This window comes from Oceanibaculum indicum P24 (assembly GCF_000299935.1).
In the GTDB taxonomy this organism is placed as follows: domain Bacteria; phylum Pseudomonadota; class Alphaproteobacteria; order Oceanibaculales; family Oceanibaculaceae; genus Oceanibaculum; species Oceanibaculum indicum.
In genome coordinates, this window is record NZ_AMRL01000007.1 from 56771 (window position 1) to 113814 (window position 57044).

The window sequence follows — 57044 nt, forward strand, 5'->3', positions numbered from 1 at the left end:
ATTCGGCTTCGTCTCCACCGGCTTCAACCTGGGCGGGGCGATCACGCCGCTGATGTTCGGCCTGCTGCTGGACCGGGTGGCCGATCCGTCGATCCTGTTCTGGGTGATTGCCGGCCTTAGCGTGGCGACCATCGCCACCGTGCTGACGGCGGGCAGCGTCAGCCGGCGCTGAGCGGTAGTTTACGGGCGAGCTGCCGTTCGCGGTGCCAGACATAGAGGCCGCTGGCGACCAGCAACGCGGAGCCGGCGAGCATGTGCGCCTGCGGCACATCGCCGAACATCAGGAAGCCCAGCAACATCGCCCAGATCAGCTGGCTGTAGCTGAACGGCGCCAGCGCTGACGCCTCCGCCAGCTTGTAGGCGCGGATCAGCACCAGATGGCCGAGGCCACCCAGCGCGCCGACCGCGCCGAACAGCAGCCAGCTCTCCAGCGGTACGGCGCGCCAGTAGAATGGCACGATCAGGCTGGTGACGGCACAGCCGACCACCGCCGTGTAGAGCAGCATGGTGGTGCCGTCCTCGCTGCGGCCCAGGATGCGGGTCATCAGCGAGAAGCCGGCAAAGGTCAGCGCCACGCCCAGCACCAGGAAGGATGCCCAGTGCACGCTGCCCATGCCGGGGCGCAGGATGATCAGCACGCCGACCAGACCGACGACAACGGCGGCCCAGCGGCGCGGGCCGACCTTCTCGCCCAGCACCGGCACCGACAGGGCGGTTACCAGCAGCGGCGACAGGAAGCCGATGGCGCTGGCGTCGGCCAGCGGAATGTAGCTGATGGCGGTGAAGAACATCGCGGTCGAGGCCAGCAGCAGGCTGGCGCGCAGGATCTGCGCCAGCGGCCGCTGCGTCCTCAGCAGGCGCGGAATGCGGTGCGGCCCCAGGATCAGCGCCATCGCCAGCAGGTGGAAGGTATAGCGCGCCCACACCACCTGCGGCATCTCGTGGCGTTGCAGCAGGAATTTCGCCAGCGCGTCCATCGAGGCGAAGCAGGCGATGGCCAGCAGGATCAAAAGGATACCACGGGCATTGTCGATGGGGGTGGCGGGCATGCGTTGTCCGGTGTAGGAACGGCGGGTTGCCGCATCGCGCCAGCCTAGCCTTCGGTGCAGCGTCCTGTCATCCCGATGCCGCGCGACACTGCCATGTGCCGCGGGAGACGGAAGTCGGGCGCTGCGCTGGCCCAGTGCCAGTTGGCCATGCAATTGGCGCAATGTGGCGGCATCGTGCGCTCCCGCCTGCTGGCGGGGGATAGGGTCCGTTACCAGTGCCGGGAAAACATGTCCTACGGTCTATACGATACTGAGCGGCGTTATCGGAAGCGCCTTATCGGGCGGGTGCTGCGCTTCTTCCTGTTCGTGGCCCTGCTGGCCGGCGTCGGGCTGTTCGCCTACCAGCTGGGGATCGAGGACCGGAAGACCCAGCTGGACCGGCAGCGCGACGATCTGGCGGCGGCACGGGCCGAGATCGAGACGCTGAACCAGCAGGCCCAGGCAGCATTGCTGCGCAGCCGCGAGGCAGCCCAGCAGCTGGCGACGCTGCAGCAGCGCTATGAGCAGGACGTCCCCACACCGGAGATGCAGGAGATGCTGGCGCTGCTCCGGGACAGGATGGCGGCCGGCGTGCCGGCGGAACGGCTTTCCTTCGTCATCCGCGAGGCCAGCATCGGGCGCGATTGCGAACCGGCGGAAACCAAGCGCTTCCTGGTGCGCACGCCGCTGACCGATGGCGCGGCCTCCGTGGTCGGCTTCGTGAACAATACCGTGACCATCACCGGCCTGGGCGAATCGGCCCTGAATGCCGAGGGGCGGCCGGAAGCCTGGTTCGACCCCGCGCAGCCGATGACGCTGACCGTGACCCGGATCGACGGCAAGGCGGACCAGAAGACCGGCACGCTGCCGATGACCCTGTCGGTCGTGATCGGCGCGGTCGAACATCGCTTCGGGGTGACAGCGGGGCAGCGCGGCTTTGTGCAAGTGACCGCCGAACGCTGCCGCTTCCCGTAAGGAGATGACGCAGGACACTCTTCCGGGCACCGCTCCGGCGCTGACGGACCGCGCGCGGCGGCTGGCCATGCTGGCGCTGCTGTCGGTCTCGCTGGGGGCGGGGCTGATGATCGGCGTCACCATGCCGCTGCTGAGCATGCTGCTGGAGCTGCGCGGCACCGACACGGTGCTGATCGGCCTGAACGCGGCCATGTCCACCTTCGCCATCCTGCTGACCGGGCCGTTCCTGCCACGGGCGATCCGCCGCTACGGCACGCTGCCGGTCATGTACCTCTCCATTGTCTTCGGCATTGCCGTGCTGCTGGCGATGCCGGTGTTCACCAGCCTGCCGGCCTGGTTCGTGCTGCGCTTCGCGCTGGGCATCTCGGTCGGTGTTGCCTGGATCGCCAGCGAGGCCTGGCTGAACGCCATCGTCACCGACCGCAACCGCGGCAAGATGCTTGGGCTCTACGTCACCTGCTTTGCCGGCGGCTTCGCGCTGGGGCCGGTGATTATCGGCCTGGTCGGGCTGGAAGGGCCGGTGCCGTTCCTGATCGGCGCGGCTATCCTCGGCGCCTCCGCCCTGCCGTTGCCGCTGGCACGCCACGCCCTGCCGCCGGTGCCCTCGCACGCCGCCGGGAATATCGGGCGGCTGATGCTGCTGGCCCCCACCATCATGTTGGCGGCGGCGGTCAGCGGCCTGTCGGATGCGACCGTCTTCGCGCTGCTGCCGGTCTATGCGCTGCGTGTCGGCTTCGCGCCGGAAACCGCTGTGCTGCTGCTCTCCACCTTCCTGGCCGGCAATCTGGCGCTGCAGGTGCCGCTGGGCTGGCTGGCAGACCGGATGAACCGCCGGCTGCTGCTGGCGATCTGCGGCGCGGCCGGCGTGCTGGGTCCGCTGGCCTTCTGGCTGGCGCTGGATACCCTTCTTATCTGGCCGCTGCTGTTCGCCTGGGGCGGGGTGGTGATGGGCATCTACACCATCGGCCTGTGCATGCTGGCGGAGCGGTTCGACACCGCGACCCTGCCCGGTGCCAATGCTGCCTTCGTCATGCTCTACAGCCTGGGCAGCATGTCCGGCCCGGCGCTGGGCGGCGGCGCCATGACGCTGTGGGACCCGCACGGCATGCTGGTGTTCGGGGCGCTCGCCAGCCTGCTGTTCCTGCTGATCGTGCTGGGGCGGGCCTGGGTCAGGAATCGTTCAGACTGACCACCTGGCAGAACTGCCGGCGGGCGGCCAGGTCGTTGCAGGCCTTGGTCGCGGCATCGCGGCTGGGGAAGGGGCCGGCCACCAGCCGGACGAAGGCACCGCGCGTATCGCCGGTCCTGAACTCCGAATTGAACGGCTTCAGCGGCCCCAGCAGGCTGGGGTAACGCTCCTTCAGAATATCCCAGCCGCGCTCCGCTGCCGGCAGCTCACGGTAGGACCCCAGATGCAGGCCGAACTGTTCGCCGGGTCGCGCCGGGGCGGCGCTGGCTGTCTGCTGGGGGGGCTGCCGCTGGGTTGGCTGCGAGGGCGCCGGCGGTTGGCCGGTCAGCGACAGCGGCGCGCCGCTGCTTGCCGACCGGGGCAGGGGCTGTGCCGCAGGGGGCGTCATCGGGCTGGAGGCATTGGGTGCCATCGCGGATGGCGCGGCGCCGGGCAGACGGGCGGCGTTGCCCTGGCCACCCATCAGCTGCTCCATCCGGGCCAGCACGGCCTCCAGACGCTGCACCACAGACGCCATGTCGCCAGCAGGCGCCATAGCTCCCATGGCACCGGCCGGCGGGACCGGCGGTGCCGGCGGCAGGGTCTGCGCCGCCGAGGGATCGACCGGCATTTCGGTGCTGCGCCCCAGCGAGGCCTGCCGGCTGTCGCCCTCGGTCATCGCCACCAGCTGCTCGTCCTTGGCCTCGCGCAGCTCGGCATGCTGGAAGCCGGCCAGTTCCTTGCGCTCGGAGCGGAACGGGAACTGCCGGGTGCGCAGCACGTAATTCTGCACGACCGGCGAATAGAACAGCGTCTCCAGCGTGTCGCCGCGCTGGCAGCCGATCTGGAAGGTGTTGAAGGTGCCGGCCTCGACCGTCACCTGGGCCTGCCCGGCAACCTCGCAGCGCTGATCCATCTTCCAGCCGCCGGGCTGCTTCTCGCTGGAGCCGGTCACCTGGAAGGCCACCTGCTCGCCCGCCGTCAGCGGGAACAGGCTGGCCGGGTTGCCATCGACGATATCCTGCCGGCCGCGCCCCAGTTCCGGGTCGGCGGACCAGGACAGCATCGGCGAGACAAGGTCGTAGCCGGTGGTCCAGATCAGCCCCTGATCGTTGGTCCAGACCACGCGGTCCGGGGTGGTGGTCAGCACCTGCTCGCGCATGGTCGCGTTGCCGACGCGATAAACGAAGGTATCGCCGGGAACGTAGCGCGGCAGCGGGGCGGGCGGCAGCATGGCCTGCGCTGGCTTGCCGGTTCCGCCCTGCGGGGCCCCGGCCTGCGCGGTCGCCGGCTGGGGCGCTGTCGCCTGCGGGGCGGAAGAGAAGGTGTCGTTCACGAAGCTGGAAACCGTGTCGCAGCCGGCCAGCAGCAAGGCCGTTCCGGCGAGCATCACGGTGAAGCGGCCCCGTTTCGTCCGCTTCTCAATCTTCTTCATCGCCCCATCCTCCGCGCCGCTCATCCCAAGCGCTTGCCCTTGCGCGCTTATGGGCCGCGTAACCCTCATGGAGTCTCATATAGCGGGCGAGTCCTGTCAAGGAATCGCCCGTAACCGGTTCCTGAAAAGCGGGAAAAATGAGAGGGTTGGAAACAGTCTGCGGCAATCGGGCGTGGTCCTGACGCGAATTTGCAACCAGCGGATTGACTTCCGGCGGAAGCTTGCGCAAGACTTGTATGTGACATTTACAAGCAAGGCACGGCTCCCTTTCGGTGTCATTTGCACCGCAACAGGAGCACGTACCGAATGGAGAGCATCATGTCTGGGACAGTCACTCCGTTGAAGCCGCGCAGCGTGCGCGAGCAGGTCAGCGCCGAGGAATGGGCCGCGCGCGTCGATCTGGCGGCCTGCTACCGGCTGGTGGCGCGGATGGGCTGGACGGACCTGATCTACACCCACATCTCGATGCGTGTGCCGGGGCCGGAGCATCACTTCCTCATCAACCCCTACGGGCTGATGTTCGACGAGGTGACGGCCTCCAGCCTGGTGAAGGTCGATCTGGACGGCAAGATCGTCATGGAGACGCCCTACAGCTTCAACCCGGCGGGCTTCACCATCCACAGCGCCGTGCATGCGGCGCGTGAGGATGCGTTATGCGTGCTGCACACCCATACCGCCGCCGGCATGGCGGTGGCGGCGCAGAAGGGCGGGCTGCTGCCGATCAGCCAGCACGCGATGCGCTTCTACAACCGCGTCTCCTACCATGATTATGAAGGCATCGCGCTGGACCTCGACGAGCGCGAGCGGCTGGTCGCCGACCTGGGCGATACCTATGCCATGATCCTGCGCAACCACGGCCTGCTGACCTGCGGGCGCAGCGTTGCCGAGGCCTTCACCATTATGTTCTACCTGCAGAAGGCCTGCGAGGCGCAGATCGCCGCCATGTCGAGCGGGGCGGAGCTTGCCATGGTGCCGCCGGAGGTGGCCGAGCATGCCGCCAGGCAGTTCGAGCGCGGCGGCGAGAAGAGCGCCAACCGCCCGTGGGAGGCGCTGCTGCGCACGCTCGACCGGGAAGATGCGGGATATCGCGACTAACCGGCGTGACTGACTGGCGCATGGGCAGTTGACCGGCTTTTGGGCAGGCCAGCGCATCCGGCGCGCCGCTCAGGGGGCCGGAAAGGCCACGCAGCGTCACCGGCGGATTCTCGCAACAGGCTGATCTTAAAAGAGCTTTCGGACCGTGGCGATTATTCGCGACAAAGATATCGGGTGCCGCGCGAAACGGACCGGCTTTTGCGTAACAGGGCCGGCGCGGCAGCGTTGAATATGTGCGTTGAGTACTGGCGTTGAACATAGCCGTTGAACAGGGGATGGGCTGAGATGGTGCTGCCGAAGGCAGATGTCGTTCTGAAGAACGGCAGGATTTTTCAGGGGCTTCAGGAAGGATTCGTGGAAGCCCTGGCGGTCTGGAAGGGCCGTGTGCTGGCGGCCGGAAAAACGTCCGAGATCGAGGCGCTGGTCGGCCCCGGCACGAAGATCATCGACCTTGCCGGTCGCTGCGCCACGCCGGGCATCAATGACGGCCACCAGCATCTGCTTCCCTTCGGCATGGGGCTGCGCCAGGTCGATCTGTCGGCCAGCGAGGTGAAGACGCTGGACGAGGTGCTGGCGCGGGTGAAGGCCTTCGTGGACAAGGCCAAGCCGGGCGAATGGATCTTCGGCGGCCGCTACGACCATTTCCATCTGGATGTGAAGCGCCATCCCTTCCGCGAGGAACTGGACAAGGTCTCGCCGAACAATCCCGTCTATATCAAGCGCACCTGCGGCCATATGGGCGTGGCCAATTCGAAGGCGCTGGAGCTGGCCGGTATCGACGAGAAGACGCCGCAGCCGACCGGCGGCTTCATCGAGACGCAGAACGGCCGGCTGACCGGTCTGATGCAGGAGCGCGCGCAGGAGCTGGTTACCAAGGCGATGCCGCCGCTGCCGATCGCTGATCTGGTGCGCGGCATCGAGGAGGGCGGCAACGTGTTCCGCAGCTATGGCATCACCAGCGTGATGGATGCCGGCGTCGGGCTGGTGCAGGGCTATGACCATTACCTGGCCTATCAGGAAGCGCGCCGTCAGCGCCGCCTGCCGGTGCGCACCTACATGTCGCTGACCGGCGGCCCGGCGGGTGTCATGGACAAGGCGCTGCCGCAGGGTCTGAAGACCGGTGTGGGCGACGAATATCTGAAGGTCGGCTCGGTGAAGCTGTTCACCGACGGCAGCGCCGGCGGCAAGACGGCGGCGATGCGCCACCCGTACAAATGTTCCTGCGGCTCCATCGGCATCTTCATCTACAGCGATGGCGAGCTGAACGACTGGGTCGCGAAATATAATGAGCTTGGCTACCAGCTTTCGATCCATGCCATCGGCGATGCCGCCATCGACCAGGCGGTGAACGCGGTCGAGGCGGCGAACCGGAAGGTGCCGGTCGCCGGCCGCCGCCACCGGGTCGAGCATTGCGGCTTCACCACGCCGGACCAGATTGCCGCGATGAAGCGCCTGGGCATGATCCCGGCGCCGCAGCCGATCTTCATCTACGAGTTCGGCGACCTCTATATCGAGGTGCTGGGCGAGGAACGGCCGGCGCAATCCTACCCGATGAAGGACTGGGTCGAGGCCGGGCTGCACCCGGTCGCCAGCTCCGATTCGCCGGTGTCGGACTTCAACCCGATGAAGAATCTCTACGAGATGGTGACGCGCAAGACGGATCGCGGCACGGTGATGGGCGCGGACCAGTGCATCAGCACCGAACAGGCGATCAGCGCGATGACCTATAATGGCGCCTATGGCAGCTTCTCGGAGCATGTGAAGGGTACGCTGGCCCCCGGTATGCTGGCGGATATAGCGGTGTTCGACCGTGACCTGTTCGCCGTGGCGCCCGAGGAGATCCTGCCGGCGCTGGCCGATATCACGATCATCGACGGCGAGATCGTTCACGACCGCAAGGGCGAGGTATTGCATTGACCGACCGGCGTCTGAGAGGCTGACCCGATGTCACGACATATCGCCCACCGCCTGCTGATCTCCATTCCCGTGCTGTTCGGCGTGCTGCTGATCGGCTTCCTGCTGCTGCAGGTGGTGCCGACCGACCCCGCCACCGTGCTGGCCGGCCCGACCGCGACCGCCGCCGACGTTGCCGCGCTGCGTGAGGCGATGGGGCTGAACGAGCCGCTCTGGTACCAGTTCGGGCTCTATATCTTCCGTGTGCTGCAGCTCGATCTCGGCCGCTCGATCATCAGCAATTCTACCGTCGTCAGCGAACTGGCCAACACGGTTGGCCCGACGGTCGAGCTGATGATCGCCAGCCTGATCTGGGCGGTGCCGCTGGGCATCCTGCTGGGCACCATCGCCGCCGTGCGGCGCGGCCGGGTGACCGACCGTATCGTTATGGCCTTCTCGGTCGCCGGCGTGTCGATGCCGATCTTCTGGTTCGGCCTGATGCTGATCCAGTATGTCGGCTTCAAGATGGAGCTGCTGCCCTTCCAGGGTCGCGGCGGTCCGCTGTGGAGCATCGACGGGCTGCGCCACATCGCGCTGCCGGCAATCACGCTGGGCGGCGTGTTCATCGGCCCGGTCGCGCGCATGACGCGCACCTCGCTGCTGGAGGTGCTGAACGCCGATTTCGTGCGTACCGCCCGCGCCAAGGGCGCGCCGGAAACCCGCGTGGTGGTGAAGCATGCGCTGCGCAACGCGCTGATCCCCATCGTCACGCTGGTCGGCCTGCAGATCGGCTTCCTGCTGGGCGGTGCCGTGGTGACCGAGACCATGTTCGCCTGGCCCGGTGTCGGGCGGCTGGCGGTCGGGGCCATCGTGTCCAGCGACTTCCCGCTGGCGCAGGGCGCGATCCTGCTGCTGGCGGTCTCCTTCCTTCTGGTGAACCTGATCGTGGACGTGCTGTATGCCTATCTCGACCCGCGCGTCGGGCGGAAATAGGGGACGAGGCGAATGACCGACGCAACCCAGACCCTGTCGCCCGCCGACCCCGCCCCAGATTCCGCCACCGGGGCGTCCAGCAGCCAGACGATCAAGCGCCTGTCGGCCTGGCAGCGCCTGCTGCGCGACAAGCCGGCGGTGATCGCGGGCACCTTCCTGCTGCTGGTGGTGCTGGCGGCGATCTTTGCGCCCTATCTGACGGCGTTCGATCCGTATGACACCAACATGCGGATGCGGCTGCGCCCGCCCGGCGGCGACTACCTGCTGGGCACCGATGCGCAGGGCCGCGATATGGTCACGCGCCTGCTCTATGGCATCCGCACCACGCTGCTGATCGGCTTCAGCGGCGTCATGCTGGGCGGGCTGATCGGCGCGGCGATGGGCATCATCGCGGCGTTCTATAAACGCCTCGACAACATCATCATGCGCGTCGTGGACGTGCTGCTGTCCTTCCCGTCGATCCTGTTCGGCCTGGCGATTGCCGCCGTGCTGGGCGCGGGCATCACCAGCCTGATCGTGGCGCTGACCATCGCCGCCATCCCGACCGTGGCGCGCATCGCGCGCGGTGCGGCCACCGTGGTGATGCAGAACGAGTATATGGAGGCGGGCCGCGCCATCGGCCTGTCCGACTGGACGCTGATCTGGCGCTATCTGGCGCTGAACTGCCTGTCGGCGATCTTCGTGTACCTCACCCTTCAGTTCGGCCAGACCATCCTGCTGGGGGCGGCGCTCAGCTTCCTGGGGCTGGGCGCGCAGCCGCCGACGGCGGAGCTGGGCACGATGGCCGCCGAGGGGCGCAATTTCCTTTTCTTCGCACCGCATGTCTCGACCATTCCCAGCGTTGCGATCTTCATGATCGTGCTGGCCTTCAATGTGTTGGGCGATGCGTTGCGTGACGTCCTCGATCCGCGGATGAGGCAATAAAGCCGCGACGGGGGATGAAAGCCCGCCGTCGGCGGGGCTGGCGAAAGCCAAACATGAGAACGAGGAGGCTTAGATGAAGTTACGGAACACAGTCTGGATGGCGGCCGGTGTCGCCATCGCGGCGACGGCGGGGTTCGCGGCCCCGGCGATGGCGCAGAAGGAAATCTCCATCATCCGCACCATCGATACGGACCGCTACGATCCGCATCGCTCCACCGCGCGTTCGGCGGCGGAAATCCTGTTCATGGTCGGCGACACGCTGGTCGCGCTGGATTATGACCTGAAGACCGTGAAGCCCGGCCTGGCGAAGAGCTGGAAGGTTTCCGAGGACGGTCTGACCTACACCTTCAACCTGAAGGAAGGCGTGAAGTTCTGCTCCGGCAAGGAATTCACCGCGCAGGATGTGGTGGACACCATCAACCGCTGGCGCGACCCGGCCACCAAGGGCGTCGTCACCTGGCGCGCCGGCCCGGTGAAGGAAGTCCGCGCCAAGGACAAGCTGACAGTCGAATACGAGCTGACCAAGCCGTACTCGGAGCTGCTGTTCCAGATGACGCAGCATTTCCACACCATCATCAATGTCGATCAGGCCAAGCAGCTGGGCGACGATTTCGGTGTGAAGGGTCTGGATACCACGGGCCCGTTCTGCTTCGACAGCTGGGAGCCGCGCAACCAGACCGTGCTGACCAAGCACAAGGGCTATAACTGGGGTCCGGACTTCTACAAGAACAAGGAAGCCCAGGTGGACAAGATCACCTGGAAGATCGTGCCGGAAGAAAGCACCCGCGTCGCGTCGCTGCAGACCGGCCAGGCCGATGCCAGCCAGTATGTGCCCTACTGGTCGCTGGACCAGTTCAAGGCCAATTCCAAGATGTCGGTCACCCAGGCCGAGGCCTATTTCTGGACCTATTTCATGGGCTTCAAGATCACCCGCGAGCTGATGGGTGACGTGCGGGTCCGTCAGGCCATGAACCTGGCCGTCGATGTCGAGGCGATCACCGATGCGGTGACCTTCGGCTACGCCACCCCGGCCAACACCTACATCTCGCCGGAAGTGGTGGATTTCGACAAGTCGGTGAAGACCGACACCTACAGCTATGACCCGGCCAAGGCGGCTGCGCTGCTCGACGAGGCCGGCTGGAAGCTGGGCGGCGACGGCTTCCGCTACAAGGACGGCAAGAAGCTGGCCCCGCTGGTCTATGGCTTCACCGACACCTGGCGCCAGATCGTCGAGGCGGTGCAGGGCGACCTGCGCAAGGTCGGCATCGACCTGCAGATCCAGCTGTTCGACGCCACGGTCGTCTGGGGCAAGCTGGCGACGCAGGAGTTCGACATCTTCACCATGTCGTTCCCCTATGTCTCGACCGGCGACGCGATGAACCTGTACTTCCGCTCGGCCAACATGCCGACGCCGAACCGCGTCAACTGGGACGACAAGGAGACGGACGCCCTGCTGGAAGCGGGCTCTGCCGCGCTTACCGACAAGGCGCGTGCCGAGGCCTTCGGCAAGGTGCTGCACAAGGTGCATGACGCCGCCGTGTGGATCCCGCTCTACCACGAGCCGCTGTTCACCGTTGCCGGCCCGAAGATGCAGCCGGTGCGTGCGCACGGCATCTATGGTGCCGGTTTCTATAAGGGCATCGACCTCGCGCTGAAATAATCGCGAACCGTCCGGGCGTGTCATCTGGCGCGCCCGGACGGGCCTTTCTCGACAGATCATTCGTTAGAAAATTTATCAATGAACGGGGATGGACAGGCCATGCAGACCACGGTGATCCGCAACGCCGACTACGTCATTGCCTGGGATGAGGCGGCGGGCAGCCATGCCTATCTGGAAGGGGCGGATGTCGCCTTCCAGGGCAACCAGTTCAGCTTCGTCGGCAAGGGCTATAGCGGTGCCGCCGACCGGGAGATCGACGGGCGCGGCATGATGCTGATGCCGGGGCTGGTGAACATCCATTCCCACCCGACCTCGGAGCCGGGCAACAAGGGCCTTCTGGAGGAGCTGGGCAGCCCGCGCCTCGGCCAGTCCTCGCTCTATGAATTCATGCCGGTGTTCCGGCTCGACCCGAATGCCGCCCGCGCGGCCAGCATGGTGGCAATGAGCGAGCTGCTGAAGAGCGGCGTGACCACCATCGCCGACCTGTCCGGTGCGCGCGAGGGCTGGGCCGATGACATGGCCTCGACCGGCCTGCGGTCGGTGCTGTGCCCGATGTACCGCTCGGCCAGCTGGAGTACCAGCAACGGCCATTCGGTCGAGTATCACTGGGACGAAAAGGCCGGCAAGCAGGCCATGCAGCGCGCCATCGACCTTGTCGATGCAGCGGCGAAGCATCCGTCCGGCCGCGTGTCCGGCATGCTGGGCCCGTCGCAGATCGACACCTGCACCGCCGACCTGATCCGCGACAGCTATGACGCGGCGGCCGAGCGCGGCATCGCCGTGCAGCTGCATGCGGCGCAGAGCGTGGTGGAGTTCAACGAGATCACCCGCCGCCACGGCAAGACGCCAATCGAATGGCTGCACTCGCTGGGCGTGCTGGGGCCGCAGATGATCATCGGCCACGGCATCTTCCTGAACGATCACCCCTGGCTGCACTGGCCGCAGGCCGACGATTTCGCACTGCTGGCCGAATCCGGCGCCTCGGTCGCGCACTGCCCGACCGTGTTCTCGCGCCGCGGCATCGCACTGCACTGGGTCCATCGCTACATGAAGGCCGGCATCAATCTCGGCCTCGGCACCGATACCTTCCCGCACAACATGATCGACGAGATGCGCATGGCCTGCCTGGCCGCGCGCATCCTGAAGGGCGACTTCACCGGCGCCTCCACTGCCGAGGTGTTCATGGCCGCCACGGTGGGCGGTGCGACCGCGCTGAAGAAGCCGGATATCGGCCGGGTCGCGGTCGGCATGAAGGCCGACTTCTCGCTGGTCGATCTCTCGCACCCCTACATGCAGCCGCTGCGCGAACCGCTGCGCAGCCTGATCTATTCGACCTCCGACCGGGCCGTGCGCGATGTCTATGTGGATGGCCAGCAGGTGGTCAGCGACGGCAAGGTGCTGACCATCGACATCGAGGCCGCCATCGAGACCCTGCGCGAGGCGCAGGCCCGCACCATCGCCACCGTGTCCGAACGCGACTGGGCCAAGCGCCAGGTCGAGGACATGTCGCCGATGGTGTTCCCCGTCAAATCCGTCCTGTCCGCCCCCAAGCCGGTGATCAAGAGCGCCTGATGAGCGAAACCGCTTCCCCGCAGACCGAATCCGCCCAGCCGCTGCTTGATGTGCGCGGCCTGGTGACCGAGTTCCATTCCAGCGAAGGCGTGTTCAAGGCCGTCGATGGCGTCAGCTTCGCCGTGGCCCGTGGCGAGACGCTGGGCATCGTCGGCGAATCGGGCTGCGGGAAGAGCGTCACCTCGCTCTCCGTTATGGGGCTGATCCCGCGCCCGCCGGGCAAGATTCCGGCCGGCGAGATCGTGTTCGAGGGGCGCGACCTGCTGACGCTGTCGTCGCGTGAGATGCGCGATGTGCGCGGCAACGACATCTCGATGATCTTCCAGGAGCCGATGACCAGCCTGAACCCGGTCTATACGGTCGGCCAGCAGATCATGGAAGGCATCCTGCTACACGAGGACATCTCGGAGGCGGAAGCGCGCGAGCGCGCCATCGAGATGCTGCGCCTGGTGCGCATTCCTTCGCCGGAAAGCCGGGTGGACGATTTCCCGCACCAGATGTCCGGCGGCGTGCGCCAGCGCGTGATGATCGCCCCGGCGCTGGCCTGCAACCCGAAGCTGCTGATCGCCGACGAGCCGACGACCGCGCTGGACGTCACCATCCAGGCGCAGATCCTCGATTTGATGCGCGACCTGCGCGAGCGCACCGGCACGGCAATCATGCTGATCACCCATGATCTGGGCGTGATCGCGGAGCTGGCCGACCGGGTGGTCGTCATGTATGCCGGCAAGGTGGTGGAGGAGGCGCGCGTCGGCGACCTGTTCACCGACCCGCAGCATCCCTACACGCTGGGCCTGCTGGGCTCGATCCCCAAGCTGGATGTCGAGGAGGAGCGCCTCGCCACCATCGAGGGCAGCGTGCCGAACCCCTACAACATGCCGGCGGGCTGCAAGTTCAATCCGCGCTGCCCCTTCGCCGACGACAAGTGCCGCCAGGACGTGCCGGTGCTGGCCGAGGTGAAGCCCGGCCACAAGGTCGCCTGCTGGAAGGCGCCGCTCGAAAACACCATCCTGTGAGGCGCCCGATGAACGAGCAGAGCACCCCCGGCGCCCGCAAGGCGATCCTGAAGGTCGAACGGCTGGTGAAGCATTTCCCGATCACCAAGGGGATCGTGATGCAGAGCCAGGTCGGCGCCGTGAAGGCGGTCGATGATGTCAGCTTCCACATTAATGAGGGCGAGACGCTGGCTGTCGTCGGCGAATCCGGCTGCGGCAAGTCCACCACCGGCCGGCTGATCATGCGGCTGATCGAGCCGACCTCCGGCAGCATCGAATTCGACGGCACCGACATCACCACCCTGAAGGGGCGGGAGATGCGGATGATCCGCCGGCAGATCCAGATCATCTTCCAGGACCCCTATGCGTCGCTCAATCCGCGCATGACGGTGGGCGACATCATCGCCGAGCCGCTGGAAGTGCATGGCATCGCCCATGGCAAGGAAAAGCGCGAGAAGGTCGAGGCGCTGCTGAAGGTCGTCGGCCTGTCGCCCTGGCACATGGTGCGCTATCCGCATGAATTCTCCGGTGGCCAGCGCCAGCGTATCGGCGTCGCCCGCGCGCTCGCGGTGAATCCGAAGCTGATCGTCTGCGACGAGCCGGTCTCGGCGCTGGATGTGTCGATCCAGGCGCAGGTGGTGAATTTGCTGCAGGACCTGCAGACCCAGTTCGGCCTCGCCTACATGTTCATCGCCCATGATCTGGCAGTGGTGAAGCACATCGCCGACCGGGTCGCGGTCATGTATCTCGGCAAGATCGTTGAGCTGGCGGACAAGAAGACGCTCTACGATACGCCGCGCCACCCCTACACCCAGGCGCTGCTCTCGGCGATCCCGGTGCCCGACCCGTCGGTGAAGACCGAGCGCATGCTGCTGGAAGGCGACGTGCCCAGCCCGATCAACCCGCCGTCCGGCTGCCGCTTCCACACGCGCTGCCCGCATGCGAAGGAGCGCTGCAAGGTCGAGGACCCGGCCTTCCAGGATATCGGCGGGGGCCATCAGGTGGCCTGCCATTTCTGGAACGAGATCGAGGTGCCGAAGGCGGTCAGCGCGATCAAGGCCGGCAATGCGTCGGACCATTACCTGCCGCGGCTGGAAGCCTACCGCAAGGCGACCGAGAAGATGAAGGCAGGGGCTGCGAAGGCCGTCTGACATAAAAGCTGAAGGGGAGGCGAGAATGGCTGATTTCGACCTGGTGATCCGTGGCGGCACGGTGGTCACCGCCTCCGACACGATTGTCTGCGATGTCGGCGTGAAGGATGGCGTCATCGCCGCGCTGGGCAGCAAGCTGGCGAAGGGCGCGAAGGAGATCGACGCCACCGGCAAGCTGGTGCTGCCCGGCGGCATCGACAGCCATGTCCATGTCGACCAGCTCTCCTCCAGCGGCGCCTATACGGCCGACACCTTCCTCAGCGGCACGCGCTCGGCGATGTGCGGCGGCACCACCGGCATCATTCCCTTCGCCGCCCAGTTCAAGGGCCAGAGCCTGCGCAAGACGGTCGAGGATTATCACGCCAAGGCCGATGGCCAGGCGATGACCGACTATGCCTTCCACCTGATCATCTCCGACCCGACGGAGAGCGTCATCGGGCAGGAGCTGCCGGCCCTCATCAAGGATGGCTACACCTCCTTCAAGATTTACCTGACCTATGACGCGCTGAAGCTGAACGACCGGCAGTTCCTGGAAGTGCTGGCCGCCGCCCGGCGCGAGGGTGCGATGGTCATGGTGCATGCCGAGAACCATGACATGATCGCCTGGCTTTCGGAAAAGCTGCTGGAATTCGGCCATACCGCGCCGAAATTCCACCGCGTCGCCCATGCCAACATCGCCGAGGGCGAGGCCACCAACCGCGCTATCGCGCTGGCGGAGCTGGTGGACCAGCCGATCCTGATGGTGCATGTCTCCGCCAAGGAAGCCATCGAGCGCATCCGCGCCGCCAAGGCGCGTGGCGTGAAGGTCTATGCCGAAACCTGCCCGCAATATCTGTTCCTGACCGAGGACGATCTCGACAAGGACGGGTTCGAGGGGGCGAAATGCATGTGCTCCCCGCCGCCGCGCGACAAGGATAACCAGGAGTTCGTCTGGCAGGGGCTGGCCGACGGCACCTTCGACGTCTTCTCCTCCGACCATGCGCCCTACCGCTATGACAGCCCGACGGGCAAGCGCGTCGGCGGCGCCGATACCAGCTTCAAGAAGGTGGCGAACGGCGTGCCCGGTCTGGAAATCCGCATGCCGATGCTGTTCAGCGCCGGCGTGCTGACCGGCCGCATCGACATCAACAAGTTCGTCGCGCTCTGCTGCACCAACCCGGCCAAGATGTACGGCCTCTATCCGCGCAAGGGCACCATCGCGGTCGGCGCCGATGCCGACATCGCGATCTGGGACGCGGAAAAGAAGGTCACCATCTCCATCGACATGCTGCATGACGACATGGACTACACCCCCTATGAGGGGCATGAGGTGACCGGCTGGCCGATCATCAGCATGGTGCGTGGCGCCATCGTCTGGAACGATGGCGAGGTTCTCGCCAAGCCAGGCGACGGCAAGTTCCTGCGCTGCGACGTGCCGGCCACCGCCCGGCCGCGCGGCACCAGCGTTCACGGCTTCAACCCGACTTCGGGCGACTACATCAAGTTCTGACGGAGGAATATAAGAGAATGGCCCGTATCATTACCGCTGCTGCTGCCCAGATGGGCCCGATCGCGCGCGCAGAATCCCGCACCTCCTGCGTCAACCGCATGATCGAGATGATGCGCGAGGCGAAGTCGCGCGGCGTGCGCTACATGGTGTTTCCGGAACTGGCGCTGACCACCTTCTTCCCGCGCTGGTACATGGAGGACTGGAAGGAGGTCGAAACCTTCTTCGAGCGCACCATGCCGACGAAGGAGACGCTGCCGCTGTTCGAGAAGGCGGCGGAATGGGGCATCGGCTTCTATCTGGGCTATGCCGAGCTGACCGAGGATGGCCACCATTACAACACCTCGATCCTGGTGAACGACAAGGGCCGCATCGTCGGCAAGTACCGCAAGGTGCACCTGCCCGGCCATTCCGAGCATGAGCCGCACCGCCCCTGGCAGCATCTGGAAAAGCGCTATTTCGAGCCGGGCGATCTGGGATTCCCGGTCTGGCGCACCATGGGCGCCATCCACGGCATGGCGATCTGCAATGACCGCCGCTGGCCGGAAACCTACCGCTCGATGAGCCTGCAGGGGGCGGAGATCATCTCGCTCGGCTACAACACGCCGGACGAGAACACCTCGGCCTTCGAGCCGAAACATCTGCGCAACTTCCACAACGACCTCGTCGTGCAGGCCAGCGCCTACCAGAATTCCTGCTATGTCATCGCCACCGCGAAGGCCGGCATCGAGGAAGGGGTGGGCATGATCGGCGGCTCGCTGATCGCGCAGCCCTCGGGCGAGATCGTTGCCAAGGCGCAGACGCTGGAGGACGAGCTGGTGGTCGCCGACCTGCGCCTCGACCTGGTGCAGATGGGCAAGGAGACGGTGTTCAACTTCGCCAAGCACCGCCGGATCGAGCATTATGGCCGCATCACCAGCCAGACCGGCGTCGAACTGCCGCCGGCCGGCGAGGTCGAAGGCGAGGACGTGCTGTCCCGCAAGTAAGGGCGTGCCGTTCGTCGGGCCATCATTGTCCTTCGAGACGCATGCTAGCGCATGCTCCTCAGGACGAGGTCATGGTTGGATGACCGGCAGTGCGTTCTGGGGCGGTGCCCCTTGGTGACCTCATGCTGAGGAGCCCTCTCCAAAGTATTTTGGAGAGGGCGTCTCGAAGCATAAGGCGGCATGCTCCACCGGATTTGGGGCGTAGGCGGTTAAGGGTATTTCAGGAGGCACAGCGCCATGAAGATCCTGGTCATCAATCCGAACACCACCCAGTCGATGACCGATACCATCGGCCATGCGGCGGCGCGGGCGGCGTCCCCCGGCACCACCACGGTGACGGTGCAGCCGGACAAGGGGCCGGTCTCCATCGAAAGCCAGTATGACAGCGCCTTCTGCGTGCCCGGCATGCTGGAGATCATCCGGGCGGCGGAGGAAGAGGGCGGCTATGCCGGCTATGTCGTCGCCTGTTTCCGCGATCCGGGGCTGGAGGCGGCGCGCGAGATCGCGACCGGGCCGGTCATCGGCATCTGCGAGGCGGCGATGCACGCGGCCAGCATGCTCGGCAAGGGCTTCACGGTGGTCAGCACGCTGAAGCGCTCCGCCAAGGTGCAGTACGATCTTGCCCGCAAATACGGCTTCATCGACCAGCTAATGAGCGTGCGCGCCGCCGGCGTGCCGGTGCTGGAGCTGGAGGACGCGCATTCCGGCGCCGCCGACAAGGTGAAGGCGGAGACGCTGAAGGCCATTGAGGAGGATGGTGCGGAATGCGTGCTGCTGGGCTGCGCCGGCATGGTCGATCTGGCGCAGCGCCTGACCCAGGAAACCGGCATTCCGGTGATGGACGGCGTCACGGTTGCGGTGAAGATGGTGGAGGCGCTGGCCGGCCTCGGCCTTGGCACCTCGAAGATCGTCTCCTACGCCCAGCCGCGCGAAAAGCCCTATACCGGCGCCTTCGCGGGCAACGCGCCCGGCCCGGTTCGCAAGCGCGCGGCGGAGTAGGCAGGAGGCATTCCTGTGCTTCGAGACGCCACGCCGGTCGCTGTGAGCTAAGGGATCCGGCGGGGCGCCTCGAAGGACAGAAGGGATAAAAGCTCCCCCGTCATTCCCGCCCGTCATCCCGGTTAGGGGAGCGGGAATCCACGGGTCGGCTGTCCCCATTGTCGGTGTAGGCAGCCTAGCGTGGGCCTCCTGGAGGGGGCCCCAGAAGGCGACGCTAAAGTTAACGACGGATCAGGGCGCGGGTTCCAATTCGTGGACCGGAACGACGCGAACGCTGCTGCCATCGGCGGTCAGCGCCAGCCTGCCATGCTTCAGCGCCAGTGCATCCTCGCCGAAAATTTCCCGCCGCCAGCCGCGCAGCGCCGGCGTGTCGGCATTGTCGTCGGCGGCGATGGCTTCCAGGTCGGCGCTGTTGGCGACCAGCTTCTGGGCGGCCTGATGCTCCTCGCAGCGCAGCTTCAGCAGCACCTTCAGCAGTTCCAGGATCGGGCCGCGGCCAGCCGGCAGGTCGGCCTTCTGCGGCAGTTCCGGGCGCTGCTCCTTCGGCAGGTCCAGCCCGCGCTGGGCGGCTTCCAGCAGCTGCCGGCCCATCGGCCCCTCGGCGAAGCCCTTGGAGAGCGCGCGGATCTTCGCCAGCTCGTCGGCATTGTTCGGCACGCGCGCAGCGATCTCCAGCAGCGCCTCGTCGCGCAGCAGCCGGTTGCGCGGCAGGTCGCGCTTGCGTGCCTCGATTTCGCGCCAGGCCGCAATCTCGCGCAGGATCGCCAGGAACTTGGTGCTGTTGGTGCGTGGCTTCAGCCGGCGCCAGCTGTCCATCGGGTCGGCATCGTATGTGGCGGGGTTGCTCAGCACCGCCATTTCCTCGGTCAGCCAGGAGGCGCGGCCGTTCTTCTCCAGCATCGCCGACAGCTTGTCGTAGATGATTCGCAGATGCGTCACGTCGGCCAGCGCATAGTCCAGCTGGTGCGGCGCCAGCGGCCGGTGCGACCAGTCGGTGAAGCGCGAGCTCTTGTCGATGCGGGCATTAACCAGCTTGGTCGCCAGCGTCTCATAGCCGACCGAATCGCCGAAGCCGCAGACCATCGCCGCGACCTGGGTGTCGAACAGCGGCGCAGGCACAACGCCGGTCAGCTGGTAGAAGATCTCGATATCCTGCCGGGCGGCGTGAAACACTTTCAGGATACCGGGATCGGCCAGCAGGTCGAATACCGGCTTCAGGTCGATGCCGGGCGCCAGCGGGTCGATGGCGGCGGCCGTATCGGGGCCGGCGAGCTGGATCAGGCAGAGCTGCGGGTAATAGGTCTTCTCCCGCATGAACTCGGTATCGACAGTGATGTACTCAGCCTTGGCAAGACCGCGGCAGAAGACGTCCAGCGTCTTCGTATCGGTGATGAGTGTCGTCATGCCCGTCTCATAGCATCCGCCGGCGCGCCGGCAAAGGCGTATCAGGCGGCGATGCGGCTCCGGCCACGCTTGCGGTCATACATGCGGCGGTCGGCGCGCTCCAGCAACGCCTCGGGGCTGTCGTCGGGTGAGAAGGCGACCGCGCCGACGCTGGCCGTCACCGAGATCGCGATACCGTCATGGACGATGCTGACCTGCTCCAGCGCCTGCGCGATGTCGCGCACGCGGCGGAAGCCCTGCGTCGCGCTGGTGCGGGTGAGCAGGGCCGCGAACTCGTCGCCGCCCAGCCGGCCGACGCTGTCATGCTGGCGCACCTTGTGCGACAGCAGGCGGGCGATCTCGCACAGCACGGCATTGCCGGCGCTGTGGCCATAGGTGTCGTTGATCTTCTTGAAGTCGTCGATGTCGGCATAGATCAGCACGCCGCCGATGCCGGTGCGCTGTGCCTCGGCCAGCCCGGCGGAAACCTGGCGGTTGAAGCCGCGCCAGTTGAACAGGCCGGTCAGATCGTCGTTCAGGCTCAGCATCTCCAGCCGCTCGATCTCGGCCTGCTGCTTCTTGATGATCTGCTCCGCCTCGGCCAGCGCGAGGGCGAGGCGCAGCACGTCGCTGCGCTTGCTCTCATCCGTCGGCAGTGGCGTGGCGCCCATCAGGCGCGCCGTCTCCGAAAGCCAGCGCTCGATATGGTAGTCGAGCCGCGGCTGCTCCTCACCCCATGCTGCAGGCAGCGGGATCGGCTGGCTGTTCTGCGCGGGCGGCAGGATTGTGACGGTGGCATGCAGGCTCATGGCGAAGTTCCGCTCGTTGAAACGAATGTCCCTCCCTCTGGAGCAATCGCCGTGCCACGTCCTAATTTGTTGATTTAAAGTGTGTATTCAGAAGTTCGGATGATGCTGGGCGGGGGCAGCCCGGCAAAAGCTACCCCCTGCCAGCGGTATTATCGTCCACTCTTGCCTAGGCAACCCGGTCTAGGCGACGCGATCCCTGGGCGGCTTCCCGGCGAAGAAGGCGTCCAGATTGTCGAGCGCCCGGAAGCCCATGGCATCGCGCGTCTCCTTCGTGGCGCTGCCGATATGCGGCAGCAGGAAGCAGTTGGGCAGATCGCGGTAGCCCGGATGGATGGCGGGCTCATTCGCGAACACGTCCAGCCCGGCGGCAGCCAGCTTGCCGGATGTCAGCGCCGCGATCAGCGATTCGTCATGCACGATGCTGCCGCGCGCCGTGTTCACCACCACCGCGCCATCGGGCATGCGGGCGATCCGGTCCGCATTCAGGAAATGATGGGTCTCCTTTGTCGCCGGGCAGTTGATCGACAGGAAATCGGCAACGGTCAGCAATTCCTCCGGGTCTTCGTGGAAGATCGCGCCCTGCTCCAGCTCCGGGGACAGGCGGCTGCGGTTGTTGTAGTGAATCTCCATCTCGAAGCCGCGCGCCCGCTGCGCCACGGCGCGGCCGATCCGGCCCATGCCCAGGATGGCGAGGCGCTTGCCGGTCACATGCACGCCCAGCATGCCGGTCGGTTCCCACCGGCCCCAGCGATCCTCGCGCACCATGCGCTCGCCCTCATAGGCGCGCCGCGCGGCGGCCAGCAGCAACAGCAGGGTGGTGTCCGCCGTGGCGTCGGTCAGCACGTCGGGCGTGTTGGTCACGGCAAGGCCGCGCGCCTTCGCCGCCGCGATGTCGATATGGTCATGCCCGACGGAAAAGGTGGCGACGATCTTTATCTCCGGCGGCAGCTTTTCGATGATGGCGGCGGGCAGCTTCTCGGTGGAGCAGACCAGGATGCCGTCATGGCCGGCGCTCTCCGCCACCAGCCGGGCGCCATCGAATACGCTGTCCGTGGGGTTGAAGGTCGCGTCATAGTCGCGCGCCAGCCGCGCCTCTACGGCGGCGGGCAGCTTGCGGGTGACCAGAATGCGCGGCTTGCCTGCGCTGTTCTGCGGATGGGTCGATGCCATGAAACCTCCTTATTGATGTCGGCAAGCTATTGTCTTTATGGGGTGCCCCTTTGCGGGTGCGCTTGCCTGGCCTCTCCGGCACTATAGCGTGGAGGACACATGGGCAAGCGGCAACCGCCGCATGGATGCCCTGCGTGCCGAAGGAGAAGTGTATGGCTTGGCGATATCGGGTTGGGCTTGTCGTGGCGGCGGTGGCGTTGCTGGGCGCGGGGGCCGCGCAGGCCTATGACGTCGCGCCGCACCGTGCGGTCTATCGCATGGCGCTGGCCAAGGCGGCGTCCGGCAGCGGCATCGCCACGGCGGAAGGTGCGATGGCGCTGGAATGGGGCGAGAGCTGCGAGGGCTGGACGGTCGAGCAGCGCTACCGGCTGAAGCTGGGCTACACCCAGGGCGGCGAATCCGATGTTGCCGTCTCCTTCGCGACCTATGAGGCGAAGGATGGCAGCAGCTACCGCTTCTTCATCGAGCGCGCGCGTCCCGGCAGCATGCCGGAGAATATCAGCGGCAAGGCAGTGCGCGGCCCGGCGGGCGTGCGCGCCGAGTTTGAGGCGCCGGAGCCGGTAAAGCTCGACCTGCCGAAGGACGTGCTGTTCCCGACCCAGCACAGCCTCGCCATCCTCGGTGCCGCCGAAGCCGGGCAAAAATTCCTCAGTGGCATGGTGTTCGACGGCAACGAGGTGGAGGAGGCGACGGAAATCACCGCCGTCATCGGCAAGCAGATTCCCGCCCCCACGGAAGGCGAGGAGCTGCTGCGCCGCCCCTCCTGGCCGGTGCGGCTGGCCTTCTTCGGCCCGGACAATGCGCCGGGCGGCCTGCCGGATTACGAAATGGGCATCCGGCTCTACGACAATGGCATCGTGACCGAGATGAAGCTGGACTATGGCGACTTCGTCGTCGATGCCACCCTCGACAAGCTGGAGAAGCTGCCGAAGCCGGGATGCTGACCCGCGCTTTCGGGCAGTTGTGCGGGCCATCGCCCGCCGCTAGCGTTCTCCCATAAGAAGAAACAAGAGGGAGGGGGCGCATGAGGGTGTGCCGGATGGGCGTGTACCGGTGCCTTATGGTTGCTGGCACTCTGCTGCTGATGGCAGCAGGTTCGGCGGATGCCGGGGGCGATAACGCCGCCAGCGAGGACCGGTTGCGGCTGGACCAGCAGGCCTATGGCCTGCTGCGTTATGAATGGGGCCAGTACGCCCACCTCAACGACATCACGATGCTGCGCGGCGACGTCACCTGCGATGGGCAGGAGGACCGCGTTCTGGGCTGGCTCGACCGGGACAGCCCGGAAGGGCTGTTCTACCGCGTCATGCTGGCGACCGATGCGGTCGGCAAGGACGAAGCCTTCTCGGTGCTGGGCAACATGGCCGCGATGTCGGTCAGCCTGCCGGCGGACCGCAAGGGGGCGGTGCATATGGAAGCCGGCGAGCCGCTGTTTTGTTCGCGTGGCGAACTGCCGGAAGTGACGATCACGCTGGAGTCATACACAAAGGCTGAGGCAGTCGCGCTCACCGGCTTGGGCGATGCCTGCGGCACCACAATCCGCCTCGATGACGGGCTGTGCGATTCGATCCGCCTGTTCTGGCTGCGTCGCCCGCTGGGCCGCCCGGTCGATGGCGAGCGCTTCGTGCTCCACCGCAACTGAGGGCCGGCCGCATGTGGCGCGAAATTCCCTATATGCCGCTGTTCGCCACCCTGTTCGTGCAGGCGCTGGCGACCATGTCAGCCTATTCCATCCCGGCTGCCGCCCCGGCGATTGCTGCCGATGTCGGCGTCGATGGCGCGCGGGTCGGGCTGTTCATCTCCATCGTCTATGGTGTCGGTATCTTTTCCGCCGTGCTGAGCCCCAGCTTCGTGCACCGCTTCGGTGCGGTCAGGGTCAGCCAGGTCATCCTGGTCTGCACCATCGTCATGCTGCTGACCGCCGCGCTGGGCGGCACGGCGGGCGCCATCGCGCTGTCCGGCGTGCTGCTGGGCTTCGCCTATGGCGCGACAGCACCCTCCAGCTCCCACCTGCTGATCAGCCGCACACCGGTGCGCCTGCGCAACCTCGTCTTCTCGATCCGGCAGATCGGCGTGCCGCTGGGCGGCGTCATGGGCGGGCTGCTGGTACCGCCGCTGGTGCTGGGCTTCGACTGGCAGACAGCACTGCTGGTACAGCTTGGTCCCGCCATCCTGCTGCTGGTGCTGCTGCAGGCGATGCGGCGGGAATACGATGCCGACCGCGACGTGGCGCGCGCGCTGACGCGCGGCAATGCGCTGGCGCCCCTGCGGCTGCTGATCGAGCTGCCGGAGGTGCGCATCCTGTGCATCGCCATGTTCTGCTATGCCGGCGCGCAGCTCTGCTTCATCGCCTTCATGGCGGTGCATCTGACCAGCATGGCGGAGATGAGCCTGATCCGCGCCGGGCAGGCGCTGGCTATGTTCCAGATTGCCGGCGTGATCTCGCGCCCGATCTGGGGCTGGATGGCTGACACTGTGATCTCCGCCCGGCTGCTGCTGGCGCTGCACGGCATCGTCATGGCAGGGGCAGCGGTTGCCGCCGGCCAGTTCGGCGCCGACTGGCCCTATGCGCTGATCCTGCTGGTCTGTGCGGTGGCGGGGGCGACGGCCAGCGGCTTCACCGGCATTGCCTTCGCCGAATATGCACGCATCGGCGGGCCGGGCCGCACGGCGGAATCCAGCGGGCTTGCCGCCTCCATGATGTTCCTCGGCGTGATGTCGATGCCGGCGGTGTTCAGCGTGATGGTCGCCTCAGGCCAGACCTATGGCGTGGCCTATGGCGCGGTCGCCATCGTGACCGGGCTGAGCGGCCTGATGCTGCTGCGCCGGGAATAGCCGGATGAGCAGCGCCATATGCGCGATTTTGCATTTTTCGCGCTGCACAATATTTCGGCATAAAAATTGTGCAGATGCTATATTAGGGTAATATTAGTTCGTAATTTCAACAGGATAAAAAATTTCCAGAAAGACTCGCTCGTCCTGAAAATGTGTTTTAAGCTTACAACTTAGTAAGAAAAAACAACAAGCGAACGACGGAACAGGTGGGCTCTGGATGGTAGAGGCAGCGGTGCCGGATAGGTCGATCTCCGGTGCGAAGACGCAATCGCATTCCCTGTCCATTCGCCGGTTGCGCAAGGTCTATGGCGACCTCGCGGCGGTGGACGATGTCAGCTTCGAGGTGGAGCGCGGCAAGTTCCTGACCCTGCTGGGCCCGTCCGGCTCCGGCAAGACGACGATCCTGATGTCGATCGCCGGCTTTGTGCAGCCCACATCCGGCTCGATCCTGCTGGACGACAAGGACATCACCGCCCTGCCGCCGGACAAGCGGAATTTCGGCATGGTGTTCCAGGGCTATGCCCTGTTCCCGCATATGAGCGTCGAGGACAATATCTGGTTCCCCCTGCGCGTGCGCGGCGTGAAGCGGGCCGAGGCTCAGAAGAGCGTCATGGCCTCGCTGGAGCTGGTGCAGATGGCGCATCTCGCCAAGCGCCTGCCGACCCAGCTGTCGGGCGGCCAGCAGCAGCGCGTGGCACTGGCCCGCGCGCTGGTGTTCCAGCCCGATTTGCTGCTGCTCGACGAGCCCCTGTCGGCGCTGGACAAGAAGCTGCGCGCCGATCTGCAGTGGGAGTTGAAATCCCTGCATAACCGGCTGGGCGCCACCTTCATCTATGTCACGCACGACCAGGAGGAGGCGTTGTCCATGTCGGACGACATCATCATCCTGCGCGACGGAAAGATCGAGCAGATGGGCGGCCCCGGCGAACTGTACGAACGCCCGGCGACCCGCTTCGTCGCCGACTTCCTGGGCAAGAGCAACTTCATCAACGGCACCGTTGCAGGCACTGAGTCCGGCAGCTTCACCTACAAGGCCGGCGATCACGCGCTGGTGCAGGCGGGTGCTGCGGAACCGGCTGGTCCCGGCGGCTCCGTTCTGATCGCGCTGCGCCCGGAGAAGCTGACCGTCAGCCAGGCCGAACCCGCCACGCGCAACCGCGTGCCCGGCACCATCGACGCCTTCAACTATTACGGCGCCAATTATCACTTCCAGGTGCGCACCCAGGCGCTGGGCGATCTGATCGTCACCGCGCCGGCCTGGAAATGCGAGGTCGATCCCGCCATTGGCAACCAGGTCTGGCTGGGCTGGGAACCGGATGCCTCGGTGGTGGTGCGCGACAATTGAGCGACAGGAAAGCCGCCCGGCCAACGGGATGGCGTGACAGGGACAACACGTAAAAGCAGAGGAGACCGGACATGAAATCGCGCAAGGATCTGAGCAAGACGCTCTACGAGAAGGATCTGTACCCGGACGAGCAGTCCTTCGCCGAGGATTGCGCCGCCATTGCCGCCGAGCGGCTGGCGCGCGGCGAGATCGACCGCCGCAGCTTCGTGAAGGCGATGGCGATGCTGGGCCTGGCCCCGGTCGCGCTGAAGCTGGGCACCGGCAGCGCCGCCGCCCAGGCCAAGGAGCTGGTGGTGGTGAACTGGGGCGGCCCGGCGGTCGAGGCCTATGCCAATGCCTGGGGCGTTCCGTTTGAGAAGGCCACCGGCACCAAGGTGGTGATCGACGGCACCGGCCCGCTTGGCTCCAAGATCCGCGCCATGGTCGAAGCCAAGGCCGTGACCTGGGATGTGTGCGACACCGGCACCGGCACCACGCTGGTGCTGCAGACGCATGACGTGCTGGAGCCCATCGACTATTCCATCGTCGACAAGTCGAAGATGGCGCCGGACTTCGCCTATGAGTATGGCTGCGCCAACTACATGTTCAGCTTCGTGCTGGCCTACAACAAGGCAAAGCTCTCCGAGGCGCCGAAGGACTGGAAGGATTTCTGGGACCTGAAGAAGTTCCCTGGTGGCCGCACCCTGCGCAAGCAGCCGAACGGCATGCTGGAGGCCTGTATGCTGGCCGCCGGCAAGTCGCACAAGGACGTCTATCCGATCGACCTGAACCTTGCGATGAGCAAGCTGAAGGAGATCAAGAGCGCTGTCGTCGCCTGGGGTTCCGGCTCGCAGAGCCAGGAGCTGTTCCGCACCGGCGAGGTGGTGATGGGCAACATCTGGCACACCCGCGCCAACCTGCTGACCCGCGACATGGCCGGCGATGTGACCTGGACCTGGAAGGACGGCATCGTCACGGCCGGCATGTGGAACGTGCCGAAGGGCAATCCGGCCGGCAAGGAAACGGCGATGAAGTTCATCGCCTCGGCGCAGGACCCGGCTGGCCAGATCGAGCTGTTCAAGGTCATGGGCAACGGCCCGGCCAACCCGGCCGCCGCCGACATGGTGCCCGCCGACATGAAGCACATCGATCCGGGCCAGCCCGAGAACATGAAGCTGCAGATGATCCAGAGCGGCCCCTGGTATCAGGAGCCGAGCGGCAAGGGCAAGCTGACCAACGACGAGTTGTCGCGCGAGATGTGGCTGGACACGCTGTCCTCGTAAGGACAGCCGGCTGCTTCGTGCCCGGTCGCCCAGAAGCGGCCGGGTTGACCTGACGTAGAAAAGAGAGCATCGGCGGGATTTCGGATGCTGACCTCGCAACGCAATACCTATTGGCTGCTGATCGCGCCCGCGGTCCTGCTGATGCTCATCTTCTATATCTATCCGCTGTTCCAGGTGCTGTGGATCAGCGTGACCGAGCCCTATCCGGGCCTGCAGAATTACGAGGCGCTGCTGACGCGCCCGCTGCTGCACCGCATCTGGCTGACGACGCTGCGCATCTGCGCGATCACCACCATCATTACCGTGGTGCTGGGCTATCTCGTCGCCTACGCGATGGTGCATGTGAAGGAAACCCAGCGTGCCTGGATGATGTTCTGCATCCTGCTGACCTTCTGGCTCAGCGTACTGATCCGCGCCTTCGCCTGGGTCATGCTGCTGCGCAATGAGGGGCTGGCGAATCAGGGGCTGATGGCGCTGGGGCTGATCTCCGAGCCGCTGCCGCTGGTGCGCAACGAATTCGGCGTCATTGTCGGCATGGTGCATTTCATGCTGCCGCTGGCGGTGCTGCCGATCTTCTCCAACATGACCGGTATCGATGCGCGCTATGTCTCGGCGGCGCGCGGGCTGGGTGCGTCGCCCTGGGTTGCCTTCCGGCATATCTACCTGCCGCTCAGCAAGCCGGGGCTGATCGCCGCGACCATCCTGGTGTTCGTGTTCTCGCTGGGCTTCTTCATCACGCCGGCCATCCTGGGTGGCGGCAAGGTGGTGATGATCTCCGAATATATCCGCGTCAGCTTCGAGGAGACGCTGCGCTGGGGGCAGGCGACCATGCTGGCCTCGACGCTGCTGTTCGCGGTGCTGCTGACGCTGGCGCTGGTCGCGCGCTTCGTTGACCTTAAGAAAGTGTTCGGGGCGCGATGATGAAGGGAGATTTCCGCGAGCTTTTCGGGCGGGGCATGGTGCTGGGCGGCGCCTGGACCGTGCTGGCCTTCCTGGTGCTGCCGATGGTGGTGGTGATCCCGGTCTCGATCACCGACCAGTATTATTTGTCGCTGCCGCAGGACGGCGTGTCGCTGCAGCATTACGCCGCCTTCTTCAGCAACGATATCTGGCTGTCCGCGACCGGGCAGAGCATCGTGATCGCGGTCGCCTCCACCCTGGCCGCCGTGGTGCTGGGCACGTTGTGCGCCATCGGCTGCTGGCGGCTGTCTACCAACGCATCGGAGGCGGTGCGCACCTTCATGCTGATCCCGATCATCGTGCCGACCATCGTTCAGGCGCTGGCGATGTACCGGTTCTGGATCGACCTGCGGCTGCTGGATTCCTATCTCGGCGTCATTCTGGCGCATACGCTGGTCGCGATCCCCTATGTGATCATCACCGTGTCTGCCTCGCTGGCGAATTTCGACGTGCGGCTGGAACAGGCGGCGCGCAGCCTGGGCGCCTCGATGAGCGAGACCATCCGCCTGGTGATCGTGCCGCGCATCCTGCCGGGCATGCTGTCGGGGGCGATCTTCGCCTTCACCATCTCCTTCGACGAGATCGTGATGGTGCTGTTCCTGACCAGCCGCAACATCTACACCCTACCGAAGCGCATCTGGGACGGCATCGAGGATCATCTCGACCCCACCATCGCCGCCGTCGCCACGCTTCTCATCATCGTTACGCTGGCGCTGCTGCTGTTCGAGCTGTGGTCGCGCCAGCGCCGGGCCGCGCGCCTGAAGGCGCTGGCTTCAGAGGGCGGGGAATAACACCCGCCAGCAAGCAAAACGCTCCACCATAGGAAGAGGATCGACCCCATGGGTGCCGTCAGCGAGTTCGAATATCGCTACAACATGACGATGAAGATTTTCCACTCGCACGCCGAGCCGGCGTTCGAGACCCCGCAGCAGCAGGAGACGGTGTGGGGGCAGCAATGGGGCTGCGACAATGATGTGGGCCAGCTGCGCAAGGTGCTGATGCACCGGCCGGGCGAGGAGATGAACATCATCGATCCGTCCAAGCGCATCGAGGAGCTGGGCAGCTATGGCGATGTCGAGGGCCAGACCTGGTACTGGCGCGGCGACGTGATCCCCTCGCTGGCGGAACAGCAGGCCCAGCACGACGCGCTGGCCGACACGCTGCGCAAGGAAGGCGTGGAGGTCGTCTATCTGAAGCGCTGCGCGCCGGGCCGGCACAAATCGATCTATACCCGCGATTCGGTGATCGGCGTGAAGGGCGGCGCCATCGTGACGCGCCTGGGGCCGATCGTGCGGCGCGGCGAGGAAGCACCGGCGACCGAGACGCTGGCCTCCATCGGCATGCCGATCCTGCGCACCGTGCACGGCACCGGCCTGATGGAGGGCGGCAGCTTTGCCTGGCTGAAGCCGGGGCTGGCCGCCGTCGGCCGTTCCAACCGGGTGAATGAGGAAGGCACGCGCCAGGTCGAGGAGGTGCTGAAGGCACAGGGCTGCGAGCTGCTGCGCGTGGATTTGACCGGCTACCGCCTGCATATCGACGGCAATCTGGTGATGATCGATGTCGATACCGCGATCATCAACCCGACGCAGCTGCCCTTCTGGTTCCTGGAGAAGCTGAAGGAGCTGGGCATCCGCACCATCGAGGTCAGCCCCGACGATCCGTCGGGCGCGGTCAACTGCATCGCCGTGCGGCCGGGCCGCGTGGTGATGGAGGCGAATTTGTCGCCGCGCACCGCCGACAAGCTGGACAGACTGGGCATCGAGATCGTCGATGTGAAATACGACAAGATCTGGCTGGGCGGCGGCGGCATCCACTGCTCGACCAGCCCGCTGGTCCGCGATTCCATCGGCTGAGGGAGGGCGGCATGACCTTCTCCCTCGTCGCGCGCTGCGGCCGTACCGGCGAAATCGGCGCGGTCATCTCCACCTCCAACCTCGCGGTCGGCAGCCGCTGCGTCTATCTGAAGTCCGGCGTCGGCGGCTTCCTGACCCAGCACCGCACCGACCCAAGGCTGGGGCCGCGCGGCATCGCGCTGTTGCAGGATGGCGCCACCGCCGCCGAGGCGATGGCCGCCGTGGTCGCCAGCACGAAGGATATCGGCTGGCGGCAGCTTGCCTGCGTGGACCGGCATGGCAACACCGCCTTTCACCATGGCGACAAAATCTATTCGATCCGCGCCGAATGCCAGGCGCCGGGCGTCGTCGCCATCGGCAACATCATCGATAATCCCGAGGTGCCGAAGGCGATGGTCGCGGCCTTCACCGCCGACCCGTCGCTGGAGATCGCCGAGCGGCTGCTGCGCGCCATCGAGGCGGGCGAGGCGGCGGGCGGTGAGACTGGCACTGTGCATGCAGCCCAGATGATCGCGGTCGGCGAGAACAGCTTCCCGCTGTTCGACCTGCGCATCGATTATTCGGAGACGCCGCTGCCCGACCTGCGCCGGCTGTGGGAGCGCTATCGGGCAGAGGCAGCGGGCTTCGCCGTGCGCGTGCTGGACCCGGATAGCGTGCCGCCGCAGCAGGATCTGTACGATGCGGCGCAGGCGCGCATGAAGGAGCTGGGAATCAGCTACTCATGACCGGGAAGCTGCCCAACAGCCTGTTCCGCACCGTCGGCACCTATCTCGGCGTGCCGCAGACGCTGGACCTGACCGGTGCGAAGGCGGCGGTGATCGGCCTGCCCTTCGATTGTGGCCGGCACCCACGGCGTGTCGGCGCGCGGCTGGGGCCGGCGGCGATCCGCTATATGTCCACCGACATGGTGCGGCATTACCGGCCCGACGATCCCGGCGATTTCGATCCCGTTCGCGCGCTGGGGCTGGTCGATTGCGGCGATGTGCCGGTGGTCTCGGCGGAGGTCGAATCCTCGGTCGAGACGATGGCCGAGGCAATCTCGGCGGTGGTGGAACGGGGCGTGGTGCCGATCTGCATGGGCGGCGACGGCGTCATCAGCCTGCCGCAGATGCAGGCGCTCAGCCGGAAATATCCCGACCTGTGCGTGCTGCATTTCGATTCCCACACCGACGCCTATCCCGAAGCCGGTAACGAGAGCGAGATCAACCCCGCCACCACCTTCGCCTATGCGGTGCAGAAGGGCTATGTCGATGCCAGCCGGTCGATCCATTTCGGCCTGCGCGGCTTCACCTATGTGCCGCGCGTGTTCGACTACACGCAGGGGCTGGGCTATCAGACCATCCCCATCGAGGCGCTGGAAAGCGAGGGCGTGGCCGGTCTTGCGAAGCGCTTTAAGGAGACGGTTGGCGACCGCCCGGTCTTCCTGTGCTTCGACATGGATTTCTTCGATCCCTCGGCGGCCCCCGGGGTCTTCACCCCGGCCTGGGGCGGGGCGACGGCGCGCGAGGGGCTGGCGCTGTTGCGCGCGCTGAAGGGCATCAATTTCGTCGGCTTCGACGTGAACACGCTGACTCCCGGCGCTGACCTGAAGGGCCAGACCGCCTGGCTCGCCGCCACGGTTATGCTGGAATTCTGCTACCTCGCCTGCGACTCCCTGGGTCTGACCCCGAAGGGTGAGGCAGCGTATTAGCGGCGGGCGCCGTTAGAGCCCGCCATGCACCAGCCGGCCGCCCAGCAGGGTGGCGGTCACGCCGACCTCGCGGATTTCCTCCACCGGGATGCTGAAATAATCACGGTCCAGTACGGCGATATCGGCCAGCTTGCCGAGCTCCAGCGATCCCTTTACAGCTTCCTCGCGGCCTGACCACGCCCCCAGAATCGTATAGGCGCGCAGGGCTTCCTCCGCCGTCACCGCCTCGGCCTCGTCCAGCGAGGCGCCGGTCTGCGCCTTGCGCGTCACCATCGACCACAAGGCGAAGAAGGGGTTGGGGTCGCACACCATGGCGTCGGAATGGCCGGGGGCGGGGATGCCGGCATCGATCAGGCTGCGGTGCGGCCACATCCAGCGCATCGCCGCCTCGCCGCGATTGGCGCGGTAGGCCTCGCCCAGATCGTACATGAAGCCGGTGGCGGAACTGTCCACCGCGCCGACCCGCTTCAGCCGTTCCAGGATCGGCGGGGTGACGTAGCAGCAATGCTCGACCCGCATGCGGTGGTCCGCCACCGGATGGGCGGCGAGGCAATGCTCGATCACGTCCAGCGCGAAGTCGATCCCGCGGTCGCCCACGCCCTCGATCATCACCTGCAGCCCGCCCTTGTGCGCGGCCAGCGCGCGGGATTTCAGGTCCTCCAGCTCGTAGAGCAGCATGCCGGTGTTCGGCTCGGGCTCGCCCTCGATGCGCTTGCCGACATAGGGCTCGTAATAGGCGGCGGTGCGGCCGGAGGTGGAGCAGTCTGGGCACCATTCGACGCCGATGATGCGCACCATGTCATCGCCGAAGCCGGAGCGAATGCCGGCCTTCACATAGGATTCCACCAGCCCGTCCTCGCGGCCCGAGACGATGATGCCGACGCGCATGCGCAGCCGCTCCTGCTGGCGCAGCAGCTGATAGGCCTGGATCGAGCGGCTGCCGGCCAGCGAGTTATAGACGGTCGTGATGCCATGACGCGCCCAGTCGTCGAACACTTTCTCCAGCCCGTCGGCAAGGCGGGCGGGCGTGTCGGCGCCGTGGATCACATCGAGGAACATATGTACCGCCGTCTCGCGCATCAGGCCGGTCAGCTCCCCGGTCTCGGGGTGATGGTCGAAGCGGCCGAAGGCGGGGTCGGGCGTGTCGCGGTCGATGCCCAGTTCTCGGAAGGCGCGGGAATTGGCGAGGCCGATATGGCCGTCGGTGCGCAGGATGAAGAGCGGCCGGCCCTGGCCTGCCGCGTCCAGCTCCGCCAGCGTGGGATAGCCGCCGGACTTGTTCTCGTTCAGCCGGTAGGCGACAACCCAGTCGTCCGTGCCGCGGGCGGCGGCGACATCGGTGAGCCGCGCGAGCAGGGCGGCGCGCGACTGGATGCGGTTCGGGCCGACATCCTCCCACCCGGCGAGGCGGGCGGCGTAGCTGTCGGGGTGGCAGTGGCTGTCCACGATGCCGGGAATGGCGGTGCGGCCGCCAAGGTCCATCACCTTTGTCTCCGGACCGGCCAGCCCGTCCAGATCACCCTCGCTGCCGACCGCCAGGATACGCCCGTCGCGGATGGCGAGCGCGCTGGCGACGCGGCTGTGCGCGTCCAGCGTATGAATGCGCCCGTTGCGCAGGATCAGGTCGGCGGCCAGTCGCGGCATGGTTCTCTCCCCCCCGGTTCAAGGCCGGCCAAGCTTGGCAGGATTTGTCAGGAGAGAAAACAGGTTTGCGGCCTGAAAGAAGGTTCGTACCGGGTGGTTGACGCTGCCGCCGGCACTGTGCACATTAGAGGCATGATTATTCACGCGGCAGCCCTTCTACGACTTCTAGGCCCGACCTCCTGAGGGAGGCGGGATAACGCGCGTCGTCGATCTGTCCGTTGCTGCCGGTGAAATCATGTCCACCGTTTCGTTTTCTGAATGTTTCTGCCTGTTCACGGACGCCTGCCTCAAAGGGTGGCCTGCGAAGGAGCGACTGCGCGGCGGTCGTCGGGCCTGACGGCAGCCCGGCGGCCGTATCCCTGCCGCATCGCCCTTTCAAGACAAGAAGATAATCCGGAGTCGCTCCCATGTTGCAGAACCCTGAAACCAAGTACCGCCGCTTCACCACGGTCGATCTGCCTGACCGTACCTGGCCGTCGAAGCGCATCGAGAAGGCGCCGATCTGGCTGTCCACCGATCTGCGCGACGGCAACCAGTCGCTGATCGACCCGATGGATGGCGAGAAGAAGCGCCGCTTCTTCGACCTGCTGGTGGCATCCGGCTTCAAGCAGATCGAGGTCGGCTTTCCCTCGGCCTCGCAGACCGAGTTCGATTTCATCCGCAGCCTGATCGAGGAAAACCGCATCCCCGACGACGTCACCATCCAGGTCCTGACGCAGTCGCGCGAGGATCTGATCCGCCGCAGCTTTGAATCGCTGAAGGGGGCGAAGCAGGCCATCGTGCATCTGTACAACGCCACCTCGCCCAGCTTCCGCCGCACCGTGTTCAACATGGAAAAGGCAGATGTGGTGAAGCTGGCGGTGGCGGGGGCGAAGCTGTTCGTCGAGGAAGCGGCGAAGCAGCCGGGCACCAAATGGACCTTCCAGTATTCGCCAGAAACTTTTTCCGCCACCGAGCCGGACTTCGCGGTCGAGGTGTGCGAGGCGGTGCTGGATGTCTGGCAGCCGACGCCGGAGAACCCGGCCATCCTGAACCTGCCAGCGACGGTGGAGGTGGCGGGCCCCAACATCTATGCCGACCAGATCGAATATTTCTGCCGCAACATCTCGCGCCGCGATTCGGTGATCGTCAGCGTGCATCCGCATAATGACCGGGGGACCGGCGTGGCGGCGGCGGAATTCTCGGTGATGGCCGGCGCCGACCGAATCGAGGGCTGCCTGTTCGGCAATGGCGAGCGCACCGGCAATGTCGATCTGGTGACGCTGGCGCTGAACCTCTACACCCAGGGCATTAATCCGGGGCTGGATTTCTCCGACATGCGTAACGTCGTGCGCACGGTGGAGTACTGCAACCAGCTGCCGGTGCATCCGCGCCATCCCTATGCGGGCGAACTGGTGTTCACCGCCTTTTCCGGCTCGCATCAGGACGCCATCAAGAAGGGTTTTGCGGCGCAGTCGAAGCGCAATGACGAGTACTGGGACGTGCCCTACCTGCCGATCGACCCGGCGGATGTCGGCTGCTCATACGAGGCGGTGATCCGGGTGAACAGCCAGTCCGGCAAGGGCGGTGTCGCCTGGGTGCTGGAACAGGACAAGGGGTTGCAGCTGCCGCGCCGCATGCAGATCGACTTCTCCCGCAAGGTGCAGGAGATTTCCGACCGCACCGGCAAGGAGATCACGGCGGGCGCGATCTGGGAGGCGTTTGAGGAATCCTACTGCCTGGCCGGGGCGCAGCGCTTCGACCTGATTGAATATGACGATACCGGCGCACGCAAGCCGGGGCAGGACCGGGTGTTCGTCGGCCGCATCACGGTGGACGGCAAGGAACGCTCGATCAGCGGCAAGGGCAATGGCCTGATTTCCGGCCTGCTGGAGGCGCTGAAGGCCGATTGCGGCATGGAGCTGGAGGTGCTGGACTATCACGAGCATGCGCTGCGCAAGGGCTCCGACGCGCAGGCCGCCGCCTATGTCGAATGCCGCACGGCAGACGGGCGCACCCTGTTCGGTGTGGGCATCGATGCCGATGTCGCCATCGCCTCGGTGAAGGCGGTCTTGAGCGCCGCCAACGTCGCCTCGAAGGGGTGATTGGCCCCGACGGTCTTTATCTTCTCTGACTGTCACCCCCGGGCTTGTCCCGGGGGTCCATGTTTCAGCTCACTGGAACAAGGACGAAGCAAGCTGATGCCTGGATTCCCGGGACAAGCCCGGGAATGACGGTAGAGGAAAGTCGGTGTTTTCTTGCCCTTCTTACGCGCTCTGGCGCCGGGAGCGGCCGGCGGTGGCGATGCGGGCCAGCGGCTTCAGCCAGGCCGGCCGCCAGGTCAGTGTTGCGACCGTCGCCAACCCGCCGATGCTGAGCCCCACCACCCACAGGATGCTGCCGAAGCTGGCGCCGTCGCGTTCCAGCGACAGGGCAAGCGCCAGCGCCAGCAGCCCGTAGCCGGCAAGGCGCAGCGGCAGGGTCCGACCAGCCGGGACATGGCGCTGGCCGGTCACGCGCTCCCAGTTCTTCTCCTGGCTCAAGGCCAGCAGATCGAAGCCCAGATAGCTGGTCCCCAGGATAAGGGCGAGCAGGAGCGCCTCAGGCATGCTGTTGCTCCGGCTTGTCGGCACGGATCGGGCGGGCAGGGCGTGCCACCGCCTGTGCTGTGCTCTGCCGGCGCTGCAGCCGGATGGCCGTGGCCAGCGCGATGGCGCCGCCCGCCAGCATCACCGCATCCATGCCGAACACCGGCCAGTTGCCCTCCATCAGGGTGCGCAGCATATGGTCGCCGGTGGTGATGGCGTTCAGCAGCACGGCCAGCAGGGCGGCCGCGGCAATGGCGTAGCATTGCTCGATCCAGCCGCGCCGTGTGCGGAGCCAGGCATGCGCGAAACTCAGCACCCAGATCGCGTAGAAGGCCCAGAACTCGATATCGTCACGATGTTCCGGCCCCAGCGGCAGGACCCGGTTAACGATGAAGAAGCCCAGCGTGGCGAAGATGATGCCGGTGGTGCTGCCGATGGTCAGTCCCTCGACGATGCGCACGCCGCGCAAACCCTGATGGGTGTGGCGCTTGCGCCGCGATTCCAGCCAGAACAGGAAGCCGGTGACGATCAGCACGCAGCCCGACAGGCCGAGCGCAAAATAGACCCAGCGCAGCGTCCAGTGCTTGAACTGGATGAAATGCAGGCCGGAGATGAAGCGCTGAGCGTTCAGGACCGGTTCGCCGACATGGCGGTGCAGCACCGCGCCGCTGGCAGCATCGAAATACACCCGGTCCATCGACATGGTGACCTTGTTTTCGTAGGACTGCCGCATCTCGACAAAGCCATTGGCATCGCCCGGATGGTGGATACGCACGAAGTAGGGTTTGGTGCCATCGCCCCACAGCCGCATCGCCTCCGCCGCCATTGCATCCAGCGATCCGATGCTGCCCGGCTGGCCTGCTTTGTCCCGCGTATAGCTGCCGAAAGCCTCCTTGAAGAAGAGCTGGCTGTCGCGCTCATAGGGGATGTTCGGCGTGGTCGGAAAATAGATCGTGATGAAGATGACGAGGCCCGACAGGGTGATGAGGAAATGGAAGGGCAGGGCCAGCACGCCAGTGACATTGTGCAGGTCCAGCGCCACGCGCGGCGTCTTCTTGTCGGTGCGGAAGGTGAAGAAGTCCCTGAAGATCTTCACATGCACGATCACGCCGGAGACCAGCAGCGCCATCATCGCCATGCCGGCGAGGCCGACCAGCCAGTAGCCGACGCCGCCCGCGCGCAGGTGCAGGCTGTAATGGAACGGGAAGATGAAGCCGGTGCCGCCCCGCGTGCCGGCTTCGGGCAGCACTTCCCCTGTCGCGGGATTGATGAACTTGCTCTTGAAGCCGTCCTTGCCGCGATAACCGACCCGGGCCGTTGGCGCGCGTTCGGCGGGCAGAACGATGAAGGCGTTGCGCACGCCCTCTTCCATATCGGACAGCAGGATGTCGCGTAGCGCGTCCAGCTTCACCGGTGCCTCCATCGGCGCGAGGCGCGTCATCGGCATCATCCAGCGGTCGATCTCGCGGTCGAACACGCTGAGCGTGCCCATCCAGAAGATCGCGAACAGCAGCGCGCCAATCACCACACCCGCCCAGGTGTGCAGCCAGTTCATCGAGGCGCGGAAGCCCTGTTCCATCTTGGTCGTTCCTTTTGCTGGCGTCAGGACATGTGTGTCAGGACAGGGCTGGCGGCGCCATGGACAGCCAATAGACCAGCCCCTGGCCGACAGCGGTGCCGCCCAGCGTCACCGCCAGCAGTCGCGGCAGGCTGCGCTCGGCAAAGGCCCAGATCAGCACCAGCAGGTAGATGATGAAGCCCAGCATCGACATCAGCACCACGGCCTCGCTGCGGTCCATGCCGAGGCCGGCCAGTCCGGCCGCCCCCAGCGCGGTAAGGGCGGCGCTGAGGAAATAGCCGCCGACAACGATCGACAGCAGCCGGAAGGCCAGCACCAGCCCGGCGCGGAGTTTCCGGGCTCTGTTATGGCTGGTCGTGGTTGCGGCCATCGCGGTCATGCCGGCCTCAGTTCGGCTTGGCGGCCGGCGGGGCGGCGGGCGACTCCAGCCCCTCGGTCGTGGTGAAGGACAGGCTGGTTACGTAAGAGGCGGCGTCATAGCTCTCGGCGCCGCGCTTGCCCGGTGTCTCGTCCTTGTGCTTGGTCTCGATGACGTAAGGACCCTTCCAGGGGAAGGTGGCGGCGAAGGTGCCGTCCTCGCCGGTCCTGCGGGTCAGGGCCCAGCCGGACAGGGCGACGATCTCGACCTCGGCCTTGGGCAGCGGCTTGCCCTTGTAGGTAACCTGGAACTCCACCTTGCCATCCAGCATCTTGCCGGTCGGCACGATGTCCAGCGCCAGGCTGGGCTGCAGGGCATCGAAGCCGGAGATATAGCGCGCGGCCGGCGTCCAGACGGTACGCACCGTCTTGCCGTCATTCTTGCGCTCGAAGGCGGGGTAGTCGGTGACCGCGGCGGTGATGCTCTCGCCCTTGCCGGCCGTGCCGTCCAGCGTGATGGACTTCTCGCCCTTGGCGGCGCTCAGCGGCTTCGTGCCGTCCTTGCCGGCAAGCGCTGCCTGCGGCACCGGCATGCGGTCCAGCAAGCCCGGTGAGATTTCGCGCAGATTGTAGCCGAACTCGCCGAAATAGAAGCTGGCCTTCCCGTTCTGCTGCTCGATCCAGACCTGATGGGCGGCAGCGCTGCCGGCGGAGAGCGTGACGGCAAGGAAAGCGGCGGCCAGGCGCGGCAAGGGGAAAAAGCGCATGAGGGTTCCTTATTTGCGAATAAGTATCAGTGGAGCTTATCACGCTCCTTATAATCGCAATCGAGAATGATCCTCAATAACATATCGCCTAGGGTAACGCTGCGGACCGGGTTTTCGATGCCTTTCTTGCGGTGCTGCGGATAAGTGTGCATATCATCGCTATCTAAAGTGGAAATCGCGGCGGAATGATCGCGAGCCAGGATTTATGAGGGATATGCCGGTCGGGACGGGCGATATCGATGTGCCGCATGCCAAGTTGCGGGCGCTGCACGATTTCTGGCGCCAGCGCGCGGGCGAACGGCCCTTGCCGTCGCGTCTGGATTTCCTGCCGGAGGAATTCGCGCCCTGGATGGGGCACATCGCCATCGCCGATGTGAAGCACCCGTCGCTGGAAATGACCTTCGGCCTGTTCGGCGCGGCCTTTGTCTATGTGAACAACATGGACCTGACCGGCCGCCCGGTGGCGGAACTGCCGGCGCTGGTCAGCGCGATGATTCTGGCCGATTATCGCGGCTGCGTCGAAAGCCGGCAGCCGCTCTATACCTGCCGGCAGAGTGTCAACCGCGACTGGACGCATATCCACCGCATCGTGCTGCCGTGCTCCTCGAACGGGGAACAGGTGGATAAGCTGATCGTGGGGCTCTACACCGAGGGCGGCAAGAGCCCCTTCTCAGGCTAGAGCTTCAGAATCTCGCCCTCGCGGGCGGAGAACACGGCGTTCGCCTCCGCTGCCTGAGCGTCGTCGAAGCAGACCTTGCCCTGAAAGCCGATGCGCCGGACCATGTCGCAGGCTTCGCCCCAGCCCGGCCGGCCGGGCGGAAACTGACCGCCATCGAACGGGCCGGACAATCCTGCGGCGCGGGCCGCCAGCACCAGCATGCGGCGCGGCAGCGACAGCGCCTCCGGGTCCAGCGTGGCGCGGCTGACCGGACTGCCGATATCGGCCACGAAGTCGGAGGCGCCGATGCCCAGCGTCAGCATGCGCGGCGTGGCGCGGGCGAGGTTCGCCGCCTCCAGCGCGCCGAGGCAGCTTTCCACCAGCCCAATGATCTTCGTGCGGCCGACCTCAATGCCCAGCGCCTTTTCCTTCTCGGTCAGGCGGCGGTCGATATCCTGCAGATCGGCAGCGCGTTCGGCCTTCGGCAGGATCACAGCGCCGATGCCGGGGCCGAAGCACTCCAGATCCTCCGGGATCATGCCGCTGTCGGCCTTGTTCACGCGCAGCGCCACCAGCGGCGGCCAGTCCTTTTTGGCAAGCGCGGTCGCCTTCACGCGGGCAGCCGGCTTGTCGGCCAGCGGCACGCCATCCTCCAGATCCAGCATCACCACATCGGCAGGGGTGTTGGCGAATACGCTCTCCAGATTGTCGCGGTGCGCCGGGGCGTAGAGGATCGAGCGGTACCAGCCATCTTTACGGAACATTGTGTCTGTCCTCAGTTCTTGTGGGAGGCCGGGCGCATGTCGTGCGCTTCCATGGCGCGAACCAGGCCGGCGACGATGGCATTGGTCGGGGTCGGCACGCCCAGCTTGGCGCCTTCGTCGGCGACCGCGCCGTTCAGGAAGTCGATCTCGCCCTGCCGGCCGGCCAGCCGGTCCAGCAGCAGCGAGGGCTTTGCGCCGGGAATGGCGGAACCGAACTTGTGCACATAGGCGACCGGATCGTCGAAGCTGAGGGCAATACCGCGCGCCCTGGCGACGGCGAACGCCTCCGACGCGCAGGATGAGGCCACACGCCAGGCTTCCGGCGTCTCCATCACCTGGCCGATGGTCAGGCCGGTGATGCCGCACACCGCGCTGTAGGTGACGTTGCAGATCAGCTTAGACCAGATCATCGACTGGATGTCAGGGGCGGCCTCGGCGCGGAAGCCGGCCTCGGCCCAGAGTTTGGCGACGGTCTCGGCGGCGGGCTGCGCGTCGGGCACGGTGGCGCCGATCTTCACGATCTCGAAGCCGTTATGATGCACATGGCCGGGAGTGGGGATGGTGGCGCCGAAACCGCCGGCGATGCCCAGCAGCAGCCGGTCCTTGGATACGGTCTTCACCAGAATGTCGTAGGCACCGAGGCCGTTCTGGATGGAGAGCACGAGCGTTTCCGGGCCGATCATCGGCCTGGCCCCGGTCAGCGCCGATTCGATGTCGCGGGTCTTGGTGGCGACGATCACCAGTTCGCACATCCCGACCTCCGCCGGATCGGTGGTCGCCTTGGAGGGCGACAGCCAGTCGCCGCTGGCCCCGGTGACCTTCAGCCCGTTGGCGCGGATCGCGTCGATATGCTCCTTCCAGCGGTCCACCAGCCAGACATCATTGTCGCCGGCGCGGGCCAGGATGGCGCCATAGACGGAGCCCATGGCCCCGGCGCCCAGAATGGCGATCTTCATCGGTGTTTCCTCTCAGGCTTCTTGTTTATTCCGGCACGGCTGCCGACCGCATACGCCGATCCAGCCGAAGATGCAGCGCAAGGCCGAGGCCGGCAAGCGCGAGGCCGATCAGGTCGGTCTTCCAGTCCGGCTCGATCAGCGCCAGTGCGCCCGCCGCTATCAGGATGCGCGGCAGCCAGGAGACCGCCCCCCGGCAATGGCCGATGGCGGCAATGGAGATGCCGGCAATGCCGATGGTGGCGGAGACCAGCGCCGTGGCGATGGCCGACGGGTCGCCCTGCAGCGTCAACTCCGGGTTCATGATGAACAGGAAGGGGATCAGGAACAGGCTGCAGGCCAGCGTCATGGCGAAGGCGGCGGTGCCCATGACAGTGCCGCCGCTGATCGCCACGGCGGCGAACACGCCGGCCGCCACCGGCGGGGTGATCGCCGACACGCTGGCGAAGAAATACAAGAACAGATGCGCCGGCAGCAGGTCGAAGCCCAGATTGATCAGCGGTGCCGCCAGCACCGCAGCCCCCACCGCATAGGCCGCCGGGGTCGGCATGCCCATGCCCAGGATGATGGCGATCACCATGGTCAGCACGAGGGAGAGCAGCACATTGCCCTGGCCGATGCTGACGATCATCTGCGAGAAGGTGACGCCGAGGCCGGTCAGGTTGATCAGCGAGACGATGATCTGCGCCGCCGCGATGATCATGGCGATGAAGACGACGCCGCGCGCCGCGTCATACAGCCCGTCGCGGATCGAGCGCGCCATGCTGGCGATGCGCTGCGGCGTCGGCTCGATCGAGGCGGCGTCGGCGACCGGGACCTGCTCCGCCGTCGTGCGGATCGTCGGCGCCGGGCGGGCATGCAGCAGGATGCCGGCCAGCATCATCGCGACAATGGCGATGATCGCCCAGAACACCGCCAGCTGGATCGTGTACTGGTTCACGATGAAGTAGATCAGGATGCCGATGGGGATCAGCAGGCTGGCCAGCGGGAAGGGCGCGAAGGCCTCCCGCGCGCTGGGGATCAGCTCCGCCGGCAGCGGCTTCAGGTCATATTTCAGGGCGTAGAGATAGACGCCGATCAGCAGCGCCAGGAAGAACAGCAGCGAGGGCACCAGCGCCGCCGTCACCACCTGCAGGTAGGCCACGCCCAGCAACTCCGCCATCAGGAAGGCGCCCGGCCCCATTACCGGCGGCATGATCTGGCCGCCGGTCGAGGCCACCGCCTCGATGGCGCCGGCCAGGTTGCGTCGGAAACCCAGCCGCTTCATCAGCGGGATGGTCAGCACGCCGGTGCTGGTCACATTTGCGACGGTGCTGCCATTCACCATGCCCATGAAGGCGCTGCCGAACACGGCCACCATGCCGGCCCCGCCGCGGATACGGCCACCGATGCGCATGGCGATCAGGATGAAGACCTGCCCGGCGCCGCTGCTGTTCAGCAGCGCGCCCAGGATCAGGAACAAAGTGACGACGGTCGCCGAAATGCCCATCAGCGGGCCGAGCAACCCGTTCTCGCCCAGATAGAAGGCATAGATCAGCCGGTCGATTGACAGGCCGCGATGGCCGAGCGGTCCGGGGATATAGCCGCCGAAATAGGCATAGAGGTAGAAGGCGAGGATCAGGCCGACGAACAGCCAGCCGAGCGCCCGGCGTACGCCTTCCAGCACCAGCAGCAGCAGCGCCAGGCCGAACAGCTTCTCCAGCGTCTCGTTGGTGAACCAGGTGCTCTCGACGATGGTGTCGTAGTTCCAGACGATATAGCCCAGCACCACGACGCTGAGGCCGGCCAGGATCAGGTCGCCGAACCGGAGCAGGGCTGAGTCGCGCCGCGCCCCCGGATAGAGCAGGAAGACCAGGGCCAGCGCGCCGCCCAGATGGATCGCGCGCTGCTGGTAGTTCGGCAGGGTGCCGATGCCGGCTGTCACGACATGGAACAGGACCCACAGGATCGCTGCGGTCATCAGGGCCGCGCCGATGATACCGCCATAGCTGCGGTAGGCGCTTTCTCTCTCTTCTGGTTCCATGGGAGGGCTGGAATTCTGGTGTTCGGAAAAAGAGGGACCGCCGACGCGGAACGTCGGCGGCCAAGTTTGGGTTGGACGGGAAACGGCGTTACTTGGCCATCAGCCGGTCGGGCACGGCGATGCCCTTTTCCTTGTAGAAGCGCGCGACGCCGGGATGCAGCGGCGCGACCGAGGCTTCCAGCGTCAGCTCCTGCGGGTTGGCGCGGTCGGCGGCGGGATAGCCGGCCTTGGCCGCCGCCATGCCGTCGGCGGAGAAGATGCGCTTGGCGATCTCGTAGGCCACAGCTTCCGGCAGGGCATCGGTGGTGTTGATGCCGATGGCGGTCTGCACCGTCACCAGCTCCGCCGGCTGGGCGCCGTAATTCTCGCCGGGGCGGCTCTTGGCGACGCTGAAATAGGGATATTCGGCGGCGATCTTCTTGGCCTGCTCCTCAGTCATCGGCAGCAGCTTGATCGGCCGCGAGGCGTGCGCCTGCTGGATGTAGCCATCGGGGTGCAGGCCGGCCTTCATGAAGCCGACGATGCGGCGGTTCTGATAGGCGTCCAGCGCGTCGGACCCGCCGGCGCGGTGCAGCTCGGCATTGATGCCCAGCAGCTGCAGGATGGCCTCGGCCTGCTTCTCGGTGGCCGAACCGCGGCCGCCCGGGTTGAACTGCTTGCCGGCCAGGTCGGCCAGGCTGTTCACGCCGGAATCGGCGGACACCACCCAGTTGGCCGGCAGCGGCGCGAAGTAGTAGAGCGTGCGCAGCTTGGCGCCATCCTTGCCCTTCATCGTCGCGAAATCGCTGGAGGTGACGGCGATGCCCATATCGACCTCGCCGCGCATCAGCGCGGTGGTGGAGGCCGAGGCGCCGCCCAGCTCCTGCACGCTGATGTTCACGCCCGGCACCGCCTTGTTCCAGTCGGAGACGACGGCGACCTGATAGGCGTAGAAGGCGGAATTGCCGTGCGTGCCGCCCATGGCCAGGCGCTGCTGTGCGCTGGCGGCGCCGGCGGTCAGGCCCAGCGCCACGGCAACGCCGAGAACGGACGCAATGCGACCGTGGAGTGCGGTGATCTTCATTTTCTTCCCCCCAAAAGGCAGGTCGTTGCGGAACCCGTTGCCGCGTTCGCCGGCCTGCCCGATCGTGTCGGATTGATTGATGTCGGCCCGCGTTGGAGCCAGACCGTATGATCGCGGCAACGATAGTCAAGTTTTCGACATGGTGAAACATTTTTCTGTCATTAGAAAACCGTTGAGTGGGTAATAATGTTTCGCGACGGGTGCGGGGCCGCTGGAATCTGGATTTTCCGGGGCCGGCGATGTCATAGTCCGGCATCGATAAAGAGGCGGGCGGAACAAGCCTGTCAGGCAGGGCTGGGTAACAGGGTTGGGTATTGGGGGACGCATGGCCGGTCAGGATGCCGTGAAGACGGCGGCGCGCACGCTGGATCTGCTGGAGGTTTTCGCGAAGGCGCGCGGTCCGCTGTCGCTGACGGAAATCGCCCAGCGCATCAACACGCCGATCAGCAGCTGCCATTCGCTGGTCCGAACGCTGCAGGCGCGCGGCTATGTTTATGTGCTGGACAGCCGCAAGCGGGTCTATCCGACCAAGCGGCTGCTGGCGGTCGCCAGCGCCATTGCCCGGCACGATCCGCTGCTGGAGAAGCTGGCCCCGATCCTGGAGGATCTGCGCCGCGATACCGGCGAGACCGTGCTGCTGGGCAAGCGGCAGGACGATCATGTCACCTATCTGGAGGTGATCGAGGGCACCCATATCGTGCGCTACACCTCCAGCCCCGGCGACACCAAGCCGCTGCATTCCAGCACCATCGGCAAGGCGACGCTGGGCCTGATGGAACCAGCCGACCGGGCAGCGATGGTCACCCGTATCGAATTGCCGCGCGTCACCCCCAACACGGTGACCGACCGTGCGGCGCTGCTGGAGGAGATCGAGCGTTCCGCCGCCCGCGGCTGGTACGAGACACGCGGCGAGAACATCGCCGACGTCATGGCGATCTCGGTCTCCTTCCGCATTCTCGACGAAGGGCTGGGCGTGGCGCTGGCCGGCCCGATCTCCCGCATGACGGAGAATTTCGACGCCTATCTCGCCCGGCTGAAACAGGCGCAGGCAGCGTTCGAGGCGCTGAACGCGGCGTTCGAGGGGCGGTAGTGCGGAGAATTAGCTAGCAATTAGCGTGCTTTTCACTCCGGCCGTCATTCCCGGGCTTGTCCCGGGAACCTAGGCCTCGGCTTGCTTCGGCCTCGCCTGAGTAAGCTGAACCCTAGACCCTCGCAACAAGTGCGGGGGTGACGGAAGGAGGAGAGGGACCGACATCACGACGCTCTCTAACTTCTTGCATGTTTCGGTATGACGAAATAGCTTTCGGAATATCGAAAATCAGAAACGCAAGAAATTCTGCGGAGGAATCCTGCCGTGGCCCAGCTCCAGCCCAAAGCCCAACCCAAGCCCGTCTTCCATCCTCAGCTCGACATCCGCAAGATCGCCGGTGCCTGCGGTGCCGAAATCCTGGGCATTGATCTGTCGGTCGCCCCGGATGCCGAAACGGTGGCGGCGCTGCGCCAGGCCTTCCTCGACCATCAGGTGATCTTCTTCCGCGACCACGACCTGACGCCGGCGCAATTCCTGCAAATGGCGAAGCTCTTTGGCCAGCCCATCGAATATCCCTTCGTGACGGGGCTGGACGGCTTTCCGGAGATCATCCAGGTCGCCAAGCTGGAGCATGAGAAGAGCAATTTCGGCGGTATCTGGCACGCCGACACGACCTATCTGGAACGCCCGCCGATGGGCACCATGCTGATTGCGCGCGAGCTGCCGCCCTATGGCGGCGACACGCTGTTCGCCAACCAGTACATGGCTTATGAGGCGCTGTCGGACGGCATGAAGGCGCTGCTGGACGGGCTGATCGCCATCAACAGCTCGGCCAAGGCGGACGTCACTAAGACCCGCGAGGACCGGATCAAGGACAGCGGCTCGAAAGAAGCCGGCAAGACCTATCTGTCGGAGCATCCGGCGGTGCGCACCCATCCGGAGACCGGGCGCAAGGCGCTCTATGTGAATGTCGCGCACACCGTCGCCTTCAAGGGCATGACGGAGGAGGAGAGCGCGCCGATCCTGAATTTCCTGTTCCAGCATCAGGTGAAGCCGGAATTCACCTGCCGCTTTGTCTGGCGGCCGGGCTCCATCGCCTTCTGGGACAATCGCTGCGTCCAGCACAATCCGGTGAATGATTATCACGGCTTCCGCCGCATCATGCACCGCATTACCCTGGCCGGCGACACGCCGCGATAGTTAGCGGCTTCGGGCGCAGCGGAAGCCGATATAGACGACGGCGGTCTCCGGCGGCTTGCCGGCGGTGTGGTCGCGGTGCATCTGAACCGCCCCATACCACCAGGACCCGCCGCGCGTGATCTTCTGCCCGCCGCCCAGATCGCCATCCACCCATTCCCAGGCATTGGCGCCCATATCGTACAGGCCGTTTACGCCGGGTTTCGTGCTGCCCGCCGGCGCATGGCCGATGCCGCGTGTCAGCCGGCTGGTGTGGTCGATGGCCGGCGTCGGCCCGCAATCGCCCAGGCAGTTGGCGCCGTTCGGCGTGGCGCCGGTGGGGTAGAGGTAGGTGCGGCCGGTCTCGAACGGGGATGGCGGGCTGGCGCGGCGCTCCGTATAGGCAGCTTCCAGCCATTCGGCATCGGTCGGCAGGCGCTTGCCGGCCCAGCGGCAATAGGCCTCGGCCTCCGCGTAGGTGACATGGACGGCGGGTTCGTCATCGCCAGCGGGCACGCCGAACGGCGCCTGCCACGTCCATCCCGGCTTCCTGGTCCAGCCGGCCTCATAGACCTCGCCGCCGCCGCGCCGCTCCGCCGCCGTCACGGTTCCGGTCGCGGTGACGAACTGGCGGAAGGCGCCGACCGTCACCTCGGTGCGGTCGATCTCGAAGCCGCCGACGGGCTGCATCTCAGCCAGAGCCGGGCGGCTCATGGCCATTGCAAGGCATAGAAGGCCCAGCATAACGGCGCTGTTTCCGCGTTGGTCCGGCATGGCGTCTCCTTGGGGTATCTGCTTCAAGGCTGGCAAGGAGATTTCTCTCCCGCTTCTGCTTTCAAGCGGCTTGGTCATCCCCTCCTATATCGATGCGTCACCTTGAGCCGCCGCTGTTCACTGATATTTTACCAATAATGTGCAGAATAGTGTGCGATACGCCGGTTTGGAGACACCAGAATTGGAGGACATGCCCCTGTCGAGCGACAGCCGAAATTCCAGGCCCCGCGCATGGCAATGACCGCGCTGTCCGTGTCTGAGGACAGGCGGTATAGCCTGCGCCGGACGGCATTCCGGGAAGCGGGCCTGGGCGTGCTCGCCGGGCTGTTGCTCATCGCGCTGCTGGAATGGTCCTTTTCGGATGTGGCGCTGCAGAATGCAAAGGCGGATGTCAGGGACGAGGTTAATGAGCTGCGGGCCGACATCCAGCAGGTGCTGAGCCGCGACGTGCAGCTGATGCGCGGTGTCGTCGGCTATGTGCGCGCGGCCCCCGACCTGACGCAGGAGGATTTCGAGCTGCTGGCCAGGGACATGCTGGAAGGGGCTGCCGACCATGTGCGCAATATGGCGTTGGCCCGCGATCTGCGGATCAGCCACATGTACCCCATCGCCGGCAATGAAGCGGCCATCGGGCTGGATTACCGCAGCAACATGGCGCAATGGCCCGCCGTCGAGAGGGCGGTCCGGGAGCGGCGAACGGTTATTGCCGGCCCCATCAGCCTGGCACAGGGCGGTGTCGGGCTGGTCGCCCGCTTGCCCGTTTTCCTGCGGCACAATGGCGAGGAGCACGGCACGCTCTGGGGTGTCGCCTCGACGGTGATCGATTTCGTGGAGCTGATGGAGCGGGTCCGCTACGACGATTACGCAACCGATTACCGTCTGGCGCTGGTCGGTCGCGATGGCGATGCGCTGAATAACGAGATCATCTGGGGTGATACCGGTATCCGGCAATATGACCCGGTCGCGCTGGAGGTCGTCGTGCCGGAAGGCAGCTGGCGCATCCTCGCGGCTCCGCATGACGGGTGGCCGGCCCTCACCCCCTATTTCCCCTATTTCGTGGCGGCTGGTCTGCTGGCCATGCTGGCGGCGGCGTTTTCCGCGCTGGTGCGCTACCGGCTGGCGCTGGAACGCGGCCGCACCGAGCGCGAACTGCTGGAGGCGATGCGCCGAGCGGAGATGGCAAATGCGGCGAAGTCCGACTTCCTGGCCAATATGAGCCATGAGCTGCGCACACCGCTGAATGCCATCATCGGCTTCAGCTCGCTGCTGGAAACGGCACCGCCGGGCAGCAAGATATCGGGCAAGACGCCGGAATATGCCGGCGACATCCGCAAGAGCGGCGAATTCCTGCTGTCGCTCATCAACGATATACTTGATCTCACGCGCATTGAGCGGGGCCAGCCGGACCTGCATATCGAACGGTTCGACGCGATTCCCATCGCCCGTCGCTGCGTCCAGCAGTTCGCCGCCGAGTTCGACGCCGCCGGCATGATCCTCTCCGACGATACCGGCTTCGATCCGGTCTGGGTCCGCGCCGACCGCCGCGCGCTGCAGCAGATCATCAGCAACCTCCTGTCCAATGCGCTTAAATATGCTGGCCGGGGCGCACTGGTCTCCCTTTCCATCGCGCCGCCAAAGGGCGGGAAGGTCGGCATCATCGTCCGCGATACCGGCCCCGGTATTCCGACGGAGGCGGTGGAGCGCATCATGGAGCCCTTCGTGCAGCTTGCCCCGCCCACCGCGCGGGCCGCCGGCGGTGTCGGCCTCGGGCTGTCGATCTGCAAGTCGCTGTCGGCCGCGATGGATGGACGGTTCGTTATCGCCAGCGCACCCGGCGAGGGCATGACCGCGACGCTGACGCTGCCGGCGGGGTAACCGCCCGGCCTTGACTTTGCCGGGGGGAAGGGCGATCTAACATCCATGAACAAGATCGCCCGATACAGCCTGTCCGCGCCGCGCAGCAAGCGCCTGATCGCAGGATTCTAACCCCAGGTCCGGGCACCGCGCGCCCCCGGGTCTGGGGGCGTTTTCATATCTGAGACGGGCAATGCACCGCAGGTCACGTTCTGGCGTGTCCCGTATCCGGTAAACCGCGCGCCATTTCTAACCGCATCATTGTCACGGCCATTGGATTAGGCCGTTGTCTCCCCCGGGTGGAGACCAAGGAGGATTCATGTCGATTTCCGTAAAGAAGCGCCGCAAGCCGGCGATTACCATGGGCATTGAAGCTAACCGCCGCCTCAGCAACCTCGCCATGGCGATCGAGGAGCGCATGCCGGAGATCGCCGATGCCCTGCTGCAGGAGCTGGACCGTGCCCGGCTGGTGCCGGATGCGAAGCTGCCGGACAAGGTCGTGCGGCTGGGCAGCACGGTGGAGTTCGCCACCAATGGCGACCAGCCCCGGCGCATCACGCTGGTCATGCCCGCCGAGGCGGATATCGCGCAGGGGCGCATCTCCATCGCCACGCCCATCGGTGTTGCGCTGATCGGCCTGTCCGAAGGCCAGTCGATGACGGCGCATGCGCGCGACGGGCGGGAAAACCTGCTGACGGTGATGAAGGTGTCCGCGCCGCAACCGGCGGAGGCCGGCTGAAACCAGCGCCCAGCTTAAACTAGCGCAGGGCGGCGATGGCTGTTCCCAGCGGCGTGCCGGCATCCGCTGTCGGCAGGCAATATTGGCCTGCCTGCTTCAGCCGCTCGCACAGGCTTTGGGCTTCCGCCTGCGTGAGGGCGGAGGCCTGCAGCCGCAGCATCCGGCCGCGCCCGCCGCCCAGATCGACCTCCAGCACCATTGGCACCAGCGTCCCCAGCTCCGACGGATAGCGGCGCTGCAGGATGCGCCAGCCATCGCGCGCATTCTCGAGGCTGCGGTAGGAGGCAAGATGGATCGCCGCGGTCAGCGCTTCCGGGATGGCTGCCGGGGCCCTTTGAGGGACGGGCTGCGGTGGCGGCGCTGCTGGCCTTGGCGCCGGCTCGGCGGCCTTCATGGCGGGCGTGTTCTGCCCCGGCTGCGGCGACAGCGACAGGCGCAGGCTGCCCGGGTCAGATAACGGACCGGAGGGCGGTGCCGAGGGGGTTGCCGGGGACGGCGCAGACAGAGGGGCGACCGGCGGGCTGACCGGTCGGCCAATAGGCGTCGCCATGGTCAGGCTGGTCTGGTCAGAACCCGCCTTGGGCTCAAGGCGGGGATTGGACGTGACTGCCTTCGCCACCGGCGCATCCTGGGAGCGGGCGGCGACGGCACCCTCCATCTGGCTCAGCAGGGCACGGATATCGCCATCGATGCGCGTCAGCCGGCTGATTGCCGGCTCGGCCGCCTGGAACTGTTTCTGCAGGCCGGTGATCCGGCTGTCCAGCTCGTCGAGCCGGGCCAGGATCGCGTCCACCCCCGGCATGCCACCACTCGTCATTTGTGCGCTGTAGGCAGCGCCTGAGCCCGAAGACAAGCCGAGGGCCGGGATACCGGCATCGTTCGGCGCGGTCGCTGTTGACTGAATGGGCGGTGCATCTGCCGGCAGGCGCGGCGGGGCCAGGAAACCGGTACGCGCACTGCTGCCGCATCCGGCCAGGCTGACAGCCAAACCGGCTGCCATGCAGGCAGTCAGGATCGGTCGGTTGTTGTGTCGCGCAGCCATGGCCTCTGACGCATCAGCAAAACATACTGAATATAGTAGCCGTTCGAGGGTAGGCACACAACGAGTATCCCGTTTCAAAAAATAATGGTAAATTTTTATATAATATTGCCTGTTCCTGATTTTCTGGCATATTAAGGCTGTTGCGTAGGCAAATACCCCAGAAGGGGGGCGTCCTGGCCGTCTGTATGGCAGGCGTTGTGGAGGAGGTAGAAAACATGAAACGGCTTATCAAATTCGGCCTGGCCCTGGCGGCCCTGGCCTTCGTCGTCCCGGCCGCGCAGGCGCAGACGACCGAGACATTCACCGCGACTGCCACGGTGGCCAGCAGCCTGACCATCACCCAGAACACGGCGCTCAGCTTTGGCAATCTGGTTGTCATTCAGGACGGCACCAACGCCGCCGCGGCGACCCTCAGCGCAGCCGGCGTCTTCACGAGGGCGGCACAGGTGGGTACGGAAAACCTGATCCAGACCGGTACGCCGACCCCCGGCAACTTCACGGTCAACACCGGCGTTGCCAGCTTCGTGAACGTCCAGGTGACCTTCCCGAGTGCCGCGATCACCCTGACCAACGGCGCTGCCCCTCCGGGTAACGGCACCTTCTCCGTCGGTACCTTCACCGTTGCCGCGCCGACCGCCGGCACGCTGGGTGGCACCACGACGACGGTGGGTGCCTGTAACACGGCCATCGCCGCCGGCAACCCCTGCCAGTACACCACCAGCAACGGCGGTCTCGTGACCTTCCCGCTGGGTGCGACCATCACCGTCGGTTCGGCGACCGCCACCTTCATCGACGGCACCTACTCGGGCAATTTCGACCTGACCGCCGCCTTCTACTGATGCGGCCTTTTCGCTGAAATGGCTCCCAGAATGGCCGCCATCGCCTTATCCGGGGCGGTGGCGGCTTTCGCCTGTCCGGCCGGATTTTTACCAGCCGCCGCCCAGACCGTGGTGGAGCTGGACCCGCTGAGCTTCGGCACCTTCGTCGTGCCGTCGAACGCGGCGGTCAGTACGCTCACGGTGCCGCTGAACGGCTCGGTCTCCACTACCGGCAGCATCATCGCGCTGACGCAGGGCATAGCCGGCCGCTACCGGGTTGGTGGCCTGCCGGGCAACGCCATTGTCGATATCGACATCACGGCGGCCCCGCTGTTCGGCCCGGCCCTGCCACCCAGCCAGTATTTCCAGATCACCGCCTTCGACCATCCGCCGACCGTCACCACCAATGCCAGCGGGACAGCGACCTTCCGGCTGGGGGCGACGCTGTCCACCTCGGGCAGTGGCGTGCCTTACACGGACAGCACCTATACCGGCACCATCGACGTCACGGTAACGCTGCAATAGAGGCAGGCCAGCATATGCGCGGACTCTCCCTTCTGTTCTTTCTTCTTATCTCCCTGGCCCTGCTGCTGCCAGCACCGGCTGCCGCCGATCTGCTGATCACCCCGAAGCGCCTCGTGCTCGACAGCCAGAGCCGCGACGGCATCTTCCGGCTGGTGAACACCAGCGATCGCGCCCAGAGCTACGAACTGGTCTGGCAGCAATTGCGCATGAACGAGATGGGAACCCTGGACGATATGGGCGAGAACGCCGCCGGGGCTGCCAGCCGGCTGCTGCTGCTGGCGCCGACACGGGTAACGCTGCAGCCGGGCGAGCGGCAGACGGTACGGCTGACCCCGCGCCTGCCGGAAGGTCTGCCGGAGGGCGAGTACATGTCGCACCTGCTGTTCCGCCCGGTCACACCGCCGCCGCCGCCGAGCAGCGTCACCGGGCAGGGGGCGGAGATGCAGCTTGCCGTGCGCGTCGGCTTCTCGATCCCGGTCTTCCTGCGCCATGGCAACCTGTCCGCCCAGGCCGCCATCCGCCCCATCGGCATCGACGCTAATGGCGTGACTGTCGAAATGCGCCGCGAAGGCACGGCCAGCATCTTCGGCAATCTGTCGATGTTCTGGGGCCAGCCAGGCCGGGACGGGCTACAGGTCGGTCGGCTCGACAGCGTTGCCATCTACGCCAACCTCACCCAGCGCACGGTGACCGTGCCGTTCGACCCGGCCAGCGGCGTCACCGTTGGGGCCGGGCTGCTGATGGTCCGATATACCGACCCGGACAGCAATGCGGTGCTGGCCGAATCGACCGTCCGCCTGGAATGACGCCGGCATGCGGGGGGAGGGCCGATATCGGGTAACCGGCGGCGGGGTAATCCTCGCCGCGCTGCTGTCCGTTACCGGTTCCGCCGCCGCCAACACGACCGATCCGATGGAAAAGCTGCTCCGCGACTTCTATCAGCGCGTGGCACCGGTCTATGGTGCCCCTCAACCTGCTGGGCAACCCACCACCCAACCTGATGCGCCGCCGCACCTGCCGGATGCCGCCCCGGCCCTGCGGACGGTACCGGCTGATCCGGGCCGCCTGGCGCGTCCCGCCTCCACCGGCGCCAGCCGGGTGCCGGACGGCACGGTACTGCTGCTAACCGTGCGTATCGATCGGGACCGGCTGGTGGAGCCGCTGATGGTCGTGACCGAGGGCAACGGCTTCCGGGTCGATCTGGGCAGCTTCGTGCAGGCCTTCGAATTCCCGATCCTGGTCGATGCCGGGCAGGGCCGCGCCGAGGGCTGGTTCATCAGCCCGGACAATGATTTCCGACTCGACCTTGGGGCTGGAACCGTAACCAGCCGGGGGCAGACACGGGCGCTGCGCGCGGGGGAGGTGGTGCGCAGCGACGGCGCGTTGATGATCGGCGACTGGGTGCTGAAAGAATGGTTCGGGCTGGAGGCGACGCCCAATCTGGCCGATCTGGAATTGCGCATCGAGGCGGATGAACTGCTACCCTTCCAGCAGCGCCAGCGCCGCGAGCAGCGCTTCACCCAGCGCCAGAGCTATTCGACGCCGCGCGCCACCCTGCCGCCGGCACCGGAAGGGCGGCCGCTGGTCGGCCCGCCGGTTGTCGATCTGTTGGCCTCCAGCCGGCTGACCGGCGGCGACAATCAGGAAACCCGGGTTGGCGGTAACTACGCCGCTACCGTCGGCGCGGGGCTGCTGGGCGGAGCCTTCGCTGCCTATCTGTCGGGTGACGAGAATGAGCCGCTGTCCTCCGCCCGCGCCAACCTGTCCTATTACGATCCGGACGGGCTGGCTGGCCTCGGCCTCGTGACGCAGGCGCGGTTCGGCGATATCTCCGGCTTTGCCACCACGCTGCTGGCCCCCAGCGCCAGCGGTCAGGGCGTTTATCTCAGCAACCTGCCGGTCGGCGCGCAGCTGCGCAGCGACGCCACCACGATCAGCGGCGATGCGTTGCCCGGCTATGATGTGGAGCTGTACCGCGACGAGCAGCTGGTCGGCTTCCAGCGGGTCGGCGAGAACGGCCAATATATCTTCGAGAATGTGGAACTGTTCGCCGGCGAGAATCGCTTCCGCATCGTGCGCTACGGCCCGCAGGGGCAGATCGAGGAGGAAACCCGCACGGTCACTGCCGGCGGCGAGATTGGCGGCGTGCCGCTGACCTACCAGTTCGCCGCCTCGATGATCGATGACGGGCCGGACGAGGGCGCGCTGCAATCCAGCCTGGCGACCCGCCTGGCCGTCGGCGGCGGAGTGGCCGTGCTGGCCAGCGCCGGCACCACCGAATATCGCGGCGAACGCGTCAGTGACGCCCTTCTGGGCGGGCAATATCGCGTCGGCACCTTCCTGATGGAGGGGCTGGCGGGGCGCGATACGCTGGGCCGGACACTCGGCCGTGCCGCCGTGCAGACGCGCATCGGTACGGATTCGCTTCGCTTCAGCCATGAGGTGCGGCCTGAATCGCTGCGCCCGGAACTGGGCAACCGCCGACGCACGGAGATCGCGCTGAGCGGCTATGTGCAGGGGCCGGTGCTGGGCCTGCCCTATCTGCGCTATACGGTGGGGGCGGAGGATGTCAGCGATTCGGTCGTGGAAGAGGCGCGCTCCCTGACCGGCAAGCTGGGCACCCAAATCGGCCGCTTCACCCTGAACAACGACCTGCTGTGGACACAAAGCAAGGAACGTCCGACGGAGTTTCGCGCCGGTCGCGAGGGCACGGACCTGAATGTGGTGCATCAGGCCAGCTTCCCGCTTGGCCAGCTGCGCAACCGGTTCCGCCTCGGCTACCGCGCCGCGCCGGATTTCGAGATGACCGAGTTCCAGGCCAATTCGCTGTGGCTGATCGAGCGGGACTTCACCGCCGAGATGGATGTCCGCCACCGTTTCGAGACTGACCTGACCCGCGTGCAGGCGCGGCTGAACTACGATATGGGCAGCGTCGTGCTCAGCCCGCGCCTAAGTTACGACAATAACGGCGTCTATGGCGCCTTCCTGGACCTGCGCCTGTCCACCGGCATCGAGCCGATGACCGGCAATGTCAGGATGCAGAGCCGCCCCGCCGCCAATGACGGCTCCATCGCCGTGCAGGTGTTCCTGGACGAGAACGAGAATGGCGTGTTCGACCCCGGCGAGGAACAGCTGGAAGGGGTGGAGGTGCAGGCGCTGCAGGCGCGCCGTTCGGCACTGACCGATTCGACCGGCATCGCCATCCTGCGCAATGTCCAGCCCTTCGAGACCAGCGATGTGCGCATCATCCCCTCGACCCTGCCGGAAACCCACCTGCAGCCGGGTGTGGAGGGCTATTCCGCACGGCTGCTGCCCGGCGGCACGCAGAACATGATCCTGCCGGTGGTGCGCAGCTGGACAGTGGAGGGCCGGGCGCTCAGCACCACCGCACAGGGCGAGGCGGTGCCGCTGCCGGGCATTGACGTTGTCGTCATGGACCGCGACAGCGGGGAGGTGGTTGCCAGCACCACGACGCTGGGCGATGGCAGCTACAGCATTACCGGGCTGCGTCAGGGCAGCTACCGCATATCCCTGTCGGCGGAGTCGCTGGGCAGCCGGCTGGCTCCCGCCTATGCCCGGCCGCTGCTGACCGATGTGCGGGAGACCACCTATCACGCGGTCGATCTGCTGGCCGTCGAGCCGGGAGCCCCGGCCCATTATCCGCCGCTGCGCCGCGCCAGCGGGCCGGGGCCGCTGATGCTGCCGCTGGGCGCCAGTGCGTCCGACATCAGGACGCCAGAACCGGAGGCATCCCGCCAGGTGATCGCGGTGCGTGTCGGCCAATACCGATCCCGCTTGGCGCTGGTCATGGGCTGGTCGGAGCTGGTGGAGCGCACCGGCCCGCTGCTGGCCGGGCTGGTGCCGGTGCTGTCGCCCAGCGAGGAAGCCCGGCTGCTGGCCGACCGCACCTCGCTGTTCCCGCTGCGGCTGGGGCCGCTGGTTAACCGTGACGCGGCGGAGCTGCTGTGCGATCTGCTGCGCCAGATCGGTCGGTCCTGCGTGCCGGCGCTGGTGGACTGGCAGGAAGACCGCATCGCCGAGCATCCGCCCGCCGCGCTGAAAGCCGCCAGCGCCACGCGGTGAGGGAGGGGGATTGGCGGCGGCGTGCGGCGGGTCTATAACCGGCGACCTGTCTTTTCCGCTTTCAACTTCCCGCCTGAAAAGGACCGCCGCCATGGCCGCCAAGAGCTACCCGGTCGAGCTGACCGCGCCCGACATCGAGCCCTATCGCAAGGGCAATACCGGCATCGAGTTCGTCACCAGCTTCGACAGCGGCGTGCCCGGCCCGCATGTGGCGATCAACGCCATCACCCACGGCAACGAGATCTGCGGCGCCATCGCGCTGGATACGCTGCTGAAGCAGGGCGTGCGCCCGGTGAAGGGCAAGCTCAGCTTCGCCTTCGTGAACCACATGGCCTACAGCCGGTTCGATCCGGCCAACCCGGATGCCTCGCGCTTCGTCGATGAGGATTTCAACCGGGTCTGGGTCGAGGACCGGCTGGACGGCAAGGAGGACACAGTGGAACTGCGCCGCGCGCGGGAACTGCGGCCGTTCTTCGACAGCGTTGACCTGCTGCTCGATATCCATTCGCTGGGCACCTATTCCAAGCCGCTGATGATCTGCCACGGGCTGGAGAAGGAGCGCAACTTTGCCGCCGAGGTGAATTTCCCCGCCTACATCATGTGCGGTTCCGGCCATATCGTCGGCAAGCGCATCATCGAATACACGCCGTTCAACGATCCGAAGAACGGCAAGGTGGCGCTGCTGGTGGAATCCGGCCAGCACTGGGCGGCCTCCTCGGGCCGCGTGGCGATGGACACGGCGATGCATTTCCTGCGCGTGGCCGGCGTGGTCGATCCCGCCGTCATCGAGCGCAACCTGTCGCCGGAGGGCAAGAACCCGCCGAAGGCACAGATCTGGGAAGTGACCGGCGGCCTGACCGCCAAGACCGAGGATTTCCGCTTCGCCGAGGAATATATCGGCATGGAGGTCATCGAAAAGGCCGGCACCCCCATCGCCTATGATGGCGGCGAGACGCTGGTG

General features: G+C 66.1%; 51 protein-coding genes (2 of these 51 running past the window's edge). 35 read left to right on the forward strand and 16 right to left on the reverse strand.

Annotated features, from left to right (window positions below; all coding sequences use genetic code 11):
• A protein-coding gene (locus P24_RS07630) for an MFS transporter (protein WP_008944125.1) crosses the window boundary here: on the forward strand, positions 1 to 172 show its final stretch. 1061 nt of this gene lie to the left of the window's left edge; only the last 172 of its 1233 coding nucleotides appear in the window; its start codon lies beyond the left edge, outside the window; the stop codon is at positions 170 to 172.
• On the opposite strand, the gene P24_RS07635 is transcribed toward P24_RS07630, so the two are convergent.
• Complete coding sequence (locus tag P24_RS07635; protein ID WP_008944126.1) at positions 159 to 1049, reverse strand: DMT family transporter; 891 nt, start codon at positions 1047 to 1049, stop codon at positions 159 to 161. The genes P24_RS07630 and P24_RS07635 overlap by 14 nt on opposite strands.
• Before the next feature lie 228 nt (positions 1050 to 1277).
• Here P24_RS07635 and P24_RS07640 point away from each other — a divergent pair, with 228 nt between their 5' ends.
• Both P24_RS07640 and P24_RS07645 read left to right on the forward strand, forming a co-directional pair.
• Entirely contained in the window at positions 1278 to 2003 is a 726-nt protein-coding gene (locus P24_RS07640; protein WP_008944127.1) for a hypothetical protein, read from the forward strand.
• Between the two features lie 4 nt (positions 2004 to 2007).
• A complete protein-coding gene (locus P24_RS07645) occupies positions 2008 to 3192 on the forward strand; it encodes an MFS transporter (RefSeq protein ID WP_008944128.1) in 1185 nt (394 codons plus the stop codon).
• On the opposite strand, the gene P24_RS07650 is transcribed toward P24_RS07645, so the two are convergent.
• Entirely contained in the window at positions 3173 to 4606 is a 1434-nt protein-coding gene (locus tag P24_RS07650) for an SPOR domain-containing protein (RefSeq protein ID WP_156816219.1), read from the reverse strand. The genes P24_RS07645 and P24_RS07650 overlap by 20 nt on opposite strands.
• A 318-nt stretch (positions 4607 to 4924) precedes the next feature.
• Here P24_RS07650 and P24_RS07655 point away from each other — a divergent pair, with 318 nt between their 5' ends.
• The 11 genes from P24_RS07655 (at position 4925) to P24_RS07705 (ending at position 18360) form a co-directional block, all read left to right on the forward strand.
• On the forward strand, positions 4925 to 5701 hold the full coding sequence (locus P24_RS07655; protein ID WP_051013110.1) for a class II aldolase/adducin family protein: 777 nt from the start codon (positions 4925 to 4927) through the stop codon (positions 5699 to 5701).
• A 285-nt stretch (positions 5702 to 5986) separates the two neighbouring features.
• Complete coding sequence (locus tag P24_RS07660) at positions 5987 to 7618, forward strand: amidohydrolase (protein ID WP_008944131.1); 1632 nt, start codon at positions 5987 to 5989, stop codon at positions 7616 to 7618.
• A 27-nt stretch (positions 7619 to 7645) separates the two neighbouring features.
• Positions 7646 to 8587: an ABC transporter permease gene (locus tag P24_RS07665; protein ID WP_008944132.1), complete on the forward strand. Its 942-nt coding sequence runs from the start codon at positions 7646 to 7648 to the stop codon at positions 8585 to 8587.
• A 12-nt stretch (positions 8588 to 8599) separates the two neighbouring features.
• Positions 8600 to 9511 carry an ABC transporter permease gene (locus P24_RS07670; protein ID WP_008944133.1) on the forward strand — a complete coding sequence of 304 codons (912 nt, stop codon included), beginning with the start codon at positions 8600 to 8602 and terminating at the stop codon, positions 9509 to 9511.
• A gap of 73 nt (positions 9512 to 9584) precedes the next feature.
• Complete coding sequence (locus P24_RS07675; protein ID WP_237740177.1) at positions 9585 to 11171, forward strand: ABC transporter substrate-binding protein; 1587 nt, start codon at positions 9585 to 9587, stop codon at positions 11169 to 11171.
• A gap of 78 nt (positions 11172 to 11249) precedes the next feature.
• Positions 11250 to 12743, forward strand: coding sequence for an amidohydrolase family protein (locus P24_RS07680; RefSeq protein ID WP_008944135.1), 1494 nt, complete (start codon positions 11250 to 11252; stop codon positions 12741 to 12743).
• Positions 12743 to 13759 (forward strand): ABC transporter ATP-binding protein, encoded by a 1017-nt coding sequence (locus P24_RS07685; RefSeq protein ID WP_008944136.1) that lies wholly within the window; start codon positions 12743 to 12745, stop codon positions 13757 to 13759. Before P24_RS07680 ends, P24_RS07685 begins: the two co-directional genes overlap by 1 nt.
• A gap of 8 nt (positions 13760 to 13767) precedes the next feature.
• Entirely contained in the window at positions 13768 to 14889 is a 1122-nt protein-coding gene (locus P24_RS07690; protein ID WP_008944137.1) for an ABC transporter ATP-binding protein, read from the forward strand.
• A 25-nt stretch (positions 14890 to 14914) separates the two neighbouring features.
• Entirely contained in the window at positions 14915 to 16378 is a 1464-nt protein-coding gene (gene hydA / locus P24_RS07695; protein WP_008944138.1) for a dihydropyrimidinase, read from the forward strand.
• A gap of 17 nt (positions 16379 to 16395) precedes the next feature.
• Entirely contained in the window at positions 16396 to 17361 is a 966-nt protein-coding gene (locus tag P24_RS07700) for an N-carbamoyl-D-amino-acid hydrolase (RefSeq protein WP_008944139.1), read from the forward strand.
• A 237-nt stretch (positions 17362 to 17598) separates the two neighbouring features.
• Positions 17599 to 18360 (forward strand): aspartate/glutamate racemase family protein, encoded by a 762-nt coding sequence (locus tag P24_RS07705; RefSeq protein ID WP_008944140.1) that lies wholly within the window; start codon positions 17599 to 17601, stop codon positions 18358 to 18360.
• A 231-nt stretch (positions 18361 to 18591) separates the two neighbouring features.
• Here the strand turns inward: P24_RS07705 and rnd are convergent, their stop codons facing one another.
• The 3 genes from rnd to P24_RS07720 form a co-directional block, all read right to left on the reverse strand.
• A complete protein-coding gene (gene rnd, locus P24_RS07710; protein WP_008944141.1) occupies positions 18592 to 19764 on the reverse strand; it encodes a ribonuclease D in 1173 nt (390 codons plus the stop codon).
• 41 nt (positions 19765 to 19805) lie between these two features.
• On the reverse strand, positions 19806 to 20552 hold the full coding sequence (locus P24_RS07715) for a GGDEF domain-containing protein (RefSeq protein WP_008944142.1): 747 nt from the start codon (positions 20550 to 20552) through the stop codon (positions 19806 to 19808).
• Positions 20553 to 20732: 180 nt separating this feature from the next.
• On the reverse strand, positions 20733 to 21722 hold the full coding sequence (locus P24_RS07720; RefSeq protein ID WP_008944143.1) for a 2-hydroxyacid dehydrogenase: 990 nt from the start codon (positions 21720 to 21722) through the stop codon (positions 20733 to 20735).
• Positions 21723 to 21874: 152 nt separating this feature from the next.
• Here P24_RS07720 and P24_RS07725 point away from each other — a divergent pair, with 152 nt between their 5' ends.
• From P24_RS07725 to P24_RS07770, 10 genes are all read left to right on the forward strand, one after another.
• Positions 21875 to 22666, forward strand: coding sequence for a cell envelope integrity EipB family protein (locus P24_RS07725; protein ID WP_008944144.1), 792 nt, complete (start codon positions 21875 to 21877; stop codon positions 22664 to 22666).
• Between the two features lie 116 nt (positions 22667 to 22782).
• Positions 22783 to 23364 (forward strand): hypothetical protein, encoded by a 582-nt coding sequence (locus tag P24_RS07730; protein ID WP_040706972.1) that lies wholly within the window; start codon positions 22783 to 22785, stop codon positions 23362 to 23364.
• A gap of 11 nt (positions 23365 to 23375) precedes the next feature.
• The gene (locus P24_RS07735) at positions 23376 to 24557 is read left to right on the forward strand and encodes an MFS transporter (RefSeq protein ID WP_008944146.1); all 1182 of its coding nucleotides are present in this window, start codon (positions 23376 to 23378) and stop codon (positions 24555 to 24557) included.
• Between the two features lie 217 nt (positions 24558 to 24774).
• Positions 24775 to 25902, forward strand: a complete 1128-nt coding sequence (locus P24_RS07740; RefSeq protein WP_008944147.1) for an ABC transporter ATP-binding protein — start codon at positions 24775 to 24777, stop codon at positions 25900 to 25902.
• Between the two features lie 71 nt (positions 25903 to 25973).
• A complete protein-coding gene (locus tag P24_RS07745; RefSeq protein WP_008944148.1) occupies positions 25974 to 27164 on the forward strand; it encodes an ABC transporter substrate-binding protein in 1191 nt (396 codons plus the stop codon).
• Between the two features lie 84 nt (positions 27165 to 27248).
• Positions 27249 to 28085: an ABC transporter permease gene (locus P24_RS07750; protein ID WP_008944149.1), complete on the forward strand. Its 837-nt coding sequence runs from the start codon at positions 27249 to 27251 to the stop codon at positions 28083 to 28085.
• Complete coding sequence (locus tag P24_RS07755) at positions 28082 to 28915, forward strand: ABC transporter permease (protein ID WP_008944150.1); 834 nt, start codon at positions 28082 to 28084, stop codon at positions 28913 to 28915. Before P24_RS07750 ends, P24_RS07755 begins: the two co-directional genes overlap by 4 nt.
• Positions 28916 to 28963: 48 nt before the next feature.
• Complete coding sequence (locus P24_RS07760) at positions 28964 to 29977, forward strand: dimethylarginine dimethylaminohydrolase family protein (protein WP_008944151.1); 1014 nt, start codon at positions 28964 to 28966, stop codon at positions 29975 to 29977.
• Positions 29978 to 29988: 11 nt separating this feature from the next.
• Positions 29989 to 30702, forward strand: coding sequence for a DUF1028 domain-containing protein (locus P24_RS07765; protein WP_008944152.1), 714 nt, complete (start codon positions 29989 to 29991; stop codon positions 30700 to 30702).
• A complete protein-coding gene (locus tag P24_RS07770; protein ID WP_008944153.1) occupies positions 30699 to 31667 on the forward strand; it encodes an arginase family protein in 969 nt (322 codons plus the stop codon). Before P24_RS07765 ends, P24_RS07770 begins: the two co-directional genes overlap by 4 nt.
• A 12-nt stretch (positions 31668 to 31679) precedes the next feature.
• On the opposite strand, the gene P24_RS07775 is transcribed toward P24_RS07770, so the two are convergent.
• On the reverse strand, positions 31680 to 33311 hold the full coding sequence (locus P24_RS07775) for an amidohydrolase (protein ID WP_008944154.1): 1632 nt from the start codon (positions 33309 to 33311) through the stop codon (positions 31680 to 31682).
• 407 nt (positions 33312 to 33718) lie between these two features.
• Here P24_RS07775 and leuA point away from each other — a divergent pair, with 407 nt between their 5' ends.
• Positions 33719 to 35395, forward strand: a complete 1677-nt coding sequence (leuA, locus tag P24_RS07780; RefSeq protein WP_008944155.1) for a 2-isopropylmalate synthase — start codon at positions 33719 to 33721, stop codon at positions 35393 to 35395.
• A 162-nt stretch (positions 35396 to 35557) separates the two neighbouring features.
• On the opposite strand, the gene P24_RS07785 is transcribed toward leuA, so the two are convergent.
• From P24_RS07785 to P24_RS07800, 4 genes are read right to left on the reverse strand one after another with little or no spacing between them, the layout of a single operon-like run.
• Positions 35558 to 35899, reverse strand: coding sequence for a DUF3325 domain-containing protein (locus P24_RS07785; RefSeq protein ID WP_008944156.1), 342 nt, complete (start codon positions 35897 to 35899; stop codon positions 35558 to 35560).
• The gene (locus P24_RS07790; protein ID WP_008944157.1) at positions 35892 to 37457 is read right to left on the reverse strand and encodes a PepSY-associated TM helix domain-containing protein; all 1566 of its coding nucleotides are present in this window, start codon (positions 37455 to 37457) and stop codon (positions 35892 to 35894) included. The genes P24_RS07785 and P24_RS07790 overlap by 8 nt, the downstream gene beginning before the upstream one ends.
• A gap of 37 nt (positions 37458 to 37494) precedes the next feature.
• Positions 37495 to 37836: a hypothetical protein gene (locus tag P24_RS07795; RefSeq protein ID WP_008944158.1), complete on the reverse strand. Its 342-nt coding sequence runs from the start codon at positions 37834 to 37836 to the stop codon at positions 37495 to 37497.
• A gap of 7 nt (positions 37837 to 37843) precedes the next feature.
• Positions 37844 to 38581, reverse strand: a complete 738-nt coding sequence (locus tag P24_RS07800; protein ID WP_008944159.1) for a DUF4198 domain-containing protein — start codon at positions 38579 to 38581, stop codon at positions 37844 to 37846.
• Positions 38582 to 38795: 214 nt separating this feature from the next.
• On the opposite strand from P24_RS07800, the gene P24_RS07805 reads away from it, so the two are divergent.
• Positions 38796 to 39260 (forward strand): PAS domain-containing protein, encoded by a 465-nt coding sequence (locus P24_RS07805; protein WP_008944160.1) that lies wholly within the window; start codon positions 38796 to 38798, stop codon positions 39258 to 39260.
• On the opposite strand, the gene P24_RS07810 is transcribed toward P24_RS07805, so the two are convergent.
• The 4 genes from P24_RS07810 to P24_RS07825 form a co-directional block, all read right to left on the reverse strand.
• Positions 39257 to 40003, reverse strand: a complete 747-nt coding sequence (locus P24_RS07810; RefSeq protein ID WP_008944161.1) for an HpcH/HpaI aldolase/citrate lyase family protein — start codon at positions 40001 to 40003, stop codon at positions 39257 to 39259. The genes P24_RS07805 and P24_RS07810 overlap by 4 nt on opposite strands.
• A gap of 11 nt (positions 40004 to 40014) precedes the next feature.
• Positions 40015 to 40959, reverse strand: coding sequence for a ketopantoate reductase family protein (locus P24_RS07815; RefSeq protein ID WP_008944162.1), 945 nt, complete (start codon positions 40957 to 40959; stop codon positions 40015 to 40017).
• A 25-nt stretch (positions 40960 to 40984) separates the two neighbouring features.
• Positions 40985 to 42979, reverse strand: a complete 1995-nt coding sequence (locus P24_RS07820; protein WP_008944163.1) for a TRAP transporter permease — start codon at positions 42977 to 42979, stop codon at positions 40985 to 40987.
• A gap of 88 nt (positions 42980 to 43067) precedes the next feature.
• Entirely contained in the window at positions 43068 to 44042 is a 975-nt protein-coding gene (locus P24_RS07825) for a TAXI family TRAP transporter solute-binding subunit (RefSeq protein WP_008944164.1), read from the reverse strand.
• 325 nt (positions 44043 to 44367) lie between these two features.
• Here P24_RS07825 and P24_RS07830 point away from each other — a divergent pair, with 325 nt between their 5' ends.
• Both P24_RS07830 and P24_RS07835 read left to right on the forward strand, forming a co-directional pair.
• Complete coding sequence (locus P24_RS07830; RefSeq protein ID WP_008944165.1) at positions 44368 to 45132, forward strand: IclR family transcriptional regulator; 765 nt, start codon at positions 44368 to 44370, stop codon at positions 45130 to 45132.
• 264 nt (positions 45133 to 45396) lie between these two features.
• Positions 45397 to 46272 (forward strand): TauD/TfdA dioxygenase family protein, encoded by an 876-nt coding sequence (locus tag P24_RS07835; protein ID WP_008944166.1) that lies wholly within the window; start codon positions 45397 to 45399, stop codon positions 46270 to 46272.
• Here P24_RS07835 and P24_RS07840 read toward each other — a convergent pair whose 3' ends face one another.
• Positions 46273 to 46962 carry a formylglycine-generating enzyme family protein gene (locus tag P24_RS07840; RefSeq protein WP_202802365.1) on the reverse strand — a complete coding sequence of 230 codons (690 nt, stop codon included), beginning with the start codon at positions 46960 to 46962 and terminating at the stop codon, positions 46273 to 46275.
• Between the two features lie 291 nt (positions 46963 to 47253).
• Between P24_RS07840 and P24_RS19190 the strand changes: the two genes are divergently transcribed.
• Together P24_RS19190 and rnk are read left to right on the forward strand one after the other, a co-directional pair.
• Complete coding sequence (locus tag P24_RS19190) at positions 47254 to 48897, forward strand: sensor histidine kinase (RefSeq protein WP_051013107.1); 1644 nt, start codon at positions 47254 to 47256, stop codon at positions 48895 to 48897.
• Between the two features lie 298 nt (positions 48898 to 49195).
• Entirely contained in the window at positions 49196 to 49615 is a 420-nt protein-coding gene (gene rnk, locus P24_RS07850; protein ID WP_008944169.1) for a nucleoside diphosphate kinase regulator, read from the forward strand.
• A gap of 19 nt (positions 49616 to 49634) precedes the next feature.
• Here the strand turns inward: rnk and P24_RS19195 are convergent, their stop codons facing one another.
• Positions 49635 to 50417, reverse strand: coding sequence for a hypothetical protein (locus tag P24_RS19195; RefSeq protein ID WP_008944170.1), 783 nt, complete (start codon positions 50415 to 50417; stop codon positions 49635 to 49637).
• Between the two features lie 455 nt (positions 50418 to 50872).
• Here P24_RS19195 and P24_RS07860 point away from each other — a divergent pair, with 455 nt between their 5' ends.
• The 5 genes from P24_RS07860 to P24_RS07880 form a co-directional block, all read left to right on the forward strand.
• Positions 50873 to 51496 carry a hypothetical protein gene (locus P24_RS07860; RefSeq protein WP_008944171.1) on the forward strand — a complete coding sequence of 208 codons (624 nt, stop codon included), beginning with the start codon at positions 50873 to 50875 and terminating at the stop codon, positions 51494 to 51496.
• Between the two features lie 30 nt (positions 51497 to 51526).
• A complete protein-coding gene (locus P24_RS07865) occupies positions 51527 to 52000 on the forward strand; it encodes a DUF4402 domain-containing protein (RefSeq protein WP_008944172.1) in 474 nt (157 codons plus the stop codon).
• Between the two features lie 14 nt (positions 52001 to 52014).
• Positions 52015 to 52806, forward strand: a complete 792-nt coding sequence (locus tag P24_RS07870; protein WP_008944173.1) for a fimbrial biogenesis chaperone — start codon at positions 52015 to 52017, stop codon at positions 52804 to 52806.
• 7 nt (positions 52807 to 52813) lie between these two features.
• On the forward strand, positions 52814 to 56083 hold the full coding sequence (locus tag P24_RS07875) for an MSCRAMM family protein (protein ID WP_008944174.1): 3270 nt from the start codon (positions 52814 to 52816) through the stop codon (positions 56081 to 56083).
• Between the two features lie 91 nt (positions 56084 to 56174).
• On the forward strand, positions 56175 to 57044 hold the 5' portion of the coding sequence (locus tag P24_RS07880) for a M14 family metallopeptidase (protein ID WP_008944175.1). The gene runs 90 nt beyond the window's last position; the window shows 870 of its 960 coding nt (coding positions 1-870); its start codon is at positions 56175 to 56177; its stop codon lies off the right edge, out of view.

Excerpts from the sequence above, each read along its gene's own strand:
- P24_RS07635 (WP_008944126.1), bottom strand. The coding sequence starts at position 1,049 with ATGCCCGCCACCCCCATCGACAATGCCCGTGGTATCCTTTTGATCCTG.
- P24_RS07665 (WP_008944132.1), top strand. The coding sequence starts at position 7,646 with ATGTCACGACATATCGCCCACCGCCTGCTGATCTCCATTCCCGTGCTG.
- P24_RS19195 (WP_008944170.1), bottom strand. The coding sequence starts at position 50,417 with ATGCCGGGGGTGGACGCGATCCTGGCCCGGCTCGACGAGCTGGACAGC.
- P24_RS07740 (WP_008944147.1), top strand. The coding sequence starts at position 24,775 with ATGGTAGAGGCAGCGGTGCCGGATAGGTCGATCTCCGGTGCGAAGACG.
- P24_RS07815 (WP_008944162.1), bottom strand. The coding sequence starts at position 40,959 with ATGAAGATCGCCATTCTGGGCGCCGGGGCCATGGGCTCCGTCTATGGC.
- P24_RS07735 (WP_008944146.1), top strand. The coding sequence starts at position 23,376 with ATGTGGCGCGAAATTCCCTATATGCCGCTGTTCGCCACCCTGTTCGTG.
- P24_RS07700 (WP_008944139.1), top strand. The coding sequence starts at position 16,396 with ATGGCCCGTATCATTACCGCTGCTGCTGCCCAGATGGGCCCGATCGCG.
- P24_RS07790 (WP_008944157.1), bottom strand. The coding sequence starts at position 37,457 with ATGGAACAGGGCTTCCGCGCCTCGATGAACTGGCTGCACACCTGGGCG.
- P24_RS07745 (WP_008944148.1), top strand. The coding sequence starts at position 25,974 with ATGAAATCGCGCAAGGATCTGAGCAAGACGCTCTACGAGAAGGATCTG.
- P24_RS07650 (WP_156816219.1), bottom strand. The coding sequence starts at position 4,606 with ATGAAGAAGATTGAGAAGCGGACGAAACGGGGCCGCTTCACCGTGATG.
- P24_RS07875 (WP_008944174.1), top strand. The coding sequence starts at position 52,814 with ATGCGGGGGGAGGGCCGATATCGGGTAACCGGCGGCGGGGTAATCCTC.
- P24_RS07775 (WP_008944154.1), bottom strand. The coding sequence starts at position 33,311 with ATGCCGCGACTGGCCGCCGACCTGATCCTGCGCAACGGGCGCATTCAT.
- P24_RS07805 (WP_008944160.1), top strand. The coding sequence starts at position 38,796 with ATGCCGGTCGGGACGGGCGATATCGATGTGCCGCATGCCAAGTTGCGG.
- P24_RS07640 (WP_008944127.1), top strand. The coding sequence starts at position 1,278 with ATGTCCTACGGTCTATACGATACTGAGCGGCGTTATCGGAAGCGCCTT.
- P24_RS07860 (WP_008944171.1), top strand. The coding sequence starts at position 50,873 with ATGAAACGGCTTATCAAATTCGGCCTGGCCCTGGCGGCCCTGGCCTTC.
- rnd (WP_008944141.1), bottom strand. The coding sequence starts at position 19,764 with ATGACGACACTCATCACCGATACGAAGACGCTGGACGTCTTCTGCCGC.
- P24_RS07715 (WP_008944142.1), bottom strand. The coding sequence starts at position 20,552 with ATGAGCCTGCATGCCACCGTCACAATCCTGCCGCCCGCGCAGAACAGC.
- P24_RS07680 (WP_008944135.1), top strand. The coding sequence starts at position 11,250 with ATGAACGGGGATGGACAGGCCATGCAGACCACGGTGATCCGCAACGCC.
- rnk (WP_008944169.1), top strand. The coding sequence starts at position 49,196 with ATGTCGATTTCCGTAAAGAAGCGCCGCAAGCCGGCGATTACCATGGGC.
- P24_RS07705 (WP_008944140.1), top strand. The coding sequence starts at position 17,599 with ATGAAGATCCTGGTCATCAATCCGAACACCACCCAGTCGATGACCGAT.
- P24_RS07655 (WP_051013110.1), top strand. The coding sequence starts at position 4,925 with ATGTCTGGGACAGTCACTCCGTTGAAGCCGCGCAGCGTGCGCGAGCAG.
- P24_RS07720 (WP_008944143.1), bottom strand. The coding sequence starts at position 21,722 with ATGGCATCGACCCATCCGCAGAACAGCGCAGGCAAGCCGCGCATTCTG.
- P24_RS07800 (WP_008944159.1), bottom strand. The coding sequence starts at position 38,581 with ATGCGCTTTTTCCCCTTGCCGCGCCTGGCCGCCGCTTTCCTTGCCGTC.
- leuA (WP_008944155.1), top strand. The coding sequence starts at position 33,719 with ATGTTGCAGAACCCTGAAACCAAGTACCGCCGCTTCACCACGGTCGAT.
- P24_RS07795 (WP_008944158.1), bottom strand. The coding sequence starts at position 37,836 with ATGACCGCGATGGCCGCAACCACGACCAGCCATAACAGAGCCCGGAAA.
- P24_RS07785 (WP_008944156.1), bottom strand. The coding sequence starts at position 35,899 with ATGCCTGAGGCGCTCCTGCTCGCCCTTATCCTGGGGACCAGCTATCTG.
- P24_RS07660 (WP_008944131.1), top strand. The coding sequence starts at position 5,987 with ATGGTGCTGCCGAAGGCAGATGTCGTTCTGAAGAACGGCAGGATTTTT.
- P24_RS07730 (WP_040706972.1), top strand. The coding sequence starts at position 22,783 with ATGGTTGCTGGCACTCTGCTGCTGATGGCAGCAGGTTCGGCGGATGCC.
- P24_RS07725 (WP_008944144.1), top strand. The coding sequence starts at position 21,875 with ATGGCTTGGCGATATCGGGTTGGGCTTGTCGTGGCGGCGGTGGCGTTG.
- P24_RS07760 (WP_008944151.1), top strand. The coding sequence starts at position 28,964 with ATGGGTGCCGTCAGCGAGTTCGAATATCGCTACAACATGACGATGAAG.
- P24_RS07685 (WP_008944136.1), top strand. The coding sequence starts at position 12,743 with ATGAGCGAAACCGCTTCCCCGCAGACCGAATCCGCCCAGCCGCTGCTT.
- P24_RS07820 (WP_008944163.1), bottom strand. The coding sequence starts at position 42,979 with ATGGAACCAGAAGAGAGAGAAAGCGCCTACCGCAGCTATGGCGGTATC.
- P24_RS07750 (WP_008944149.1), top strand. The coding sequence starts at position 27,249 with ATGCTGACCTCGCAACGCAATACCTATTGGCTGCTGATCGCGCCCGCG.
- P24_RS07675 (WP_237740177.1), top strand. The coding sequence starts at position 9,585 with ATGAAGTTACGGAACACAGTCTGGATGGCGGCCGGTGTCGCCATCGCG.
- P24_RS07755 (WP_008944150.1), top strand. The coding sequence starts at position 28,082 with ATGATGAAGGGAGATTTCCGCGAGCTTTTCGGGCGGGGCATGGTGCTG.
- P24_RS07765 (WP_008944152.1), top strand. The coding sequence starts at position 29,989 with ATGACCTTCTCCCTCGTCGCGCGCTGCGGCCGTACCGGCGAAATCGGC.
- P24_RS07840 (WP_202802365.1), bottom strand. The coding sequence starts at position 46,962 with ATGAGCCGCCCGGCTCTGGCTGAGATGCAGCCCGTCGGCGGCTTCGAG.
- P24_RS07810 (WP_008944161.1), bottom strand. The coding sequence starts at position 40,003 with ATGTTCCGTAAAGATGGCTGGTACCGCTCGATCCTCTACGCCCCGGCG.
- P24_RS07870 (WP_008944173.1), top strand. The coding sequence starts at position 52,015 with ATGCGCGGACTCTCCCTTCTGTTCTTTCTTCTTATCTCCCTGGCCCTG.
- P24_RS07825 (WP_008944164.1), bottom strand. The coding sequence starts at position 44,042 with ATGAAGATCACCGCACTCCACGGTCGCATTGCGTCCGTTCTCGGCGTT.
- P24_RS07690 (WP_008944137.1), top strand. The coding sequence starts at position 13,768 with ATGAACGAGCAGAGCACCCCCGGCGCCCGCAAGGCGATCCTGAAGGTC.
- P24_RS07670 (WP_008944133.1), top strand. The coding sequence starts at position 8,600 with ATGACCGACGCAACCCAGACCCTGTCGCCCGCCGACCCCGCCCCAGAT.
- P24_RS07645 (WP_008944128.1), top strand. The coding sequence starts at position 2,008 with ATGACGCAGGACACTCTTCCGGGCACCGCTCCGGCGCTGACGGACCGC.
- P24_RS07865 (WP_008944172.1), top strand. The coding sequence starts at position 51,527 with ATGGCCGCCATCGCCTTATCCGGGGCGGTGGCGGCTTTCGCCTGTCCG.
- P24_RS07770 (WP_008944153.1), top strand. The coding sequence starts at position 30,699 with ATGACCGGGAAGCTGCCCAACAGCCTGTTCCGCACCGTCGGCACCTAT.
- P24_RS07830 (WP_008944165.1), top strand. The coding sequence starts at position 44,368 with ATGGCCGGTCAGGATGCCGTGAAGACGGCGGCGCGCACGCTGGATCTG.
- hydA (WP_008944138.1), top strand. The coding sequence starts at position 14,915 with ATGGCTGATTTCGACCTGGTGATCCGTGGCGGCACGGTGGTCACCGCC.
- P24_RS19190 (WP_051013107.1), top strand. The coding sequence starts at position 47,254 with ATGGCAATGACCGCGCTGTCCGTGTCTGAGGACAGGCGGTATAGCCTG.